At 68.3% G+C, this 56,648-nt stretch carries 49 protein-coding genes (1 of these 49 only partly in view); 24 read left to right on the top strand and 25 right to left on the bottom strand.

All coding sequences use genetic code 11. The features are described 5' to 3' along the window. The 6 genes from ASE28_RS08310 to ASE28_RS08285 all read left to right on the top strand — a co-directional run. Positions 1 to 475 carry the 3' portion of an ATP-binding cassette domain-containing protein gene (locus ASE28_RS08310; RefSeq protein WP_057266125.1) on the top strand. The gene continues 164 nt to the left of window position 1, outside the view, so 475 of the gene's 639 nt are visible here — the last part of the coding sequence; the start codon falls outside the window, past its left edge; its stop codon occupies positions 473 to 475. Between the two features lie 80 nt (positions 476 to 555). Next, positions 556 to 1,188, top strand: coding sequence for a LysE family translocator (locus ASE28_RS08305; protein ID WP_057266123.1), 633 nt, complete (start codon positions 556 to 558; stop codon positions 1,186 to 1,188). 135 nt (positions 1,189 to 1,323) lie between these two features. After that, complete coding sequence (locus tag ASE28_RS08300) at positions 1,324 to 3,102, top strand: MdtA/MuxA family multidrug efflux RND transporter periplasmic adaptor subunit (protein ID WP_057266121.1); 1,779 nt, start codon at positions 1,324 to 1,326, stop codon at positions 3,100 to 3,102. 36 nt (positions 3,103 to 3,138) lie between these two features. After that, positions 3,139 to 6,282: an MdtB/MuxB family multidrug efflux RND transporter permease subunit gene (locus ASE28_RS08295; protein ID WP_057266120.1), complete on the top strand. Its 3,144-nt coding sequence runs from the start codon at positions 3,139 to 3,141 to the stop codon at positions 6,280 to 6,282. 27 nt (positions 6,283 to 6,309) lie between these two features. Beyond that, a complete protein-coding gene (locus ASE28_RS08290) occupies positions 6,310 to 9,447 on the top strand; it encodes an efflux RND transporter permease subunit (protein WP_057266118.1) in 3,138 nt (1,045 codons plus the stop codon). Beyond that, complete coding sequence (locus tag ASE28_RS08285) at positions 9,447 to 10,901, top strand: efflux transporter outer membrane subunit (RefSeq protein ID WP_057266116.1); 1,455 nt, start codon at positions 9,447 to 9,449, stop codon at positions 10,899 to 10,901. Before ASE28_RS08290 ends, ASE28_RS08285 begins: the two co-directional genes overlap by 1 nt. Before the next feature lie 20 nt (positions 10,902 to 10,921). Here the strand turns inward: ASE28_RS08285 and ASE28_RS08280 are convergent, their stop codons facing one another. Further along, positions 10,922 to 11,320 (bottom strand): hypothetical protein, encoded by a 399-nt coding sequence (locus ASE28_RS08280; protein ID WP_057266113.1) that lies wholly within the window; start codon positions 11,318 to 11,320, stop codon positions 10,922 to 10,924. Positions 11,321 to 11,383: 63 nt separating this feature from the next. Beyond that, positions 11,384 to 12,295: a LysR substrate-binding domain-containing protein gene (locus ASE28_RS08275; protein WP_057201221.1), complete on the bottom strand. Its 912-nt coding sequence runs from the start codon at positions 12,293 to 12,295 to the stop codon at positions 11,384 to 11,386. Positions 12,296 to 12,476: 181 nt separating this feature from the next. Here ASE28_RS08275 and ASE28_RS08270 point away from each other — a divergent pair, with 181 nt between their 5' ends. From ASE28_RS08270 to ASE28_RS08250, 5 genes are read left to right on the top strand one after another with little or no spacing between them, the layout of a single operon-like run. Next, entirely contained in the window at positions 12,477 to 13,244 is a 768-nt protein-coding gene (locus ASE28_RS08270; protein ID WP_057266111.1) for an ABC transporter permease, read from the top strand. After that, positions 13,241 to 14,269, top strand: coding sequence for an ABC transporter ATP-binding protein (locus ASE28_RS08265; RefSeq protein WP_057266109.1), 1,029 nt, complete (start codon positions 13,241 to 13,243; stop codon positions 14,267 to 14,269). Before ASE28_RS08270 ends, ASE28_RS08265 begins: the two co-directional genes overlap by 4 nt. 40 nt (positions 14,270 to 14,309) lie before the next feature. Further along, a complete protein-coding gene (locus ASE28_RS08260; protein WP_057266107.1) occupies positions 14,310 to 15,401 on the top strand; it encodes an extracellular solute-binding protein in 1,092 nt (363 codons plus the stop codon). 10 nt (positions 15,402 to 15,411) lie between these two features. Further along, positions 15,412 to 16,224 (top strand): ABC transporter permease, encoded by an 813-nt coding sequence (locus tag ASE28_RS08255; protein WP_057266105.1) that lies wholly within the window; start codon positions 15,412 to 15,414, stop codon positions 16,222 to 16,224. Beyond that, positions 16,211 to 16,747, top strand: coding sequence for a TIGR00725 family protein (locus ASE28_RS08250; RefSeq protein WP_057266103.1), 537 nt, complete (start codon positions 16,211 to 16,213; stop codon positions 16,745 to 16,747). Before ASE28_RS08255 ends, ASE28_RS08250 begins: the two co-directional genes overlap by 14 nt. Positions 16,748 to 16,763: 16 nt before the next feature. Here ASE28_RS08250 and ASE28_RS08245 read toward each other — a convergent pair whose 3' ends face one another. The 3 genes from ASE28_RS08245 to ASE28_RS08235 all read right to left on the bottom strand — a co-directional run bounded on the left by ASE28_RS08245 (position 16,764) and on the right by ASE28_RS08235 (position 19,843). After that, the gene (locus ASE28_RS08245; protein ID WP_057266101.1) at positions 16,764 to 17,408 is read right to left on the bottom strand and encodes an SMI1/KNR4 family protein; all 645 of its coding nucleotides are present in this window, start codon (positions 17,406 to 17,408) and stop codon (positions 16,764 to 16,766) included. Between the two features lie 16 nt (positions 17,409 to 17,424). Then, positions 17,425 to 18,741, bottom strand: coding sequence for a hypothetical protein (locus ASE28_RS08240; RefSeq protein WP_157421914.1), 1,317 nt, complete (start codon positions 18,739 to 18,741; stop codon positions 17,425 to 17,427). A gap of 133 nt (positions 18,742 to 18,874) precedes the next feature. Continuing rightward, the gene (locus ASE28_RS08235) at positions 18,875 to 19,843 is read right to left on the bottom strand and encodes a YafY family protein (protein WP_057266100.1); all 969 of its coding nucleotides are present in this window, start codon (positions 19,841 to 19,843) and stop codon (positions 18,875 to 18,877) included. A 120-nt stretch (positions 19,844 to 19,963) separates the two neighbouring features. On the opposite strand from ASE28_RS08235, the gene ASE28_RS08230 reads away from it, so the two are divergent. Beyond that, entirely contained in the window at positions 19,964 to 20,575 is a 612-nt protein-coding gene (locus ASE28_RS08230) for a glutathione S-transferase family protein (protein WP_057266097.1), read from the top strand. 9 nt (positions 20,576 to 20,584) lie between these two features. Here ASE28_RS08230 and ASE28_RS08225 read toward each other — a convergent pair whose 3' ends face one another. From ASE28_RS08225 to ASE28_RS08190, 8 genes are all read right to left on the bottom strand, one after another. After that, positions 20,585 to 21,841, bottom strand: a complete 1,257-nt coding sequence (locus ASE28_RS08225; RefSeq protein WP_057266095.1) for a putative Na+/H+ antiporter — start codon at positions 21,839 to 21,841, stop codon at positions 20,585 to 20,587. A 125-nt stretch (positions 21,842 to 21,966) separates the two neighbouring features. After that, positions 21,967 to 22,797 carry a LytTR family DNA-binding domain-containing protein gene (locus ASE28_RS08220; protein WP_057266093.1) on the bottom strand — a complete coding sequence of 277 codons (831 nt, stop codon included), beginning with the start codon at positions 22,795 to 22,797 and terminating at the stop codon, positions 21,967 to 21,969. Continuing rightward, complete coding sequence (locus ASE28_RS08215) at positions 22,794 to 23,861, bottom strand: sensor histidine kinase (RefSeq protein WP_057266163.1); 1,068 nt, start codon at positions 23,859 to 23,861, stop codon at positions 22,794 to 22,796. Before ASE28_RS08215 ends, ASE28_RS08220 begins: the two co-directional genes overlap by 4 nt. A gap of 21 nt (positions 23,862 to 23,882) precedes the next feature. Beyond that, positions 23,883 to 24,179, bottom strand: a complete 297-nt coding sequence (locus ASE28_RS08210; protein ID WP_157421913.1) for a 2TM domain-containing protein — start codon at positions 24,177 to 24,179, stop codon at positions 23,883 to 23,885. A 33-nt stretch (positions 24,180 to 24,212) separates the two neighbouring features. After that, positions 24,213 to 25,277 (bottom strand): dienelactone hydrolase, encoded by a 1,065-nt coding sequence (locus ASE28_RS08205; RefSeq protein ID WP_057266088.1) that lies wholly within the window; start codon positions 25,275 to 25,277, stop codon positions 24,213 to 24,215. A gap of 23 nt (positions 25,278 to 25,300) precedes the next feature. Then, the gene (locus ASE28_RS08200) at positions 25,301 to 25,597 is read right to left on the bottom strand and encodes a 2TM domain-containing protein (protein ID WP_057266086.1); all 297 of its coding nucleotides are present in this window, start codon (positions 25,595 to 25,597) and stop codon (positions 25,301 to 25,303) included. Between the two features lie 34 nt (positions 25,598 to 25,631). Next, positions 25,632 to 26,207, bottom strand: coding sequence for a DUF6622 family protein (locus ASE28_RS08195; RefSeq protein ID WP_057266084.1), 576 nt, complete (start codon positions 26,205 to 26,207; stop codon positions 25,632 to 25,634). Positions 26,208 to 26,262: 55 nt separating this feature from the next. Beyond that, positions 26,263 to 26,673 carry a DUF2306 domain-containing protein gene (locus ASE28_RS08190; protein ID WP_057266082.1) on the bottom strand — a complete coding sequence of 137 codons (411 nt, stop codon included), beginning with the start codon at positions 26,671 to 26,673 and terminating at the stop codon, positions 26,263 to 26,265. A 206-nt stretch (positions 26,674 to 26,879) separates the two neighbouring features. On the opposite strand from ASE28_RS08190, the gene ASE28_RS08185 reads away from it, so the two are divergent. After that, on the top strand, positions 26,880 to 27,704 hold the full coding sequence (locus ASE28_RS08185; protein WP_057266161.1) for an undecaprenyl-diphosphate phosphatase: 825 nt from the start codon (positions 26,880 to 26,882) through the stop codon (positions 27,702 to 27,704). 136 nt (positions 27,705 to 27,840) lie between these two features. Then, positions 27,841 to 29,169 (top strand): diguanylate cyclase domain-containing protein, encoded by a 1,329-nt coding sequence (locus ASE28_RS08180; protein WP_057201203.1) that lies wholly within the window; start codon positions 27,841 to 27,843, stop codon positions 29,167 to 29,169. A 51-nt stretch (positions 29,170 to 29,220) separates the two neighbouring features. Here ASE28_RS08180 and ASE28_RS08175 read toward each other — a convergent pair whose 3' ends face one another. The 8 genes from ASE28_RS08175 to ASE28_RS08140 all read right to left on the bottom strand — a co-directional run bounded on the left by ASE28_RS08175 (position 29,221) and on the right by ASE28_RS08140 (position 40,853). Then, complete coding sequence (locus ASE28_RS08175) at positions 29,221 to 30,720, bottom strand: FAD-binding oxidoreductase (RefSeq protein WP_057266080.1); 1,500 nt, start codon at positions 30,718 to 30,720, stop codon at positions 29,221 to 29,223. A 104-nt stretch (positions 30,721 to 30,824) separates the two neighbouring features. Continuing rightward, entirely contained in the window at positions 30,825 to 32,618 is a 1,794-nt protein-coding gene (locus ASE28_RS08170) for a diguanylate cyclase (RefSeq protein ID WP_057201201.1), read from the bottom strand. A 2-nt stretch (positions 32,619 to 32,620) separates the two neighbouring features. After that, positions 32,621 to 34,402: a diguanylate cyclase gene (locus ASE28_RS08165; RefSeq protein WP_057266079.1), complete on the bottom strand. Its 1,782-nt coding sequence runs from the start codon at positions 34,400 to 34,402 to the stop codon at positions 32,621 to 32,623. 257 nt (positions 34,403 to 34,659) lie between these two features. Next, positions 34,660 to 36,393, bottom strand: coding sequence for a diguanylate cyclase (locus ASE28_RS08160; protein ID WP_057266159.1), 1,734 nt, complete (start codon positions 36,391 to 36,393; stop codon positions 34,660 to 34,662). Positions 36,394 to 36,482: 89 nt separating this feature from the next. Next, the gene (locus tag ASE28_RS08155) at positions 36,483 to 37,931 is read right to left on the bottom strand and encodes an oxygenase MpaB family protein (protein ID WP_057266077.1); all 1,449 of its coding nucleotides are present in this window, start codon (positions 37,929 to 37,931) and stop codon (positions 36,483 to 36,485) included. Beyond that, positions 37,928 to 38,752, bottom strand: a complete 825-nt coding sequence (locus ASE28_RS08150) for a carotenoid biosynthesis protein (protein WP_057266075.1) — start codon at positions 38,750 to 38,752, stop codon at positions 37,928 to 37,930. The genes ASE28_RS08155 and ASE28_RS08150 overlap by 4 nt, the downstream gene beginning before the upstream one ends. 245 nt (positions 38,753 to 38,997) lie before the next feature. After that, positions 38,998 to 39,816, bottom strand: a complete 819-nt coding sequence (locus ASE28_RS08145; RefSeq protein ID WP_057201194.1) for an alpha/beta fold hydrolase — start codon at positions 39,814 to 39,816, stop codon at positions 38,998 to 39,000. Positions 39,817 to 40,025: 209 nt separating this feature from the next. Further along, positions 40,026 to 40,853, bottom strand: a complete 828-nt coding sequence (locus ASE28_RS08140; RefSeq protein WP_057201192.1) for a proteasome-type protease — start codon at positions 40,851 to 40,853, stop codon at positions 40,026 to 40,028. A gap of 355 nt (positions 40,854 to 41,208) precedes the next feature. On the opposite strand from ASE28_RS08140, the gene ASE28_RS08135 reads away from it, so the two are divergent. Continuing rightward, positions 41,209 to 42,375: a S9 family peptidase gene (locus tag ASE28_RS08135; protein ID WP_235514351.1), complete on the top strand. Its 1,167-nt coding sequence runs from the start codon at positions 41,209 to 41,211 to the stop codon at positions 42,373 to 42,375. Between the two features lie 64 nt (positions 42,376 to 42,439). On the opposite strand, the gene hpaR is transcribed toward ASE28_RS08135, so the two are convergent. Then, positions 42,440 to 42,901: a homoprotocatechuate degradation operon regulator HpaR gene (gene hpaR / locus ASE28_RS08130; RefSeq protein WP_082604101.1), complete on the bottom strand. Its 462-nt coding sequence runs from the start codon at positions 42,899 to 42,901 to the stop codon at positions 42,440 to 42,442. Between the two features lie 143 nt (positions 42,902 to 43,044). Between hpaR and ASE28_RS08125 the strand changes: the two genes are divergently transcribed. The 8 genes from ASE28_RS08125 (at position 43,045) to ASE28_RS08090 (ending at position 50,124) form a co-directional block, all read left to right on the top strand. Continuing rightward, the gene (locus tag ASE28_RS08125; RefSeq protein WP_082607987.1) at positions 43,045 to 43,752 is read left to right on the top strand and encodes a fumarylacetoacetate hydrolase family protein; all 708 of its coding nucleotides are present in this window, start codon (positions 43,045 to 43,047) and stop codon (positions 43,750 to 43,752) included. Continuing rightward, positions 43,749 to 44,516 (top strand): fumarylacetoacetate hydrolase family protein, encoded by a 768-nt coding sequence (locus tag ASE28_RS08120; RefSeq protein WP_057266071.1) that lies wholly within the window; start codon positions 43,749 to 43,751, stop codon positions 44,514 to 44,516. The genes ASE28_RS08125 and ASE28_RS08120 overlap by 4 nt, the downstream gene beginning before the upstream one ends. Positions 44,517 to 44,548: 32 nt before the next feature. After that, positions 44,549 to 46,006, top strand: coding sequence for a 5-carboxymethyl-2-hydroxymuconate semialdehyde dehydrogenase (gene hpaE / locus ASE28_RS08115; RefSeq protein ID WP_057266068.1), 1,458 nt, complete (start codon positions 44,549 to 44,551; stop codon positions 46,004 to 46,006). 2 nt (positions 46,007 to 46,008) lie between these two features. Then, entirely contained in the window at positions 46,009 to 46,926 is a 918-nt protein-coding gene (gene hpaD, locus ASE28_RS08110; RefSeq protein WP_057266066.1) for a 3,4-dihydroxyphenylacetate 2,3-dioxygenase, read from the top strand. A gap of 10 nt (positions 46,927 to 46,936) precedes the next feature. Beyond that, on the top strand, positions 46,937 to 47,392 hold the full coding sequence (locus ASE28_RS08105) for a 5-carboxymethyl-2-hydroxymuconate Delta-isomerase (protein WP_057266064.1): 456 nt from the start codon (positions 46,937 to 46,939) through the stop codon (positions 47,390 to 47,392). 6 nt (positions 47,393 to 47,398) lie between these two features. Further along, the gene (hpaH, locus tag ASE28_RS08100; RefSeq protein ID WP_057266062.1) at positions 47,399 to 48,202 is read left to right on the top strand and encodes a 2-oxo-hept-4-ene-1,7-dioate hydratase; all 804 of its coding nucleotides are present in this window, start codon (positions 47,399 to 47,401) and stop codon (positions 48,200 to 48,202) included. A gap of 6 nt (positions 48,203 to 48,208) precedes the next feature. Then, positions 48,209 to 49,021 (top strand): 4-hydroxy-2-oxoheptanedioate aldolase, encoded by an 813-nt coding sequence (gene hpaI, locus ASE28_RS08095; RefSeq protein ID WP_057266060.1) that lies wholly within the window; start codon positions 48,209 to 48,211, stop codon positions 49,019 to 49,021. 119 nt (positions 49,022 to 49,140) lie between these two features. Beyond that, positions 49,141 to 50,124 (top strand): tripartite tricarboxylate transporter substrate binding protein, encoded by a 984-nt coding sequence (locus ASE28_RS08090; RefSeq protein WP_057266058.1) that lies wholly within the window; start codon positions 49,141 to 49,143, stop codon positions 50,122 to 50,124. 159 nt (positions 50,125 to 50,283) lie between these two features. Here the strand turns inward: ASE28_RS08090 and mutS are convergent, their stop codons facing one another. From mutS to ASE28_RS31950, 3 genes are all read right to left on the bottom strand, one after another. Next, on the bottom strand, positions 50,284 to 52,905 hold the full coding sequence (gene mutS / locus ASE28_RS08085; RefSeq protein ID WP_057266056.1) for a DNA mismatch repair protein MutS: 2,622 nt from the start codon (positions 52,903 to 52,905) through the stop codon (positions 50,284 to 50,286). Positions 52,906 to 53,003: 98 nt separating this feature from the next. Continuing rightward, positions 53,004 to 54,533 carry a carotenoid oxygenase family protein gene (locus ASE28_RS08080; RefSeq protein ID WP_057266054.1) on the bottom strand — a complete coding sequence of 510 codons (1,530 nt, stop codon included), beginning with the start codon at positions 54,531 to 54,533 and terminating at the stop codon, positions 53,004 to 53,006. Positions 54,534 to 54,556: 23 nt separating this feature from the next. Then, positions 54,557 to 55,015 (bottom strand): DUF2141 domain-containing protein, encoded by a 459-nt coding sequence (locus ASE28_RS31950; protein ID WP_235516073.1) that lies wholly within the window; start codon positions 55,013 to 55,015, stop codon positions 54,557 to 54,559. A 364-nt stretch (positions 55,016 to 55,379) separates the two neighbouring features. Between ASE28_RS31950 and ASE28_RS08070 the strand changes: the two genes are divergently transcribed. After that, on the top strand, positions 55,380 to 56,648 hold a 1,269-nt coding region (locus tag ASE28_RS08070), incomplete at its 3' end, for a PAS domain-containing protein (protein ID WP_157421916.1).

The following is a 56,648-nucleotide window of genomic DNA, read 5'->3' as shown; positions in this document are numbered from 1 at the left end:
GGGCGAGCTTGTCGCTGGCGCCGGCCAACTGGTGCTCAAGGGTGTGCCTTTGCATGCCTCACCTGCCGCCTACCGCGCCCAGGTGTTCCAGGGCGACCCACGCTCGGACGCGCTGAGCGAACAGGTGGCGCAGGACTGGCTGGCGGCGCTGCCCGCCCGCTACCCGCAGTTCGATGCGGCGGCGCTGGTCCGACACATCGAAGGCTTCGAACTCCAGGAGCATCTGCACAAGCGCTTCCTGATGCTGTCCACCGGCACGCGGCGCAAGGTGTGGACGGCCGGGGCCCTGGCCTCGGGCGCGGCGCTGACGCTGATCGACGAGCCCGTGGCGGGGCTCGACAAGCCCTCGGTGCAGTACCTGCAGCAGGCGCTGGCCGCCATGGCGACCCAGGCGGACCGTGCCGTGGTGGTGGCCCACTACGATGCCCTGGTGGGTGTGCCTTGGCAGGCCACCATCGCGCTGCCTGACCGGTAACCCTGGCCGAACAGGATCGTTTCCCAGGCCCTAAACTGGGGTCTGTGCCGCCATTGCGGCCGTTTTCACCGGAAATTCCCATGGACGCCCTTCTTTTCGCCCCCGTCGCCGTGGCCATCGCCCTGACGCCCGGCCCCAACAATTTCTGCGGCCTCAACAACGGCATTCGTGCCGGTGTGGGCGCAGCCCTGGTGGGCACCCTCGGGCGGGCGGCGGCGTTTGCGATTTTTCTCACCGTATCGGCCGTGGGCCTGGGGGCCATGCTGCTGGCGTCCGAAGCCGCCTTCACTGCCGTGAAGTGGGTGGGCGCCTGCTACCTGTTCTGGCTGGGCTGGCGCGCCTGGCGCAGCCGCGAGTTCAATGGCCTGGAGGTCGTGGACGGGGCCGAGGTGGCTGCGAGCGCGGCGCCGGTGCGCCTGTGGTCGCTGATCACGCAAGAGTTCCTGCTGGGCATCACCAACCCCAAGGCCATCATCCTGTTCGCGGCCATCTTTCCGCAGTTCATCGACCCGGCGCAGCCGGCGGCGCGCCAGTTCCTCATATTGGGCAGCGTGTACCTGGCGGCCGAGTTCGTCGCCACGGCGGTCTACGCCGCAGGTGGCCGGCAGATCCGCCGCTTCATCCGCACTTCGCGCGGCGTAGTGCGCTTGAACAAGGCCACGGGTGGCTTCTTCATGGGCGCGGGCGGCCTGCTGCTGGCCACCAACCGCTGACCCGCACCGCACCTGGGTTTCTGCTTTGAAAACGCCGTAAAGCGAGGGTAAAGGCAGGGTAAATCCCGGCCCAGGGGCTCTGGAGTGTCGCGGCGGGTGGCTACCATAGCCACGAATCCATTTGTTACGCCCACCATGCCCTCCCTCCGTTTCCCGTCTGTGCCTTCGCGGTCCCTCTTGCGCCAGCAGGGGCGTGCCCTGTGGTGGGTGTTGTTGCTGGTGCTGATTGCGGCCGCTGTGGGTGGGGGTCTGTGGTGGAAGCAGCGCCAGGCAGCCCCTGCCCAGGCCGACGCGCCTGCGGGGCGGGGCGGCCCGGGCGGCCCCGGTGGCCGGGGGCCGGCCCGTTTCAGCGTGGGCGGCCAGACGCAACCGGTGTCGGTCGGCGTGGTGCGGCGCCAGGACGTGCGCGTGCAGGTCAACGCCATCGGCACCATGAGCGCACGCGCCACGGCGGTGGTGCGGGCCAAGGTCAGCGGCGAGCTGACCAGCCTGCGCTTCAAGGAGGGCGAAGAGGTCAAGGCCGGCCAGTTGCTCGCCGAGATCGACCCCCGCAGTTACCAGGCCTCGCTGGGCCAGGTGCAGGGCAATCTCGCACGCGACCAGGCCCTGCTCAAGAACGCGCAGCTGGACCTCAAGCGTTACCAGGACCTGCTGGCCAAGGACTCCATCGCCAGCCAGCAGGTGGACACCCAGGCTGCGCAGGTGCGACAGCTCGAAGGCACCGTGGCGGCTGACCAGGCCCAGGTGGATGCCGCCAAGCTGCAGCTGAGCTACACCCGCATCACCGCGCCCATCGCCGGGCGCCTGGGCTTGCGCCAGGCCGACCGGGGCAACGTGGTCGGCCCCTCGGACGCCAACGGCATCGTCACCATCAACCTGGTGCGCCCCATCGACGCGGTGTTCTCCGTGCCCGAGGCGCACCTGGCGCAGATCAACCAGCGCCTGTCCCAAGGCGCCGAGCTGCCCGTGGAGCTGTGGGACCGCGAGCAAAAGCGCCGCCTGGCGCGTGGCCGCCTGGGCGCCCTGGACAACGCCATCGACGCCACCACCGGCACCATCAAGGTCAAGGCCAGCTTTGCCAACGACGACGGCACGCTGTTCCCCAACCAGTTCGTGAACGTGCGCCTGCAGGTCAACCTGCTGGAAAACGCGCTGACCGTGCCCGGCACGGCCATCCAGAACAACTACGTCTACCTGGTGCAGCCCGACGGCACGGTGACGCAGCGGCGCATCCGCGTGGGCGTGGCCGACGGCGACCGGGTGGCGGTCGAAGGTGAGCTCAAGGACGGCGACCAGGTGGTGGTCGACGGCATTGACCGCCTGCGCGAAGGCGCCAAGGTGGCCGTGATCGATTCGGGCGCCGCCGCCCGCGCCGACGAGGCCGCACAGGATGGCGGCGCCCGCCGCGCGGCCATGATGCGCAACCTGACCCAGGAAGAGCGCGACAAGCTCGCCAAGATGACGCAGGAGGAGCGCCGCGCCTTCTTGCGCAGCAAGCGCAACCAGCCCGGTGCCGCCGGGCCTGCAGGCGCGGCCAGCGGCACGGTGGGTAGCGAGGCCGCAGCGCCAGCTGCCGGTGCATCTGCTGCTGCCGGGCCTTCGCCTGCGGCATCGCGCCCTGCTGGTGGCCGCGGCGCCGAGGGTTCGCGCGGGGCCACCGAGGGTGCACCACGCGAAATGCCCCGGGTCGGCACTGGCGCCGGCGCCGAAGGCGGTCCGCGTGCGGAGGGCGGTGCCACCGACGGAGAGCGCCGCCCTGGCATGTCGCCCGAGGTGCGGGCTCTGCTTGAAAAGATGAGCCCCGAGGAGCGCCAGAAGCTGCAGGCCATGGCGCCCGACGAGCGGCGTGCCTTCATCCGCAGCAAGATGCAGGCGGCCGGCATTGCGGCCCCTGGCGCAGCGGCGTCGCGCTGACGCGGCCCCGATCACCCTGAAGCGGGCACCGTCCCCATGAACCTTTCGCGCATCTTCATCCTGCGCCCCATCGCCACCTCGCTGCTGATGGTGGCGCTGCTGATCGCAGGCCTGCTGGCCTACCGGCTGCTGCCCATCTCGGCCCTGCCCGAGGTGGACTACCCCACCATCCAGGTCACCACGCTGTACCCGGGTGCGAGCCCCGACGTGATGACCTCCAACGTCACCGCGCCGCTGGAGCGCCAGTTCGGCCAGATGCCGGGCCTCGCGCAGATGTCCTCCACCAGCTCGGGCGGGGCCTCGGTCATCAACCTGCGCTTTGCGCTGGATATGGCCATGGACGTGGCCGAGCAGCAGGTGCAGGCGGCCATCAACGCCGGCAGCAACCTGCTGCCGAACGACCTGCCCATGCCGCCCATCTACAGCAAGGTGAACCCGGCGGACGCCCCCATCCTCACGCTGGCCATCACCTCGCCCTCGCTGCCCGTGATCCGCGTCAACGACCTGGTGGAGAACCGCCTGGCGCCCAAGCTCTCGCAGGTCAAGGGCGTGGGCCTGGTGGCCATCGCGGGCGGGCGCCGCCCGGCCGTGCGCATCCAGGTCAATCCGGTGGCGCTGGCGGCGGTGGGCATGACGCTCGAAGACGTGCGCAGCATGATCGCCTCGTCCAACGTCAAGCAGGCCAAGGGCGGCTTCGACGGCCCGGCACGCGCTTCGACCATCGACGCCAATGACCAGTTGCAGTCCGCCCAGGAGTACCAGAACCTGGTGATCGCCTTGCGCAATGGCGTGCCCGTGCGCCTGAGCGACGTGGCCGCCACGGTGGACGACGCCGAGAACACCCGCCTGGCCGCCTGGGCCGGCACGCCCGACACGGGCGCGCGCGCAGGCGTGATCCTCAACATCCGGCGCCAGCCCGGCGCCAATGTGATCGAGACGGTGGACCGCATCAAGGCCCTGCTGCCGCAGCTGCAGAGCACACTGCCGGCCTCGCTGGACGTGCAGATCCTCACCGACCGCACGGTCACCATCCGCTCCTCGGTCAAGGACATGCAGGTCGAGCTGGCCCTGGCCATCGGCCTGGTGGTGGCGGTGATCTTCGTGTTTTTGCGCAGCGCCTCGGCCACGCTCATCCCCAGCGTGGCGGTGCCGCTGTCGCTGGTGGGCACCTTCGGCGTCATGTACATGGCGGGGTTCTCGATCAACAACCTCACGCTGATGGCGCTGACCATCTCCACCGGCTTCGTGGTGGACGACGCCATCGTGATGATCGAGAACATCGCGCGCTACGTGGAGGAGGGCGAGCCCCCGCTGCAGGCCGCGCTCAAGGGCGCCAAGCAGATCGGCTTCACCATCATCTCGCTGACCATCTCGCTGATTGCGGTGCTGATCCCGCTGCTCTTCATGGGCGACGTGGTGGGCCGGCTGTTCCACGAGTTCGCCATCACCATGGCCGTGGCCATTTTGATCTCGGCCGTGGTCTCGCTCACGCTCACGCCCATGCTGTGCGCGCGCCTGTTGCGCCACACGCCCGAGGAAAGCCATGGCCGCCTGTACCAGGCCACGGGCCGCTTCTTCGACCGCACCATCGCGCACTATGGCCGCGCGCTGAACTGGGTGCTGGGCCACCAGGGGCTCACCTGGATCGTGTTCATCGCCACGCTGGCGCTCACGGTGCTGCTGTACATGGTGGTGCCCAAGGGCTTCTTCCCGGTGCAGGACACGGGCACGCTGCAGGCCACGACCGAGGCCGACCAATCCATCTCGTTCGCCGCCATGGCCGAGCGCCAGCAGCAGCTGGCCGAGCGCATCCTGCGCGACCCGGCCGTCAAGAGCGTCTCGTCCTTCATCGGCGTGGACGGCGCCAACACCACGCTCAACACCGGCCGCCTGCTGATCGACCTGAAGCCCCATGGCGAGCGCGACAAGGCGTCCACCGTGGTGCGCCGCCTGGCCGACGACACGGCCGACCTGCCCGGCATCCGCCTGTATGCCCAGCCGGTGCAGGACCTGACCATCGAGGACCGCGTGGCGCGCACGCAGTACCAACTCCTGGTCTCCTCGCCCGATTCCACGCAGTTGCAGGCCAGCACCGCCGACCTGGTGCGCCGCATGCGCGGCCTGCCGCAGCTGGCCGACGTGGCCAGCGACCTGCAGAGCCAGGGCCTGCAGGCTTATGTGCAGATCGACCGGGCCCAGGCCAGCCGCCTGGGGGTCACGGTGTCGGGCATCGACACGGCGCTGTACAACGCCTTCGGCCAGCGCCTCATCTCCACCATCTTCACCCAGTCCAACCAGTACCGCGTGGTGCTGGAGGTGGCGCCGCAGTTCAAGGTGGGCCCCGAGGCGCTGGCCAACATCTACGTCACCTCCACGGCCGGCAAGCCGGTGGCGCTGTCCACCGTGGCGCGCATCGAGGAGCGGCCCATGGCCCTGGGCGTGAACCACGTGGGCCAGCTGCCCGCGGCCACCATTTCGTTCAACACCGCGCCCGGCGTGGCGCTGGGCGATGCGGTCAAGGCCATCCAGGCCGAGCAGGCCGCCGCCAAGGAAGCGGGGCTGCTGCCGCTTTCGGTGGAGACCAGCTTCCAGGGCGCTGCGCTGGCCTTTCAGGCTTCGCTGTCGAACACGCTGTTGCTCATCCTGGCGGCGGTGGTCACCATGTACATCGTGCTCGGCGTGCTTTACGAAAGCACCATCCACCCGATCACCATCCTCTCCACCCTGCCGTCGGCCGGCGTGGGCGCGCTGCTGGCGCTGCTGGTGACGGGGCTCGACGTGGACATCATCGCCATCATCGGCATTGTGCTGTTGATCGGCATCGTCAAGAAGAACGCGATCATGATGATCGACTTCGCGCTGGAGGCCCAGCGCGAGCAGGGCATGGGCGCGCGCGAGGCCATCTACCAGGCCTGCCTGCTGCGCTTTCGCCCGATCCTGATGACCACGCTGGCGGCCCTGCTGGGTGCCCTGCCGCTGATGCTGGGCACGGGTGTGGGCAGCGAGCTGCGGCATCCGCTGGGCGTGACCATGGTGGGCGGCCTCATCGTGAGCCAGCTGCTCACGCTGTTCACCACGCCGGTGATCTACCTGACCTTCGAGAACGCGGCCGAGCGCTGGCGCGCACGGCGCGCGGCCAAGGCGGCCGCGGCGCAGGGGGAGAGCCATGCGCAGGGCTGAAACTGCTGCGGTGGGTGGGGGCATGCCGTGAGCCTGTCCACCCCTTTCATCCACCGCCCCATCGCCACCATGCTGCTCACCATCGGCCTGGCGCTGGCGGGGGCGGTGTCGTACTTCCTGCTGCCCGTGGCACCGCTGCCGCAGGTCGATTACCCCACCATCTCGGTCTCGGCCAGCCTGCCCGGGGCCAGCCCCGACACCATTGCCGCCACGGTGGCCACGCCGCTGGAGCGGGCCCTGGGGGCCATCGCGGGCGTCAATGAAATCACCTCGCGCTCCACGCTGGGCAGCACCTCCATCACGCTGCAGTTCGACCTGAGCCGCACGGTGGACAGCGCCGCGCGCGACGTGCAGGCGGCCATCAATGCATCGCGCACGCTGCTGCCCACGGGCATGCCCAGCAACCCCACCTACCGCAAGGTGAACCCGGCCGATTCGCCCATCATGATCCTCGCGCTCACGTCCAGCTCGCTCACGCGCGGGCAGATGTACGACGCGGCCTCCACCGTCATGGCGCAAAAGCTCTCGCAGGTCGAGGGCGTGGGCCAGGCCTCCATCAGCGGCGGCGCATTGCCCGCCGTGCGCGTGCAGCTCGACCCGCTGCGCCTGGCGGCCAACGGCGTCTCGCTGGAGCAGGTGCGTGCGGCCATTACCAGCACCAATGCCAATCGCCCGCTCGGCTCGGTCGAGCGCGAGGACCATTACTGGCAGGTCACGGCCAACGACCAGGCCCGCGTGGCAGCCGACTACGCCCCCCTGGTGCTGCGCTGGAAGGACGGCAACGCCATCCGCCTGGCCGACGTGGCCCAGGTCACCGACTCGGTGCAGGACGTGCGCAACTTCGGCGTTGCCAATGGCAAGCCGGCCATCCTGCTGCAGGTGTACAAGCAGCCCGGCGCCAACATCCTCGAAGCGGTGGAGCGCGTGCGTGCGCTGCTGCCGGCGCTCAAGGCGTCCATCCCGGCGGCCATCGACATCGAGATCGTCTCCGACCGCACGCCCACGCTGCGCGCCTCGGTCAAGGAGGTGGAGCGTGCCCTGCTGATCGCCGTGGCGCTGGTGATCATGGTGGTGTTTCTGTTCCTGCGCAATGCGCGCGCCACGCTCATCCCCAGCGTGGCGGTGCCGGTGTCGCTGGCGGGCACCTTCGGCATCATGTACCTGGCGGGCTACACGCTCGACAACCTGTCGCTGATGGCGCTCACCGTGGCCACCGGCTTCGTGGTGGACGACGCCATCGTGGTGCTCGAGAACATCATGCGCCACATGGAGCGCGGCAAGACGGCGCTGCAGGCCTCGCTCGACGGCGCGCGCGAAATCGGCTTCACCGTGGTGTCCATGAGCATCTCGCTGATCGCGGTGTTCGTGCCCATTTTGTTCATGGGCGGCATCGTGGGCCGGTTCTTTCGCGAGTTCGCCATCGTCATGTCGGCGGCCATCCTGGTGTCGCTGGTGGTCTCGCTGACCACCACGCCCATGATGTGCGCGGTGCTGCTCAAGCAGCACCGCGCGCCCAGGGCGCCCAGCCAGTCCCGCTGGGCGCGCTTTTCGCGCTGGGTCGACCGGCTGCAGGAGCGCGGCCTGCGCGCCTATCGCCGCAGCCTGGCCTGGTGCCTGCGCCACCAGCCCGTGGTGCTGCTGGTGCTGCTGGGCGTGGTGGCCAGCAACGTCTACCTGTACACCGCCATCGACAAGGGCTTCATGCCCGAGCAGGACACGGGCCGCATCTCGGGCTTCATCCGGGCCGACCAGTCCACCTCGTTCCAGGCCATGGAGCAGCGGCTGCAGCGCTTTCTGGCCATCGTGCAGGCCGACCCGGCGGTGGAGCATGTCACCGGCTTCACGGGCGGCTGGCAGCGCAATGCGGCGCAGATGTTCATGTCGCTCAAGCGCGGGCCGGGGCAGGAGAGCTCGGACGCAGTGATCGCGCGGCTGCGCGAGCAGCTCAAGAACGAGCCCGGCGCGCGCCTGTTCATGACCCCCCAGCGCGACATCCGCATCGGCGGGCGGCAGAGCAGCGCCTCGTTCGACTACACGCTGCAGGCCGACGACATCGCCGAGCTGCGCACCTGGGAGCCGCGCATCCGCCAGGCCCTGTCGCAGCTGCCCGAGCTGGAGGACGTGAACAGCGACGTGCAGGACTACGGCCTGCAGACCACGCTGGTGATCGACCGCGACGCCGCCACGCGCACGGGCCTGTCGGTGGCCACCATCGACGCCACGCTCAACGACGCCTTCGGCCAGCGCCAGGTGGGCGTGATCTACAACCCGCTCAACCAGTACCGCGTGGTGATGGAGGCCGCGCCCCAGTACCTGCAGGACCCCGAGACGCTGCGCAGCTTCTTCTTCGTGAACAACCTGGGCCAGCAGATACCGCTCACGGCCTTTGCGCGCATCACGCAGACCAATACGCCGCTGTCGGTCAGCCACGACCGGGGCACGCCGGCCAGCACGGTGAGCTTCAGCCTGGCGCCGGGCATTTCGCTGTCGCAGGCCACCGACGCGGTGCACAACGCGGTGTCCGAGCTGGGCGTGCCCGTGGGCATACGCGGCATCTTCGGCGGCACGGCCGGGGCCTTCCAGGATGCGCTGGCCGGGCAGCCGCTGCTGATCCTGGCGGCCATCATCACCATCTACCTGGTACTGGGCATCCTCTACGAGAACCTGGTGCACCCGCTCACCATCCTCTCCACCCTGCCATCGGCCGGCGTGGGTGCGCTGCTGGCGCTGATGCTGTTCAAGACCGAGTTCTCGCTGATCGCGCTGATCGGGGTGATCCTGCTCATCGGCATCGTCAAGAAGAACGCGATCATGATGATCGACTTCGCGCTGGTGCGCCAGCGCGGCGGCCACGTGAGCGCCGCCCAGGCCATCTACCGCGCCTGCAACCTGCGCCTGCGCCCCATCCTCATGACCACCATGGCAGCCATTTTTGGCGCGCTACCCCTGGCCCTGGGCCGGGCCGATGGCGCCGAGCTGCGCCAGCCCCTGGGCATCGCCATCGTAGGCGGGCTGCTGTTCAGCCAGGTGCTCACGCTCTACACCACGCCCGTGGTCTACGTGGCTCTGGACCGCCTGCGCGCACGCGTGCTGCGCACGGCGCGCCGCTGGCGCAGACAGCGCCCAGCGCCGGGCCCCGCCGTGGCGCTTCAAGGAAACGATTGATGCTTTCGACCCCTTCTTCCCCGTTCCCCGCACGCCTGGCGCTGTCGCTGGCCGTGCTGGCCCTGCTGGGTGCCTGCGCCAGCCAGCAGGCCTACGAGCGCCCGGCCATGGACATCCCGCCGGCCTACAAGGAAAGCAGCGCTGCCGCCCAGGGCCTGTGGCAGCCCGCCCAGCCCGGTGGTGACCAGACCTTGCCCCCCGCATGGTGGTCGCTGTATGGCGATGCCACGCTGGATGTGCTGCAGCAGCAGGCCGCCGCTGGCAACCAGAACATCGCGCTGAGCGTGGCGCGCCTGCGTGGCGCCCAGGCGGCGGTGGCCAGCAGCAGCGCCAGCCTGCTGCCCAGCCTGGGCGCCAGCGCCAGCAGTTCGCGCTCGCGCAGCGGCAGCACGCTGCAGGCCGACGGCAGCAGCAATGCGCGCATCAGCACCAGCCATTCGCTGGGCCTGAATGCGAGCTGGGAACTCGACCTCTGGGGCCGCATCTCGGGCACGGTGGATGCCGCCCGCGCCAGCGCCCAGGCCAGCGCCGACGACCTGGCCGCCATGCGCCTGTCGGTGCAGGCCACGGTGGCGCAGACCTATTTTTCGCTGCGCGCCGCCGAGGCCCAGGCCCGGCTGCTGCGCGAAACGCTCGATGCCTATGACCGCAGCTGGGAGCTCACGCGCAACCGCCAGGCGGCCGGCGTGGCATCGCTGGCCGACGTGGCCCAGGCCGAGGCGCAGTACAAGAACACCCAGGTGCAGCTGCTCGAATCCGAGACCAACCGCACCCAGCTCGAGCATGCGCTCGCCGCCCTGGTGGGCCAGGCGCCCGCCGCCTTCAGCCTGCCGGCCACGGCCGAGCTGCCAGCCCCGCCGCCCGTGCCCGCGCAACTGCCCTCGCAACTGCTGGAGCGCCGCCCCGACATCGCCGCCGCCGAGCGCCGCGTGGCTGCTGCCAATGCCCAGATCGGCGTGGCGCGCGCGGCCTTCTTCCCGGCGCTCACGCTCTCGGGCTCGGCCGGGTACCGGGGTTTGGAGCTGTCCAACCTGCTGAGTGCGCCCAACCTGTTCTGGTCGCTGGGCCCGGCGCTGGCCGTCTCGCTGTTCGATGGCGGTGCGCGCACTGCCGCCGTGGAATCGGCCCGCGCCAGCAACGACCAGGCCGCTGCGAGTTACCGCCAGACGGTGCTGACGGCGCTGCAGGAGGTGGAGGACAACCTCACGGCTGCCACCGCCCTGGCGCAGGAGCAGCAGCTGCAGACCGAGGCCCTGGCCGCCGCCCAGCGCGCCCTCGATGTGGTGAACAACCAGTACCGCGCGGGCACCGTGGGCTTCCTCAACGTGATCACGGCCCAGGCCTCGGTGCTCTCGTCGCAGCGCAGCCTGATCGACGTGAAGAACCGCCGCCTGGCAGCTGTGAACATGCTGCTCAAGAACGTGGCGGGCAACTGGGAGCCGCTGGCGCGTTGAGGGGGCCGCCTGCGGTCAGGTCAACCCGCATGGTCCGTGGACGCGAACACCCTCCAGCCCTGGTCGCTGTGCAGCAGGTTGTAGGACTCGCGCCAGCCACTGACCACGCTGCCATCGGAGCGCAAGATCTCCCAGGAGACGGTCGCCAGCACGCTGAGTGCACCCATGGACACCACCTCCAGATCGCGGTACCGGCACGACCGGCAGCCTTCTCCATGGTACGTGGTGAGTACGGACTGGAAGTAGCCGGCAATCTCCTGCCCGCTGTGGAAGGACCGCAGCGCCCCCTGGGCATCCAGTGAGATGCAGGGCTCGGCATAGCGCTGGGCCACGAGGAAACCGTCGAACGTGGCGAAGGCCACAACGAAGTCATCGAAGAATTGCCGGATCTGGTGATGCAGGTCAGTGGTGGCGGGCATGCGACGTCTTCCTGTTGTGCGATGGGTGTCCGGCGGCAAACGGGCCGGACGGGTGGGCCGGGCTCATTCTGCAGCCCCGCCACGCGACTGCGCGCCTTCGGCCAGCAGCCATTCGCGGAACGCCGCAAACGCCGGCAGGTCCAGCCGGTCGGGCCGGTAGCACAGGTAGTGGCCCTGGTCCACGCGAATGGCGCTGCCGCAGGGGGCGAGCAGCGAGCCCTCGGCAAACTCCTTTTGCACCAGCAGGGCCGGCACCAGCCCGATGCCCAGGCCGTTGAGCGCGGCCTGGATCAGCGCCGAATACTGGGCGAAGCGCGGGCCCGCGAGGGTCTGCACCTCGGGCACGCCATGCTGCGCGGCCCATTGTCGCCAGGCCGTGGGCGCGCCCTCGTGGTGCAGCAGGGTGTGGCCCAGGATGTCCGCAGGCTGGGCGATGCGGTGGCGCCCCGCGACCAGGCTGCGCGCCACGATGAGCACGAACTCGCGCCCTGCGATGTATTCGGACACCACGCCCGGCCAGCCGTCGGGGCCGTAGCGGATGGCGGCGTCCACACCGGCCGGTATGCCGTCGCTGGGCTCCAGGTGGCGGCTGAAGCTGAGCATCACGTGGCGGCTTTTCTGGCTGAAGTCCGGCAGGCGCGGGATCAGCCACTTGGTGAGGAAGGTGGGTACGCTGGCCAGCGTGAGCAGGCCTGCACCTGCATCGCCCGAGCGGGCCTCGAAGGTGGCGGCCTCGATGGCGCGCAGGCCGCCCGAGATCTTCTGCCAGTACACCCGCCCTTGCGGTGTGAGCTCCACCCCGCGGCCGTTCTTCTGCAGCAGTTGGCGGCCCAGAAAGGCTTCCAGCCCTGCCACCTGCTTGCTCACGGCGCTGGCCGTGATGCACAGTGCGCCCGAGGCCAGGGTGATGCTCTGGTGCCGGGCCACGGCGTCGAAGGCCAGCAGTTCCTGGATGGTCGGGCAGTCGCGTTTCATATCCGGGTTTGGTGAAAGCTGTGTGAAAAACGTTTTCCAATTGCTCAGCTGTCCTCATCCAGGTTTCACCCATCATGGGGTGGTCTCTCCCTAGAATTTGGCCAGTGCTGCGGCATGCCTTGTGGCGGACAGTAGCGCATCCGGAAAGTATGCCGGTGATTCTGACATTGGAGACAACAACGTGGTCCGCGGCATTTCCCTCATCTACGGCCTGTACCTGCTGCTGCCCATCGCGCTGCTCATGCTCGGCAGCGTGGGCGGCAACTGGACCAACACGCTGCTGCCCACGGGCACCACGGGCCAGTGGTACCTCGACCTCTGGCAGGACACCTCGTTCCGCAAGGCCTTCGTGAGCAGCCTGGTGGTGGCCATGGCGGCCTGCGCCATCAACACCGTGCTGGCGCTGCCCCTGGCCTATGCCCTGTACCACGGCGCGCGCCGCAGCGGCGGCATGGCGGCGCGCATCGTGAGCGCCATGCCGGTGGCCGTGCCGGCCATCACCCTGGCTTTTGGCTACATGGTGGTGTTCAACACCGATCTTGCGCCCTGGCTAGGCTCCATGCCGCTGCTCATCGCGGCGCACGCCATTCTCACGCTGCCCTACCTCACCAACACGCTGCTGACCGATCTGCGCCACCTGGACCTTGGCCGGCTCGAACAGGCCGCAGCCACGCTGGGCGCCTCGGGCTGGCAGCAGTTCACCGGCATCGTGCTGCCCAGCCTGCGCCAGAGCCTGCTCAGCGGCCTGGTGATGGTGGCCGCCATCTCGGTCGGCGAGTTCGGCGTGTCCAACCTGCTCACCAGCTTTCAGAACCGCACCTACCCCGTCGTGCTGCTGCAGGCGTTCTATGGCGCCACGGGCTTTGCCTGTGCCGCCACGGTGATCCTGCTGGGTCTGGCGGGTGCATCGGCCCTGCTGTCCTCAACCCTCGTCAAAGCCCGCCCATGAGCCTCGTCCTCGACAACGTCAGCTACCACTATCCCGGCAGCACGCACGGCCTGCACGAGGTCTCCCTGGATGTGCGCACCGGCGAACTGGTGGCGGTGATCGGGCCCAGCGGCTCGGGCAAATCCACGCTGCTCCAGCTGGTGTCGGGGCTCACCACCGGCCACACGGGCCACATCACCTTCGATGGCAAGGACATGTCGCGCACACCGGTGCACGAGCGCCGCATGGGCATGGTGTTCCAGAGCTATGCCCTGTTCCCGCACCTGTCGGTGCTCGACAACGTGGCCTACGGCCTCAAGCTGCGCAAGGTGGGCGTGGCCGAGCGCCACCGGCGCGCGCAGGAACTGCTCGACATCGTGGGCCTGGGCAGCTACGCGCAGCGCAGCGTTGCCCAGCTCTCGGGCGGGCAGCAGCAGCGGGTGGCATTGGCGCGGGCGCTGGCCATCGACCCGCTGGCCCTGCTGCTGGACGAGCCGCTGTCGGCGCTCGACGCCAGTGTGCGTGGCCACCTGCGCGACGAGATCCGCGCCATCCAGCAGCGCTTTGGCGCCACCACGCTGCTGGTCACGCACGACCAGGAAGAGGCGCTGGTCATGGCCGACCGCGTGGCCATGCTCAAGGACGGCCGGCTGCTGCAGATCGCCACCCCGCGCCAGATCTACGAGCAGCCCGCCAGCCGCGCGGTGGCCGAGTTCGTTGGCCTATCCACCATCCTGCCTGCCAAAGTGGCATCGCCCGGGCGGCTCGATCTGGGGTTTGCCGAACTGGCGGCCGACACGGGCACCCGCGCTGCGGGCGCCGAGGTGCATGTGCTGGTGCGGCCCGAGCATATCGAGCCCGACCCGCCGCCGGGTAGCGTGAACCGCCTGGCCGGGCGCACTGGTGCACAGCGCTACCTGGGCGCGCTCACGCGCTACGACTTCGAGGTGCCCGGTGCGGCCAAGCCTTTCCTGGCCGAGTCCCCCGTGCCTGCGGTTCAAGCCATCGCCATCGCGCCCGAGCACATCCGCCTTCTTGACGACTGAGTTTCTTCCCTCACCCAACCCATCCCACCGAGGAGCCACCATGCAACGCAGACAACTGATCCAGGCCGCCGGCGCATTGCCAGTACTGTCATTCGCAACGCTTGCCGCCCGCACCGCCTTCGCCTTCGACGGCCCCGAGCTCTATGCGGGCGAGAAGGCCCTGTACGCCGAGGCGCAGAAGGAAGGGCTGTGCGTCTCGTTCGACACGGGCCCCGAGTGGGCCAACTGGAAGTCGCTGTTCCGCGACTTCAAGAAGCGCTACCCCGAGATCGAGCTGACCTACAACGACATCGGTTCCGCCGCCACCGTGGTGGCGCTGGAAAAGACCCGCCGCCGCCCGCAGGCCGACACCGCCTACTACTTCGCAGCGTCGGCCGTGGACGCGGCGAAGAAGGACGTGGTCGCCCCCTTCAAGCCCGTCAACTTCGACAAGCTGCCCCCCGTGTTCCGCGAGGCCGAGGGCCGCTGGTTCACCATCCACACGCTCAACATCGCCTTCCTGGTGAACAAGAAGCTGGTGAAGAACGTGCCCACCGGCTGGGCCGACCTGCTCAAGCCCGAGTTCAAGAACACCGTGGTCTACCTGGACCCGCGCTCCACCGGCATCGGCCAGGTGCTGACCTTTGCCGCGGCCTACGCCAACGGCGGCAGCGTGGACAACGTGCAGCCCGGCACCGACTACCTGGGCAAGCTGCATGCCGCCGGCAACGTGCTGCGCGTGGAGGGCACCACGCCCTATGCCAAGTTCCTGAAGGGCGAAATCCCCATCTGGATCAGCTACGAGAACGACGGCCTCAAGGCCAAGCATGTGGACGGCATGGGCGATGCGGTCGAGGTGGTGATCCCCAAGGAGGCCAGCGTGGCCGCGCCCTATGCCATCAGCCTGGTGAAGAACGGCCCCAACCCCAATGCCGGCAAGCTCTGGCTCAACTTCATCATGAGCGAGGCCGGGCAGACGCTGTTCGCGCAGGGCTTCGTGCGCCCTGCTGTGCCCGGCACGCCGCTGTCTGCCGACGTGGCCGCGAAGATGCCGGCCGCGCCGCAGATCCGCCCGCTCGACGTGGTCAAGGCCTCCGAGCGCAAGGCCGAGGTCGACCGCCTGTGGGCCCAGGCGGCCCTGGGCAACAAGTAGGCTTGCCAGCATGCGACGTTTCGGTGCCTGGCCCGCATGGGCCTTCATGGCGCTCTTTTTCGCGGTGCCGCTGGCGGCCCTGCTGCCCGAGGCGTTTGGCGATGGCGGCAGCGCCTTTGCGCGCCTGTTCGGCAACCCGCTGTTCCCCGGTGCGCTGCGCAGCACGCTGGCGCTGGGGCTGGCGGCGGGCGCGGTGTCGGCGCTGGTGGGCGCCTGCATCGCCATCGAGCTGGCACGCCAGAGCCCATCGCGGCGCCAGTGGATGATGACCTTGCTGGGCCTGCCGCTGGCCTTCTCGGGGCTGGTGATCGCCTACGGCTTCATCCTGGCCTTCGGGCGCGCGGGCTTCGTCACACAGTTGCTGGCGGGGCTGGGCGGCGATCCGGCCGTCATCGGCAGCTGGATCTACAGCGTCTCGGGCCTGGGCGTGGCCTATGCCTACTACCTGATCCCGCGCGTGGCGCTGTCGCTGTACCCGGTGTTCGCCAACCTCGACCTGCGCCCGGCGCAGGCCGCGCGCACGCTGGGTGCATCGCGCGCACGGGCCTTCTGGGACACGGTGGTGCCCGAGGTGCTGCCCTCGGTGCTGTCCAACGCCTGCATGGTGGCCGCAATCGCCATGGGCACCTATGGCACGGCGCTGGCGCTGGTGGGCACGCAGCTCAACATTCTGCCGCTGATGCTGCTGGCACAGGTCAGCGATGGCGGGTCGGATTTCGCGGTGGCGGCGGCCTTGTCGCTGGTGCTGATGGTCGTGTGTGTGGTGGTGATGGGAGTGGGTGATGTCTTTACGCGAAGGCGCGAACGCAATGCAGGCCATTGAAACCTGGCCGGCGCCGGTGGTGCAGGCGCTGCAGCACCTGGCCCTGAAGCAGAAGGGGCCGGGGCGCCACCGCCAGCCGGTGGCCGTGATCGGGCCCGGCGATGCCGACGAGGCCGAGTGCGCAGCCGCCTACGCCGTGGCGCATGCGCTGGCAGGCGCGGGCATGGCAGTGATCTGCGGCGGGCGCGGTGGTGTCATGGCCGCCGCATCGCGCGGGGCGACCGAGGCCGGGGGAATTGCCGTGGGCATCCTGCCCGAAGACGATGACTCCCAGGCCAACGAGTGGCTGAGCGTGGCGGTGCCCACCGGCATGGGGGAGATGCGCAATGCCATCATCGCGCGCGCCGGAGTCTGCCTGGTGGCCATCGGCAGCAACATGGGCACCCTGTCCGAGATGGCCATGGGCCTCAAGTGGGGTAAGCCGGTTTTCGTGCTGTACGGTGGCGTGGAGTTGCCCGGTGCGGTGCTGGTCAGCGACGTGAACGACATGCTGGCCAGGGTGCTGGCCTGCCTGCTTGCTTGAAGCGGGCGCGCGCGCTTCAGTCGTGGGCCTCCAGCTCCACACCGAGCAGGTCCTCCAGCGCCCAGAAGGATTCATCCGTCAGCGTGCCCACGAAAAGGCGCACACCGTCGTCCCACTCCACCTGGCACACGGCCTGGCCCGGCCGCAGGTAGGCGCTCATCCCGTTGACCGTGCCCAGGTGGTGCCAGTCGCCGCCTGCGAGCGCCGCCGCTGCGTCGGGCGTTGCCAGGCCCGAGCCCGTGAAGGGCAGGGCTTCGCCAAAGGCGGCCTGCCACGCCAGCATGGCGGCGATGAAGCCAGAGCAGGTGTCGCTGGCCGCATGCCACTCCAGCGTGGCGCCGGTGGTCGCTATCCATACGGGCGGGTCGGCCGGGGCATCGGCGCTGCAGTCCACGCCGTATCGCACCACGTCCTGGTTTTCTTCCACGAAGATCAGCCTGCCGTCCTGCACAGCCCATTCCGACGGTGCCAGGAACTGGTCGTACACGGCGGTGAAGTCGCGCGCATTGCCGGCCTGCAGGTAGAAATCGCGCAGTGCGTCCGGCACGGTGACCTGCAGGCCGGCCTCGGCCTTGTCGATGGCCTGCGGCGGCACGGCGTCCTGCGCGGCCAGGCGGCGCCCGAGCATGGCGAAGAGTTCCGGGTAGGGCAGGGTGGTCATGGTGCGTATCGTACGTTCACAGCTGTGGAAAGTTCCACGCCGCCAGGTGCCTGAGGTCCTTGGCGGAGCCCACGGGCAATCGGTCGGGCGTCGGCTGCGCATGGGGCGGCGCGGGCACCTGCGCGGCGATGCGTTTCACGCCGGTGGTCTTGTCCAGCCCGGCGCACCAGGTCTGCCAGCGGCTGCCGTCGTGCGTGCGGTCACGAAAGCCCCGGCCGGCCACGGCGTCGGCGGTGGGCGGTATGGGCGAGAGGATGTCCAGGTACTCCATGCGGCCGCGCAGGATGCCGCGCGCATCGGGCGTCACCTCGTGGCAGTAGGCGGCGCCCCAGAGGTCTTCGCGAAAGCGCACGGCATACACGTCCCCTGCGGCCAGCGGGCCCGGCAGGGCGCGGGGCGCCCTGGCCACACCGGGGGGTTGCGCCGCAGGCCTGGCACGGGGTGGTGGGGGTGGGGCAGCGGGTTCCCCTTCAGGGCGTTCCAGGTGGCCGAACAGGCGCTGCAGCAGGGCGCCGTTGGTGCCATCGCCCGCCGACCACCAGGCCAGCGGCGCGGGCACTTCCACGCGCACGCTGGGTCGCTGGTCGCGTTCGCGCGCTGTGGTGAAGCGGGTGAACAGGCCGGGGCGTTCGGGCGTCTCCAGCACCCCCATGAAAGCCAGCGCTTCGAGCAGTGATGCGTAGCGCTGGGGCTTGTGCGGCCGCAGCAGTTTCGTCTCCTGGAGGCTTTTGCGTGCCTGGCTGTAGCGGGTGGCTGGGGGCAGGGCGCGCAGCAGGTCCAGCAGGTGGTGCAGCAGCCAGACGTCGCGCGGCGTGGGGCGGGGCCAAAGCTCCTGCGGTAGCTTCACTGCGTCTTCAAGGGCCAGCACGGCACCCAGCGGGCCGTCCTCGTCGCTCCAGCCCGAGCCTTCGATGCTGCGGAAGTAGGCCAGCAGGGTGCGGTCCTTGGCCGATGTGGTGTGAAAGCAGGTGGCGCAGCGATCTCCTTGCTGGCCCATGGGCTGCATCGCATGCTCCGGCATCGCCAGGCCCAGGGCCACCGATGGCAGCACGGCCTGCCAGTGCAGCCCGCCTGATCCCAGAGAGGACACGAAGGCGTCGGCCGCGCGCCGCAGGTCCACCTGCGCGGCCAGGCTGCGCAAGCGCTGCGTGGCCGCGTCGTGCGGCAGCTGCACTTGGTCGTTGGGCTCCCAGCCAGCATCGGCCAGCTGCTGGCGCTCTTGGGCCGTCACGGTGTCGGGAATGCGGTGGAACGTCTGGCCGTTGTCGTCGATGCCCATGTTGGCCGAGGCATAGATACGCTGGAGCAGGGGCAGGACAGAATCGAAATCCATGGGTTCGTTGGCAGTTCGGTGAATGGAAAGACCATGGTGCCAGACGCACAGGGCGCGGACTGCAAACCCTGACCGGTCATCTGCAAAAGGGCGGCGTGGGCGTGAAAAATGCCCAGAAAAAACGGGCTCCTGCTCAGGTGCGCCCGCGCGCCAGGCCGCGCGCCACGCGCTCGGTGGCGGCCTGCAGCAGGTCGCGCAGGCTCTCCGGCTCCAGCACCTCGAACTCCACGTCCAGCGCCAGCAGCCAGTGCACCAGCGTGCTTTGCTGGTGGGCGCCGCAGGCCAGCACGCAGCGCTCGGCGTCCAGCACTTCGAGCACGCCGGCCGATGGTGGTATGCGCCGCGCCATGGCGGCGTGCGGCTGGTGCAGGATGATGCGCGCCTGCTGCGGGTACTGCGTCAGCGCCACCGAGCGCGACACATAGGCGCGCAGGTCGCCCCCGTCCGGGCCGGCGCGGGGGGAGAAGTGGGCCCCCGCCACCGCATCGCCGGCCATGCGGTCGATGCGGAAGGTGCGCCAGTCGCTGCGCGCCGGGTCCCAGGCCACCAGGTACCAGCGCTGGCCGCTGTGCACCAGGCCCTGCGGCTCCACGCTGCGCTGGCTGGCCTGGCCCTTGGCGTCCAGGTAGGCGAAGTCCACGCGCAGCTGGTCGCGGCAGGCCGTGGCCAGCACCGAGAGCGCAGCGGCGTGCACCGTGGGGCCCACATGCTCGGTGGGCAGGATGGCCGAGCGCAGCGCATCGATGCGCTTGCGCAGGCGCGCGGGCATGACCTGTTCGAGCTTGACCATGGCGCGCAGCGAGCTTTCCTCCACCCCGCCCACGGTGCCGGCCGTGGCCAGGCGCAGGGCAATCGCCACGGCCAGGGCCTCCTCGTCGTCGAGCAGCAGCGGCGGCAATGCCTGGCCGGCGCGAAAGGCATAGCCGCCGGCCACGCCGCTGCTGGCGTGGATGGGGTAGCCCAGCTCGCGCAGCCGGTCGATGTCGCGGCGCACGGTGCGCGGGTGGATCTCCAGGCGCTCGGCCAGTTCGGCACCGGCCCAGTGGCTGCGGGTCTGCAGCAGAGAGAGCACGCGCAGCAGGCGGGAAGACGAGGACAGCATGGAAATGAATGTACGTCGAATCGAGGGCGGAATCTGTCCTCAATGGATCCTACATTGCATCCACGTTCCCGGCGCAGTGCCGAAACGGATTGAACCCGTCAACCAACCAAGGAGTCTCCCATGTCCATCGTCCTCTACTGGCACCCCATGTCCAGCGCCACCCCCATCGCCAGCGCACTGGTCGAACTGGGCATTCCCCACGAGCGCGTCACGCTGGACCTGAAGGCCGGCGACCAGCGCCGCCCCGAGTTCCTGGCCCTCAACCCCAATGGCAAGGTGCCCACCATGGTGGTGGACGGCGATCCCATGTTCGAGACCCTGGCCATCCATTTCTGGCTGGCCGGGCAGTATGGTGTGGAGCGCGGCCTGTGGCCGAAGGAGGGCACACCCGAGCGCATGCAGGCCCTGTCCTGGGCGACCTGGGCCTATGTGACCTACGGCACCCTGCTGGTGCGCCTGCATGTGGCCACGCAGGGCGATGAGGCATTGCGCAGCGAGGTGCATGCGGCTGCAGCGCGCAGCGGTCTGGACCAGTTGCTCGCCCTGCTCGATGCCCGCCTGGCCGCACAGGCCTGGATGCTGGGCGCCGACTATTCGCTGGTGGACCTGATCGTGGGCTCCGTCCTCGGCTACAGCGTCTACGTCGGTGCGCCGGTGGCATCGCACCCGCATGTGCAGGCCTGGCTGGAACGCGTGCAGGCGCGCCCCTCCATGCAGCTCAAGGCCGATTGATCAACTGCCCTAAAGAAGCAGGAAGGCTGCCGCCGCAACGGCGGTTGGCAGCAGCGCCCCCACCAGCAGCCCGCCCGCGCCGATGCTGCCGTCCTCGAACCCGCCCTTGAGCAGGGCCACGCCGGCCGGGTTGGGGGCATTGGCAATCACGGTGAGGCCACCGCCTGCCACGGCGCCCGCCACCAGCATGTACTTGGCCGGGTCGGACATGCCTTCGATCAGCGAACCCAGGTAGGTCAGTGCCGCGTTGTCGGTGATGGCCGTGAGCCCCAGTGCGCCTGCAAACAGGGCCAGGGGCTGCAGGCCCGAGACGATGGGCTGTAGCCACCACTGCTGCATGCCGCCCAGCACCACCAGCCCGGCGAGAAAGAAGCCCACGAGCAATGCTTCCTTGATGATGAGCGGGCTCTGGTGCTTGTCGTAGGCCTGGGTGTAGCCCAGGAACATCAGGAACAGCGCCAGGAACACGACGGGGTGGTGGGCGAACAGCACCACGCCGGCCAGCAGGGCCAGGTGCACGGCCACTACGGCCATGGGGACCGATGGCACGCGGCTCGTGGTGGCGTCCGGGGCCGGCAGCAGGTGCCGGCGCAGCACGGCGGCGCAGACAGTGGCGTTGACCAGCACGGCGATGGCGGCCTTCCAGCCGAAGGTGGCCAGCATGAAGGCGCTGTCCCATTCCCAGGTGGTGGCCACCATCAGCACCGGTGGTGCGGCGTACGACGTGAGCGTGCCGCCGATGGACACGTTGACGAAGAGCACGCCCAGCGCGAAGTACTTCACGCGCTCGGGCACCGCCGGGCGAAAGATCTGCGGCGCCAGCATCAGCGCGGCAATGGTCATGGCCGCCGGCTCGGTGATCAGCGAACCCAGCAGCGGCACGGCCGCCAGCCCCAGCCAGGCGGTGGCCAGCGGCGTGGGCAGGGGCATGCGCCGTGCCATGGCGTCGATCGCTGCGATCACGGTGCGCAGCACGGGGCTCGAAGCCGCGATCACCATCACCACGAAGACGAACAGGGGCTCGGTGTAGTTGCGCGACTCGGCATAGGCGAGTGCTTCGGTACCGCCCGAGATCAGGGCCATGGCGACCACGAGCACAATGGCCCAGAAGCCGAAGACCACCTCCACCTCGCCCAGCAGGTGGAGCAGGCCGGCATGGCGGGGGTAGCGGTGGGACAGCCGCTCGAACAGGCGCGCGGCAAAGGTGTGGATCAGGGCAATGCCGAAGAGGGCCGCCGCAATCCAGTGGATGGCGTGGGGTTGCATGGGTTTCCAGTCGCAGTGAAGCCGCGTGGCGGCCCGACCGACGCATGAACCTGTCACGCCCTTGTGGCGTGTACACCCGGTCCTGATTTTACCAGACCTCGCATGAGCGCTGCCTGGTGCGGACTTTACATGGCCTTGAACAGATGCGCGTACAGCCGGCTCACGGCCAGCCTCTCGGGCCGGTCCGAGAGGGCCAGGTGCAGCTTGCCGGCCTCGTCGCGCGTCACCGTGGTGATGGCGCTGGCGCGCACCAGGGTGCTGCGGTGGATCTGCCAGAAAACGCTGGTGTCCAGTTGCTCCGTGAGCTCCTTGAGCGGCGTGCGGATCAGGAACTCGCGCTCGGCCGTGAGCACGCGCACGTACTTGTCGGCGGCCTCGAAGTACAGCACGTCGGCCACCGGCACCATGTGGATCTGGCTGCCGCTGCTGGCCTGGATCAGCGTGAGGGGTGTTGCGGGGCTGCCTGCCGCAGGGGCAGGTGCGGCGGAGGCTATCCCGGGCGCGGCCAGCAGGTGGCGCAATTGGGCCATGGTTGCTTCGAGCGCGGTGGCGGCGGGCGCCTTGGCGGCGAGGGCCTGCTGCAGCTTCTGCACCGTCTTTTGCAGGCGCGCCGCCTGCACGGGCTTGAGCAGGTAGTCCACCGCCTGGGCCTCGAAGGCCTGCACGGCGTACTGGTCGTAGGCCGTGACGAACACCAGGGCCGGAAAGGGCATGTCCGCCGGCCAGGCATCGGCCAGCTCCACGGCCGCGTCCAGCCCGCTCTGGCCCGGCATGCGGATGTCGAAGAACAGCACCTCGGGCTGCAGCACCAGCGCCTGGCGCACGGCCGAGAGGCCATCGCCCACGGTGGCGGCGATCTGCAGCGCGGGCCAGGCGCGGGCCAGCTCCTGCTGCAGGGCCATGGCCAGCAGGGGTTCGTCTTCGGCGATCAGGGCGCGCACGGGGGGGGTGTTCATGCCGGGCTCGTAGTCAAGGGAAAGGTGATGGTGGCGCTGGTACCCCGGGGCGCATGGGCGGCCAGCTCGAACTTCCCGGCCTCGCCATGCAGCGTGGCCAGGCGCTCGCGCACCTGGGTCAGTCCGAAACTGGTGCCTGGTGCCGTAGGCGCGATGGGGGGCGCAGAGTTCAGCCCGGCACCGGTATCGCTCACCTGCAGCACCAGCAGCATCCTGCCCTTGGGGCCGGCTTGTGTGCGCGCCTGCACGGTGATATGGCCGCCTTCCACCTGGGGCTCCAGCCCGTGGCGGATGGCGTTTTCCACCAGCGGCTGCAGCAGCAGCGGGGGGACGGGCACCTCGCGCAGGGCCTCGGGCAGGTCCAGCGTGTAGGCCAGGCGCGGGCCCATGCGCACGGCCATGAGCTCCAGGTAGTCGGCCAGGCGCTGGAACTCGTCGGCCAGCGGGTGCTGGGTGCTGCGCGATGCGCTCAGCGTGGCGCGCAGGTAGGCAATCATGCGGTCCAGCATGTCCTGTGCGCGCACCGGGTCGGTGCCGATCAGCATGCGCAGGTTGGCCAGGGTGTTGAACAGCATGTGGGGTTCGAGCTGTGTCTCCAGCAGCTTGAGCTGGGCCTCGGTGGCCTGGCTGTGCACCTCGGTCATGCGCGCCTGCATCCAGGCGCTCTTGCCGTTCACGTAGAAGTAGTAGCAGATGACGGTCCCCGCCACCACGGTGATGCCGATGGAGATGCGCAACTGCGCGCGCCCCGCACTGTCCCACGACGAGGTGCCGCACCACCAGTCCGCCAGCAGGGTGCCGCCCAGGTAGCCAAGCACGATGCCCACCAGGGGCAGTGCAAAACCAGCAATGCCCTTGGGCCAGCCGTACTCCTCGCTGGAGGCGAACAGGTGGCGGCCGAAGTCGACCAGCGCCCAGGTCAGCGTACCGATGGCCAGCGAGTAGGTGGCCGGTATGTAGTAGGGCTTGTCGGGCCGGAAGGCGTACTGGATACCGGAGACCGCCAGGCAGAAGGCCAGGGTCTGCAGCAGGCGCTGCAGCTTGTCGAGCCAGTCGATCTTCATGGCGGAATCGTTCACGCCATCTCAGCGGCCGTCGCGCTGGCGCAGCAGGCGCTCGCGCTCTTTCTGCACCATGCGCTCGCGCAGGCCGCTGCCGGTGCCCAGAATGAACACCGAGACACCGTGCAGCGCCAGGCCCAGCCCCCAGCCCAGCAGCGGGTACACCGACCAGGGGCGGTTGCCGAAGCCGTAGCGCGACATGGAGAACACGATCAGGTTGACCACCACGTACAGGACGGCATGCATGTACCAGCCGAGCTTGGCGCCCGCGCGTTTGCGGGCGAGTTTCTCGATGGCTTCGGGGGTCAGGGGTTCAGTCATGGATGGGGTGATTCTAGGCTGCAGCGTGGCACGCTACGGGGCCTTGGCTTGCAGGGGCGCCGGCACCTGCAGGTGCTGCTCGAAGTAGCGCACGATCTTCGTGTCCACCGTGTGCATCTGGCCACGGTCGAAGCCGGGCGGGTCGCCCAGCAGGCGCACGGCGAGGTCGGACATTTGGGCAAGCGCAGGCTGGGGCGAGAGCAGGGCGCCGTGGCCGGCGTCGGGCAGGGCGGCCAGCACGGTGCAGTGCCCGGCGCAGGCCTCGGTCACCCGGTCGCTGTGAAAGCGCGGCACCAGCCACAGGTCCTTGCCCGCAGTGATCAGCGCCAGCGGCACCCGGGGCCTGGCCAGCGATGCCATGTCGAAGTCCGCTGCGGCCGGTACGCCCGAAACGACGGCAGCGATGCGGGGCTCGTCGTGCGTGTACCAGGTGGTGTCGTCATAGCGCTGGCGGATCACGCCCAGTGCCACGGTCTTCTTCACCCCGTCGAGGAAATTGCCCTTGAGCTCGGTGAACAGGCCCACGCAGGTGGCAAAGTCGTCGGCGATGTTCGTCTCGCAGTGCTGCTTGAACAGTGCCGGGGACCAGCGCCCGCCCGCCAGGCTCAGCGCCGTATGGCCGCCTGCGGACATGCCGTACATGCCGACCCGGTCGAGCGAGAGCAGAGGCGCCAGTGCGGCATCCTTCGCGATGGCGTCGATGGCGCGCGAAACCTCGGCAGGGCGCTTCTTCCAGCTGTCGGGCCCGGGCTTGGACGGGTCCTTGGCGTTGTCACCCGCATGTTCGGGCATGGCCACCACAAAGCCTGCGGCCACCAGCGAGCGCGCGAGGTCTGAATAGACCCAGGGGTTGCCCCCCGAGCCGTGCGAGACCACGACCAGCCGGCCATTGCCTGCGACTGGCGCGCCCTGCCAGGCGAGCTGCAGGTGGAACGGGCCGCGCTGCAGGGGCTGGTCGGCGGCACTGCTGGGGTAGTACACGGTGACCGGGCCATCGCCCTGCAGTCCGGTGATCTCCTTGAGGCCGACCCCTGCCTGGGCCAGGCTGGCGGTCAGGGTGAGCAGGCCTGCCCATGCCAGGCGGGTGTATTGGTGCATGGTGTGTCTCCTGGGCCCGATTTTCAGGGACGGTTGTTGTTCTGGACGATGCGATCACGCTCGGATTGCACCATGCGTTCGTGCCAGTTCGAACCACCGGCCAGGAAGAACACAGCCATGCCGTGCACCAGCAGGCCGATGCCCCAGCCGGCGAGGGGGAACACCGCCCAGTGCCGTCCGCTGGACAGCGACAGCGATACCAGCAGCAGGTTGACCAGCACATACACGGTGGCATGGATGAACCAGCCGAACTTGGCGCCGGCGCGTCTGCGGGCCAGGTTTTCGATGGGGTCGTTGGACAAGGGGTAGCGACGGGACATGGGGGATCTCCTTGGAAGGGGGCTGAGGTGAGAATCAGGCAGCAGCGTGGTCGGATGCGGTGGTCACCGCCCGGGGCGCCCTGGCCAAGCACCACAGGCGGGCCGAACGGGCGATGAACAGGCCGTTGAACACGCCGTAGAGTGCGGCGATCTCCAGGTCGAAGGTGGCGTCGTGCGCCAGAGCGGGCTGCATGGCCATTTCGATGCCGACCAGGTACTTGGTCAAAAAGATGCCCAGGATCAGCAGCAGGGGCAGCGGGCTGCCGGGGATGTGAAAGCTGCGCGAGGCGGCCAGGTAGCGGGTGCCGGTCGGAGGGGTGGGCCACAGCGCCAGGGTGAGGGTGGCCACGACGGCGGCAGCAGCCATCCAGGCGGCCAGGGCGCCCAGCACCTGGCCGGAGCTGCCGAAGGCCGACACCAGTCCGTAGACCGAGAACAGGGTCATGGCCACGGGCATCACGGCCACGCGGGTCAGGCTGGCGGTGCGGGCCACGAGCTGGCTGCCGCCCAGGGCGAGGAGCCCGGCGAGCAGGCCCCAGACCCAGGTGGGGGTCTTCTGCAGCACGGTGCCAAGCGCTTCGGGATGGTGGATGAGAAGGTCGATGATCATGGTGAGATGCTCCTGTGATGGGTAAAAATTTCGTGTCGATGGGAGGGAGGGGCGTTCAGGCGAGGCCGATCTGGCTCCACAGCCACTGGCCGAGCAGGCGGTTGGGCAGCAAGGTGAAGGCACCGGCCACGAGGCCCGAGCCGATGTAGGTACCCTGCATGATCCGGCGGTGCGCCGCCACGTTGCCGCGCACCAGGAAGTGGAACGACAGGGCAATCAGGCCCAGGGTGATGGGGATCAGCAGGTGGATCAGGCCGAAGCCGCCCAGGCGCGGGCCCTTGTCGCCGCTGATGAACACGGCCGACAGGGCGACCGCCACCATCAGCGTTACCCAGGCATAGCCGGCTGCGCGGTGCAGGCGCGGGCGCTGGGTACGGGTGCGACGGGCCCACACGGCCAGGGGCCCGATGGCCAGGGCGGCCAGCGCGGCGGCCATGTGGATGGCGATGACGGGGGTGATCTGCATGGTGGGCTCCTGGGGTCAGGTTTGAGCGATGGGCGTACTGTGCCGATCCCCTTGCGCGGCGACCACCGGCCTGCGATGAAATGCACGGGTGAGGGAGCGAAATGCCGCGGACCGGAGCAAAGTGCAGGTGTTTTGGCGCCGGCCGGGGACGGTCGGCAGGGATAATCGGTAGCTTTGCCGGCCCTGTGGGCCAAAAGGACGCACGCGTGGACCTCGTTTTGCTGGCCAAGGCCGCCCTGATGGGCGTGGTCGAAGGCCTGACCGAATTTCTCCCCATCTCCTCCACCGGCCACCTGATCCTGGCAGGCTCCCTGCTTGGCTTCGACGATGCCAAGGCCAAGGTCTTCGACATCGCCATCCAGACCGGCGCCATCTTCGCGGTCATCCTGGTCTACTGGCAGAAGATCCGTTCCACCCTGGTGGCGCTGCCGCGCGAGCGCAGCGCGCAGCGCCTGGTGCTCAACGTGCTCATCGGCTTTTTACCGGCGGTGGTGCTGGGCCTGCTGCTGGGCAAGGCCATCAAGGCGCACCTGTTCATCCCGGTGGTGGTGGCCAGCACCTTCATCCTGGGGGGCTTCGTCATTCTCTGGGCCGAAAAGCGCCCGCCGGGGGCCACCCGCATCCACGAGGTGGACGACATGGGCCCGCTCGATGCCCTCAAGGTGGGCCTGGTGCAGTGCCTGGCCATGGTGCCGGGCACCAGCCGCAGCGGCGCCACCATCATCGGCGGCATGCTGCTCGGGCTGTCGCGCAAGGCGGCCACCGATTTCTCGTTCTTCCTGGCCATGCCCACGCTGATCGGCGCCGGTGTGTACAGCCTGTACAAGGAGCGTGCGCTGTTATCGGTGGCCGACATCCCGATGTTCGCCGTCGGGTTGGTGTTCTCGTTCTTCAGTGCCTGGCTGTGCGTGCGCTGGCTGCTGCGCTACATCAGTAGCCACAGCTTCGTGCCGTTTGCCTACTACCGCATTGTCTTCGGCATGGTGGTGTTGATCACGGCCTGGGGGGGGTGGGTGCGCTGGGCCGAGTAGCGGACTTGAGGGTATGTCGCAGCCATGGGCGGGCTGCGAAAGTGATAAGCTGTAACTTATGGTTGCGCTACCTGCCAGCGCGACCCTTGTTTTCGGCCTGCCAGTAGACGATCCTTGCCCCCGGGACTTCCTCCACATGACGCCAGACGAGCCAGAGATTCTGCCCCCACTCACCAGGCATACGGACTGGTCCCAGGAGGAGTTGCTCGATCTGATCACGCGCAGCGCGGGCGCCACCCTCGCCGCCGTGGACCGCAGCCTGCAGATGATCTATGTGAACGAGGAATATGCGCGCTGGTTCGGCAGCACGCCCGAGCGCCTCGTGGGCAAGACCCTGGTCGACCTGTATGGCGAACATGACTGCGCCCGCTTCATGCCCTTTGTAGAGCGCGTGCTCGGCGGCGAACGCGTGCAGTACCAGCGCCTGCTGCGCACCCCCTACGGGTTCGACGAATGGCGCACCATCTGCCTGACGCCCTGGCCAGCCCGCAACGGCGTCATCGATGGCTTCATCACCACGGCGCTCGACGTGCATGAACTGCAGGTCACCATGAATGCCCTGCGTGCGGCCAACCAGCGGCTGTCGTCGCACATGGAGAACAGCCCCCTGGCGGTGCTGGAGATGGACCAGGACCTGCGCCTGCTGCACTGCTCGCAGCGGGCGGTGCAGCTGATGGGCTGGCTGCCGGTCGCGCACCTGGAGGGGCAGTCGCTCACGCAACTGCTGGGCCACACGTCCGACGAAGGCCTGCACCTGGCCCTGCAGCGGCTGCAACAGGGCCAGGAGGCACAGAACCGCGCCGAAACCTCCTTCGTCCGCCACGATGGTTCCGAAGTGCACTGTGAGTGGTTCAACTCCGCGCTGACCGATGCCGAAGGCCGCGTGACCTCCATCATGGCCCTGGTACAGGATGTCTCGGCCAAGATCCAGATTGCACGCCAGCAGCACTACCAGGCCAACCACGATTCACTGACCGGGTTGTACAACCGCGCAGCGTTCCACAGCCGTCTCGAACAGTCGCTGGCCCAGGTGCGCCAGAACGCGGGTTCGGTGGCACTGCTGTTCATCGATCTCGATGGTTTCAAGCGCGTCAACGACACGGAAGGCCACCATGCAGGGGACGAGGTGTTGCGCACCGTCGCCCAGCGGCTTTCCTCCACGGTGCGGGCGGGCGACACCATCGCCCGCCTGGGGGGCGACGAGTTCCTGGTCATGCTGGACCGCGAGGTCACGCGCGACGTGACCGACGCCATCGGCCAGCGCATCATCCACGCGCTGCATGAACCCATGTGGGTAGAGGAGCGCGCGCTGTACGTCGGCGCCAGCATCGGCGTAGCGATGCATCCCCCGCTCGAAGGGGAGACCGATGCCCTCATGAACCGCGCCGACCAGGCCATGTATGCGGCCAAGCGCGCCGGCAAGGGGCGGCTGCACTACGCTGAGCGCGCATTGCAGCAAACGTGATGAGCCCGCCCTTGCAGGGGGCAGATGCCCGCTGTAAGGGCATCCCGGGCGTTATTCAGCGGGCAGGCGAATGCTCTGCTGGTATTTGAAGAAGTTGGTCGGGTCGTACTGCTTCTTGGCCTGCTGCAAGGTGGGGTAGGCCGGGCCGAAATAGGCGTCTTCGAAATCCTGCAGGCTGGCATCGGGGTAGTTCTGGTACACGTGCCCGTTCAGGAAGGGCTGCACCAGCTTCATGAAGCCGGCCAGCCAGGCCTCCGTCTGCGCACGCTCAGTTGGGTTGCGCCAGAACACGTCCACCACCAGGTCAGCATCCACGCGGCGGTGGATGAAGGCGCTGGCCTCGATGGGATAGCGGTTGATGGCGCCGCCATAGGGCTCCAGGTAGGCCAGCGACCACTGGTTGGGCGAGGTCAGGAAGTAGTCGATGATGGACTGCCAGTCCGCCGGCGTGAGCGGGCGGCTGATGTAGCCCGAAGCCTTGCTTTCGGCAATGCCATCGGGCAGGTTATCGGGCAGCGAATAGGGGTGGTCTTCGAGCCAGACGTTCATGTCCGGGTAGGTGCCGGTCTTGTCCACCAGCAGCTGCGCGCTGGGGATGGCCATGAGCGGGGCAATCGCCTGCAGACCGGCCTCGCGCGTGCCGCAGAACATGCCCTGCACCATGGCCACCGGTTTGCCGCCGTAGTAGCCCAGGTTCATCATGTAGCCGAGCGCATCGGGTGCGCCGCTTTGCATGTAGCGCTGCTGCATCATGGTCAGCACGCTGGCGGCCTGGGACATGTCCCAGCCGATGGACCAGGCCCACACCGTGTCCAGCGGAACCATGCTGTAGGTGACCTGCAGCAGCACGCCGAAGTTGCCGCCCGTGCCTCCGCGCATGGACCAGTACAGCAGCGGGTTTTCACTTTCGCTGGCCGTCACGATGCTGCCGTCGGCCAGCGCCACGCGCAGCGACTCCACCAGGTCGCTCTGGATGCCGTAGCGCCGCGAGGTGTAGCCGTAGCCCCCACCCTGCACGAAGCCGCCCACGCAGACGCTGCCGCAGGCGCCGGTGGGCACGTGCCAGCCGGTGTGGTTCATGGCCCCGTTGAAGTGGTCGAAGTCGGTGCCTGGCCGCACGTACACGCGCTGGTTCGGCGGGTCCAGCACCACGCCCTGGATATCGCTCAGGTCGATCACCATGCCATTGTTGACCGAGTAACCGGCCGTGCTGTGCCCGCCGCAGCGCACGGCCACCGGCACCTTGTACCTGCGCGCCACGGCCAGGCATTCGAGCACGTCGTTCTCGACCGCGCAGTAGACGATGATCTGGGGAAACGACTGGAAGGCGGGGTTGGACTCCTGGCGGTCCTTGTCGTAGCTAGGGCTCGATGGCAGCACCACCCGGCCCACGAGCATGTGCTCCAGATGGGCCAGCGATTCCAGTGCGATCGCGGTTTCGGAGGTCTCGCCGGTGACCCCCGCCGCATCGGCTGCCGAGGCGGCAAGGGCATGGAATTGCGCTACACGCGCAGCTTTGGCAATGCGGGCGGGACTTTTGCGATGGGCCATGGCACAGGATCCGTTGGGAAGTTGCGAGGACTCCTGTGTAACGGAACCCACACCGTTTGACCAGCAATGGATTCCCCAGGTAGCACCTGTCCCCGTGCGGCCGCCTATGCGGATGAAAGGGCCAGGTCGCCGGTGTTGCGCCGCAGGCAGAACTTGCCGCTCTGCTTGCCGCTGTACATGGCCGCGTCCGCGAGCTTGAGCAGGCCTGCGGCGTCGCTGCTGTCGTCGGGGGCGATGGCATAGCCGACGGTCAGGCCCACGTGGACCTGGATGCTCCCGAGCGAGAAGGGCAGGCGAAAGGCGTCGAGCAGCTTGAGCCCCAGTTCGTGTGCCTGCTGGGTGCTGGACATGTGGCCGGCCATCACCACGAATTCGTCGCCGCCCAGGCGCGCCACCACGTCGCTTTGCCGCACATGGCCCTGCAGTCGGCGGGTGACGGCCACCAGCAGTTCGTCGCCGATATCGTGGCCATGCTGGTCGTTCACGGGCTTGAAGCCATCGAGGTCCATCATGTAGACGGCCAGCAAGTCGCTCTTGCTGCAGCGGGGGAGGGCGGCGGCCAGGGCCATGTTCAGCCCCCGGCGGTTGGGCAGGCCGGTGAGCGGGTCGGTGTGGGCCAGCGAGTGCATGGCATCGCGCTCGCGGTTGGCGTGCAGGGCCTCCAACTGCAGGGCGTGCGTGCGCAGGCCCAACACGCGCATGAACAGCAGCATGTCGATGGTGGCGCCGAACTGGAAGGAGTGCAGTGTCCAGAAATTGACCGGTACCCAGCCGTTGATGACGCCGATCATGACGGCCGTGGTCACGAAATAGATCAGCCAGGCCGCCAGCAGGCTGGTGCCCACCCCGTCGCCTGCGATGGCCTTGCGCACCGCGCCCGGGATGCCCATGAGCGCGGGCACCAGGCCCAGGATGCTCACGATGGCTGCGATGGCGCGCGTGCTCAGCACGTCCAGGCTGTAGGCCAGGCCCAGCAGCACGCACAGCGCGGCGCCGCAGCGCATGGCGCGCAGGAAGCGGCTATTGGGCCGGTCCCCGGCCAGTGCCTGGCTGATGAACAGGAAGGAGCCACAGGTCGCCAGCAGGGCCGACAGCCCCGCCGCATGCTCGGTAAACCACAGGCTGTTGCTCCACAGGTACTGCCGGCCGATGCCGAACAGGTGCAGCGAGAACATCAGGCTGCCGGTGATCAGCAGCGCGTAGAAGATGAACAGCGGCTCGCGCAGGCTGGTCCATTGGGCCAGGCTGTAGATCAGCAGGCACAGCGCCAGGCCCGTGAGCACGCCCTGCAGCATCTGCTCGTCCACCGCCGTGGCGAGCATGGCCGACGATTTGTTGAGCGTGATCGGCAGGATCATGGCCGCCCGTGTTTCCACGCGCATCAGCAGTTCGTACTGCTGGCCGGGCAGAAATTCGAGCGCCACCGCATGCGAGCGGCTTTGCAGGGGGCGCTCCGAATACGGCTGCAGGCTGCCCAGAACGACATGCTTGGTCACATGGCCGGCACTGAGCACGTAGACGTCGATGCGGTTGAGGTCCGGGTGGTTGACGTCCAGTGTCCAGCGCCCGTCGGAAGTGAGGTGCACCAGCAGCGGGGCGCGCAGCCAGATGGCGTCCGAGCGCACGCCCAGCGTGGCGCCCTTGGATGGGGGCACCACGAAATCACCCGCACGCGCCAGCACTTCTTCGAGTCCCAGCCTGAGCGTGGGGTCGGAGAGCATGGTGACTGCGGACCACAGTTCCACGGATGCCTTGCTGTCGTGCAGCACCAGGGGCTCTGCCGAATGGGCCTTGCCGGCGCCCGCCAGCAGGCCCAGCAGCAAGCATGCCGCGACCAGCCAGAACCTGCGCAATGCAGGCAGCGGGTGGGTGGTGCGGTGGCGTAAGACGGCTTGCATGGTCAGGATGCGAGTGCCATGGGCCCGTCACCGCGCAGCAGGCAGTGTTTGCCGGTCTGCTTGCCCTTGTACATGGCGGCGTCGGCCTTGTTGATGAGCTCGCGCACGTCCTTGCCGTCGAAGGGGGCCAGCACGTAGCCGATGGTCAGGCCCACGCCCACGCGCAGGTTGCGCAGCGTGAACGGCTCCCTGAAGGCCTGCAGCAGGCCCTCGCCGATCTCCCGCGCCTGCTCGGGCCGGGTGAGCTCGGTGGCCAGGATGATGAATTCATCGCCACCGGGGCGCGCCACCATGTCAGTCTGGCGCCGCATGTTGTTCTGCAGCCGCTGGCCTACCGCCACCAGCAGGTCGTCGCCCACATCATGGCCATGCGTGTCGTTGACGGGCTTGAAGCCGTCCAGGTCCAGCAGGAACACCGCCACCATGCGCTGGGGTGTGCACTGCTCCAGCGCCGATTTCAGCGCGATCTGCATGCCACGGCGGTTGGGCAGGCCCGTGAGCGGATCGGTGTGGGCCAGCGAGCGCATGGCATCGCGCTCGCGCAGCGCCTCGAGCGTGGCCTTGCGCAATGCCTCCGAGCGCAGCCCCAGCACGCGCAGGAAGAGCAGCATGTCCACCGTGGCACCGAACTGGAAGGCATGCAGGGTCCAGAAGTTTGCGGGCACCAGGCCTTGGCTCAGCGCACCGATAGTGCCGGCACCGACGGCATACACGGTCCAGGCCACTAGCAGCGTACCGCCCACAGGGTCGCCGCGGCGCGTCTGGCGCAGTGCAGCAGGAATGCTCAGCACCGTGGGCAGCAGGCCGAACAGGGTCATATAGACGTTCGCCGCCCGCACACTCAGCAGGTCGAGGAGGAAGGCCAGGCACACAAGGGTTGTGATCACGGCGCAGCCCTGCATGGTGCGCGCATACCGGCCTTGCGGTGCGTCGCTCGCCAGCGCATGGCCCAGGAAGAGGAAAGAGCCCGCCAGCGCCAGCAACCCCGCGATGATGGCCGAGTGCCCCTCCATCCAGGCATTGCCAGGCCACAGGAACTGCACGCCGATGCCGAAGAACTGCAGGGAGAACGTCGCGCTGCCGAAAACCACCAGCGCGTAGTAGGCGAACAGGCGGTCACGCTGCCCTACCCACTGCAGCAGGCTGTACAGCAGCAGCCAGAAGGCGAGTCCGTTGAGCAGGCCTTGCAGCATCTGCTCGCGCAGCGCCAATTTCAGCCGGTGGGGCATTTCGCTGACCGTGATGGGAAGAGTCATGGGCCCCAGGGTGCGCACGCGGATCAGGACGTCGTAGCGCTGCCCCGGCTGCAAGTCGAGTGCCATGGCCGGAGTCCGGCTGGCGCCGGCTTCCTTGCCAGGCGCGCGTTGGTAGCCCTGCAAGGAGTGCTGTAGCACTTCGCCGTCCCGGGCCAGGTAAAAGTCCACCTCCAGCAGGGAGCTGTAATCGATGTTGACGATCCACTGGTTAGAGAAGGTGGCGGGCGTGACCAGGGGGAAATGCAGCCACATGGCCTCCTGTCGCAGGCCCAGCGCGCCGCCGCGGCGGGCCGGCTCATCGAACCGGTCGATCCTCCCCAGCATGTCGTGGACCGTGAGCTCACGCGAGGCATCGGCTTGCACTGTGATCACCTTCCAGGCGTCCAGGCTCTGGGTGTCGGGGCCGAGTACGAGCGGGGTGGCCGCGTGCACGGGCAGTGTCGGGAGCATGAGCAGACACAGCGCGGCCACGCAGGCCATCGCAGCGCGGCGGGCCATCGAACGCATGAACCAGTGCAGCACACTCATTGATGGTTCGCAGTGGTGGTCAGATGCCCAGGGTCTGCCTTCCACCATTGGGGTGGCGCTGGCAGCCGGTGCCAGGCATCGGCAATGCAAAGGGACGAGGCGCTGGACATGGTGGTCAGGGGGCAGGGCGCAAGCTCGGTGGCGGCAGGCCTGTAGGGCCGTTTGGTAGGCGGTGGTTGCCCAGTATGCCTTCGGAAGGCGGGATGCGTGCACAACGCGTGCCGAGCAGGGGGGCGGGGCTTGGCTGGCGCATGGGGTCAGGCCGGCAGCGCTACGCTGGCTTCGTTGCGGACGAGGCAGTGCTTGCCGCTTTGCTTGCCCTTGTACATGGCGGCGTCGGCCAGGCGGATCAGCTCCCGGGGCTCGGCGGCGTCGATGGGGGCCAGGGCATAGCCGATGGTCAGGCCCACGTGCATCTGCAGGTGGCTCATCACGAAAGGTTCCCGGAAGGAGTGCAGCAGTGCGTTGCCCAGGTCCTCGGCCTGCTCGGGGCGGACCAAGTCAGCCGCCATGATGATGAATTCGTCGCCGCCCAGGCGCGCGACAACGTCCGTCTTGCGCCGCACATGGTCCTGCAGCCGGTGGCCCACGGCCACCAGCAGATCGTCGCCGACATCATGGCCGTGCATGTCGTTGATGGGCTTGAAGCCATCGAGGTCCAGCAGATACACCGCCACCAGCCGGTTGGGGGCGCACAGGGAGATGGCCGAGTTCAAGGCCAGTTGCAGGCCGCGCCGATTGGGCAGGCCGGTGAGCGCGTCGGTGTAAGCCAGGGCGCGCATGGCATCGCGCTCGCGCAACGCATCGTCGGTGGCTTGGCGCAGGGCCTCCGAGCGCAGTGCCAGCACACGCAGAAAGAGCAGCATGTCCACTGTGGCGCCGATCTGGAAGGAGTGCAGGGTCCAGAACGACAGTCGGGCCCAGCCTTGAACTAGGCCCACCATCACAGCCGCCGCAACGAAGTAGGCGATCCAGGCGGCCAGCAGCGTGGCGCTCACGGTGTCTCCCTGGCGCACCCTCTTCAGGGCCAGCGGCAGGCTGATGAGCGAGGGTAGCGGGCCGAAGATGCTCAGGAAGGCCGTGGCCTGCCGGGTGTCGATCAGGTCGGCGAGGAAAGCGATGCCCACCAGGCCGCACAGTGCGCCGCCCCCCTGCATGATCCGCAGGAAACGGCTTTGCGGATTGTCCCCCGCCAGGGCGTAGCCCATGAACAGGAAAGAGGCCCCCAGGGCTAAAAGCCCCGCAGCGCTGGCGGCGTGGACCTCCATCCATTGGTTGTCGCTCCACAGGAACTGGCTGCCGATGCCGAAGAACTGGAGCGAAAAGCCTGCGCTGCCGATGACCAGCAGGGCGTAGAAAAGGAACAGCTTCTCGCGCTGGCTGGCCCACTGGGTCAGGCTGTAGACCATCAGGCACAGGGCCAGGCCGGCCAGCAGGCCCTGCAACATCTGCTCGCGCAGGGCCAGCGGCAGCAGCACCGGCGCCTTGCTGATGGACATGGGCAGGATCATGGCGCCACCGGTGCGCACCCGCACCAGCAGCCCATACGGCTGGCCCGGCTGCAGGTCCAGCATCATCGAGTGCGTGCGCCCGCGCAGCGGCCGTTCGGAGAAGGGGCGCAGGTTGCCCAGCAAGGCCTTCTGCACCACGGCACCGCCCTGCGTCAGGTAGAAGTCCACCTCGTTCAGCACGGGGTAGTCGATGTTCACGATCCAGGGGTGGCCCGGTGCCTGCGCCACCGCCAGGGGAACATGCAGCCACACCGCATCCTGGCGCACGCCCAGCGTGCCGGCGGCCCCCCGGGGCGCTTCGAACTCCGGCAGGCGCGCCAGCACCTCCTGCGCCGTGAGCTGCCGGGTGGGGTCTGAGAGCAGGGCCATGTGCGGCCACAGGTCGCTGCTGGGGATGCCCTCCTGCAACACCAGTGCAGGGGCCGCAGCCTGGGCGCTCAACGCAAGCGGGGCCAGCAGCAGCAAGGCCAGCCATGCCAGCACCAGGCGGCACCACCGCGCGCCAGCGGCCCGCCACCCGTGTGGACGCGGTTGCCGGGGGGCGGGCATGGTGGGGCCGCAGCGGTTCACTATGCCGCGTCCTCGGCGGTGTTGGAGAGGTTCACGCTCCAGCTGCCGCGCTTGGTGAAACGGTCCTCGATGCGGTTGATCCACTTGGGCGCATTGGGGTCGTCGCTCCAGTTGTGCACCACACCGTCCACCTGGTTGAGCAGCTCGCTGGGCAATTGCAACGGCCGGGTCTGGCTCATCAGCACGCGGCTCATGAAGTGGTAGCCCAGGATGCGCGTGAGCGTGCGCACGATGGAAAAGCGCGGCAACACCAGGCGCAGCACCCAGTCGATGACCCGGGCCACCAGCAGCACGCCCCAGAACAGCAATGCCGACGACCAGGGAACGCTCTGCGTGAGCCCCAGGTCGCCCGCCGTGGCGCGCCCGCACAGAAAGCGGGTCATCAGCTGCGGAAAGGGCTTGGCGATGTCCCAGGGGATGGAGTTGGCCATTGTGGCCATGAGCGCCTGGCCCAGGCCCGGGCGCGGGTCGGGCGTCACCGGCTCGGCGCGGCCGCGGGCCTGCATGCGGGCCATCAGCTCCTTGCCCTGGTCCATGGTCTCGACCATCAACTCGCGCTCGATGCCCAGGATGTGGCCGACCACGTTCCAGGCGTGCAGGTAAGCCTCCTCGTCGCGGGGCGGCAGGCCGATGCCCAGTCGGCGCATGCTGCGCAGGAACACATAGCCGAAGGTGAGCAGCGTGTAGGCCAGCTCTTCCTGGTTGCAGGGCAGGCCGTCGTGGGCCAGGTCCCAGCCGCGCGCGAACAGCGCCTGGTACATCGTGGGCTTGGCCGGCAGGCCCGGCAGTTGGCCGAGCGTGCCTGCGCCGACGATGTTCACCTGCGCCAGCAGGTCCTTCACGGCCGTCTGTGGTGCGCCGCGCATGATCAGGTTGCGGATGGTGGCGTGGATCAGCCGCACCTTGAGGATCTGCGCCACGCCTGCGCCGTCGTCGCTGGTCAGGCCGCCATGCATCATCACCGGGAAGATCATGGCAGCGGTGGAGCGGATGCGGTACTCGGTGTGCTGCTCCAGCTGGCCGGCGGTGTGCAGCACGCTGGAGAGATCGGGAATCACATAGCACTCGGGCAAGCTGGCGCAGAACAGCAGGATGCACGACAGCGCGCCGTGGTCGAAGAACAGCTTCTCTGCGCGCTTGATCTTCTCCTTGTCCGCCCAGTCGGGCAGCGCCTGGCCGGCGGCGAGGTAACCCTGCAGGGCGGCGGCTATCGCCTCGTTCGTCCCTGCGGGGGCCTGCCAGTCGTCAATGCTGGCGTTGGTGGTCCAGGTGACAAACAATTCGTTGACGGCGCTGATACGTATCCACTGGGTTGCATTTTTGTCGGGGATGCCCGGTGGCCAGGGGCCCAGGATGTCGTCGATGGTGCCATCGGCCAGCGGGTCCGCATGCCGCTGCATGGAGGCCAGGGCCGCATCCGAGATGGCGGGCGTGCTGTGGTCGTTCATCGTGCGGCTTTCAACTGGTTGCGCCAGCGCTGCAGGCCACCCAGGGCGCACAGCAGCGGTATGCCCATGGCAAACGGAGCGATGGATTTGATCTCTACCGGGTGGCCCAGGAAGACCTGGAACACGATGCCGGCGCTGTAGATGCCCAGCGGCACGGTGGCGTGGCGCGGCAGGAAGTTGACCGAGCCCGCCTTGAGCGGCATCTTGCGCGTGGAAAAGCGGAAGGCGCACAGAATGCAGAAGCTCACGAAGACCCAGCCGAAGAAGCCCTGCACGGTCTCGCCGAACCAGGCGCCGTCGGTCTTGGTCATGATCCAGGCCTTGAGCACGTACACCAGGTAGGGGTCGGCACCCAGATCGAAGGCCGTGACGATCATGGCCGCCAGGAATGACAGGAACACCGCATTGCCCACCCCGGGCGCGCCGTCCACCGGTGCCTGCCAGACGATGAGGTTGCTGATCACATAGCCCGCATAGGTCAGCGCGAACCACATCATCGGGATGACCACAGGCACGCCTACGAAGCGCAGGCCCAGCACGTCGGTATAGGTGTAGCTGCCGAAGAACCAGCCATGGGTGCTGCCCATCTGCTCGGCAAACCAGCCCAGGGAGACGGAAATCACCAGAAAGTGCAGCGCAGCCGCAGCGCCCAACAAACGGGCGGCACTGGCCCAGGTGGCGGCGAACATCAGCACCGAGGCGATGGCGATGGCCAGGGTGACGCCTTTACCGGGCCCTATCGAGGTGTAGATCAGGTAGGCGGATACCAGCGCGAAGATCAGCACCGGCAAACGGACGGTCAGTGAATTGGAAGCAGGCATGAAACGTGTACACGCTGTTACAAAACCCCAGTGTAGGGGATTGTTGCGACAGATCCCCCGCTTTTTTGTCCTGAGAATCCGCCAACAGCGCGCTTTTCCCCCTCTATTTTTCGGTTCACCATTGTGGCGTCAATTGCGCGCACCCGTGAATAGACAGGAAGGATTAGGAACGCACCCCATTCAGGGGACGCTCCATGTGCAAAAAGGTCCCGGCTCCCGGCTGTGCAGGAGGCCGGTACAGCGGCTTAGCCGTGTGCGACCACGGCGGCCAGATTCAGCAGCGAGGCCTCGATGGCGGCGGCTGTGGCCAGGGGTTGTTCCATGGGAAAGAGGTGGCTGCCGTCGAGCATCATGGTGCGGCCTTCGGTCACGCGCAGCGTCATGGCCATGCCCACCTGCTTCATTTCTTCGGAATCGCGCCCGCCGATGAAGGCGGCGGGGCACTGCAGAGGGTGCCTGCTGAGCAAGCGGCCCAGGTTGTGGGGCAGGGTGTTGTAGATGGCGGTCTCCACCGCGCGGTCGAAACCCAGCACGCGCTTGCCGTCCTGGTCGGCCAGGCCGTGGGTGATGTAGTCCTGCAGCACCTCGGGGTGCCAGCGCGCAAAGGCCTTCTTGCGGCGAAAGTGCTCCAGCGCTTCGTCGCTGCTGGCCCAGGAAAAGCGCCGCTGGCGGCTGACCTTGCCGGGCGAGATGGAGCCCACCACCTGGGTGCGCTTGGCCACGTCCAGCGCATTGGCGCGCCAGCCGCCGATCAGCGGCGAGTCGATCAGCAGCACGCCGCGCACCAGGTGCGGGTGGCGCGCCGCCGCCATCACGCTCAGGAATCCGCCCAGCGAATGCCCCACCAAAAAGACCGGCTCCCCCAGGCGCTCCACCTGCTGGCCCGCAAAATCCGCCAGGTGCTGCACCAGGTGCGGCCAGTTGTTGGAGACCGGGTACTCGGGCTCATGTCCGTACCGCTCCACCGCGCTGATGTCGAAGCCGCGCTGGCGCAGGAGCTTGAAAAGAAGCCGGTACGTGCCGGCAGGAAAGCTGTTGGCGTGCGAGAAGACGATAGGGAGCATAGAGGGGGAAACGGGAGGGGGGGCACGGCGGCAGGCGCGCCCGGCACGCAGAAGGTGGGAATGGATCCGACGTGCCCGAGCAGGTTGCGAAAACGCGTTCGATCTAGGCGCAAAGCACAGCCATAGCTCGGGCTATGGCGCGCATTTGCAACGACGAGCGGGCGTGTTTTCGCAGCATGAGCGGGTATGGCGGATTCGTTCTCACCTTCTCAGATGAGCTTGTCCAAGTGGTTGGTGATCTTCTTGAGCGCCTTGCTGCGCGACGGGTTCACCATGATGGGCACGGTCGTGTCGCCACCGCCCCAGGCCGGGTCCTCGATGCTGTCGAACACCTCACGCAGCTTCTGCCCCCAGTTGTCGTGCAGCATGCGGAAATAGGGGTTGTGCTCGTCGATGCAGATGATCTTGTCGGTGGCGAAGCGGTCCACCTCGTACACCACCAGATCGAGCGGCAGGCCCACCGAGAGGTTGGACTTGAGCGTGCTGTCCATGGACACCAGGGCGCATTTGGCGGCCTCGTCCAGCGGGGTTTCGGGTGTGAGCACGCGGTCCAGCACGGGCTTGCCGTATTTGGACTCGCCGACCTGGAAGTAGGGCGTCTCGGACGTGGCCTCGATGAAGTTGCCGGCCGAATACACCTGGAACAGGCGCATGCCCTCGCCCTTGATCTGGCCGCCGAAGACCATGGACACGTTGAAGTCCACACCCGAGCGCTTGAGCGCTGCGCCATCGCGCTCGTGCACATGGCGCACGGCGGCACCCAGCACGCGCGCGGCGTCGAACATGCTCTTGGCATTCCAGATGGTGATGGGCTCTTCCTCGTCGCGGTCGATGATCTGCTCGGTCTGCAGGATTTCACGCACCGATTGCGAGATGGACAGGTTGCCCGCGGACAGCAGCACCATGAAGCGGTCGCCCGCCTTCTCGTACAGCATCATCTTGCGAAACGAGCTGATCTGGTCCAGGCCCGCATTGGTGCGGGAATCGGACAGGAAAACCAGCCCGGCATTGAGTTTGATGGCGACGCAATACGTCATGGAGGCTTAGGTCGGCAAAAAGGAAGGCATTGTGGGGCGCCAATCGACGGAGCGAGGGGCTTGGCTAGGCTCTTAGGCCCTGCAGTGTGCACCAGCCTGGGCATCGGCGCTGCCGGGGCGTTTCAAAAACAATAGCTAAAGTGCCAGGCGGCGCAGTGGCAACCCCCGATTTTATGGCCAATCCGCCGCGAAGCACTTTCCCCAGGCGACGCCATTGCCCACAGGACACAAAATCTGACATCCCCACGGCGTGTTGGCTGACGTGAATTCGCGCCGCCATGCTTACCATCGTTCACAACTCATACCTGAAGGCGGTACCTTGTTCCAATTTCCTACCCTTGCAAGGCCTGCGCTCGTGCCGCGCAGCATTCTGGTGGCTGCGGCCATTGCGCTGACCGCCTGCGGTGGCGGTGACAACAAAAGCGATGGTGACGCCACGGTGCCGCCGCCGATCGCTGCGGCAGGCGACCTCAAATCGGCTGCGCTGCTGAACACCATCACCCCGGCCCAGATCACCGAGGCGCTCGCCAAGGACGCCTCCAAGGTGCAGGGCATCGTGCCGCGCTACTCCGTCACCTCCTACCGGCTGGAGTACCTGACCTCCGACGCCCAGGGGCGGGAGGTGCGCGCATCGGGCCTGGTCAGTGTGCCCGTCAAGGCGCTGGGCGCCAAAAGCCCGGTGCTGGGCTACCAGCACGGCACCATCTTCACGAGCGCCGAAGCCCCCAGCAACAACGCGGTGGGTTCCGAGGTCGCGGTGGTGATGGCTTCCCTGGGCTACATCGTCGTGGCGCCGGACTATGTGGGCTACGGCGTTTCCAAGGGCGTGGCGCATCCTTACCTGCTCTCGGGCCCCACGGCGGCGGCCACGCTGGACATGCTGACGGCAGCGCGCACCTGGCGCAGCCAGGGCAATGCGGCCGACAACGGCCAGCTCTTCCTCACCGGCTACTCCGAAGGCGGCTACGCCACCATGGCGGCCCACCGCACCTTGCAGGCCGGCACGGCGCCCGAGCGCCAGGCCCTGCGCATGGTGGTGGTGGGGGCTGGGCCCTACAACGTGCAGGCCACGCTCGATGGCTTGGTGAACGTGGTGCGCGATCGCGAGCCTGTGCTCGGCGCGCTGATCAACCCCGGCTTCCTGCGCTACCTGGGCGGCAGCGTGCAGCGCGAGGTGCGCCGCGCCCTGCTGAAAGCCCTGCTGCCCGATGAGGCCGACGTGACCTTCGACAACCAGTTCATCGACAACTTCCTGGCCGACGACGTGCAGGCCGTGGCGCGCGTGAGCAGCGTGCACGACTGGAAGCCGCAGGTGCCCGTGCGCCTGTACCACGGCCGGGACGACATCACTGTGCCCTATGGCAGCTCGGTCACCACGCTGCAGGCCATGCGCGCCCAGGGCGCCGGCGATCTCGTGACCCTGACTGACTGCACCGCCGTGCCCTCCAGCCACATCGGCTGCGTGCCGCCGTTCATCAACTTCATGCTGGGCCAGCTGGCGCCTCTGGCACAGGATCTTTGATCCCCCCACGGATGCCGCCTCGGGGCGGGGCGGCATCCGTACTGCATGCAGTCGCGCGCGGTCTTCAGCCCTCGTCGCCCGCAGGCGCTTCGCCGAGCCGCGCGATCACCGCATCGAGCGTGGCGTACAGCTGCGCGATGAATTCCACGCCCATCTCTTCCTCCAGCGCGCGGTAGGTCGCCTCGATGGTGGGCGCGAGCTGCGCCGCCAATGCCTTGCCCTGCGGGGTGACCGACACCATCACCCGGCGCTGGTCATGCTCCAGCCGCTCGCGCAGCACCAGGCCCAGGTCCGCCATGCGTGCCAGGATGCCGGCCAGGCTCGGGCTGGACAGGCGGCAGATGTCGCCGATCTGGCGCGGCTCCAGCGGCCCGTGGTCGAGCAGGGCGCGCACCACGCGCCACTGCTGCTCGGTCAGTCCGACCGTGTGAAGAATGGGCCGAAAGCGCGCAAAGACGCTCTCGCGCGCCTGCAGGAACAAGAGCGGCAGGTTGCGATGGACCAGTTGCGCAGATGGGGAATCCATGGACATTGGGCGGAATCATCCTTGAAAGCGGTGGGGCGGGCCACCGCAGTTGCAGCAACCCTCAGTACAAACCCGGAGAAAAAGGAACAGGTGGGCGATTGACTTACTAGCATGTTAGTAAATAAACTACTCACATGTTAGCAATGTACCAGACCCCTTACGCCGCTCCGTGCCGGATGGAGTTCGACGTCGCGCCCTTTCGCCTGTCCGGCGCGGTCTATGGCGTGCTGCTCAACCACGCACCCGCCCTGGCTGCAATGGAGGCAGCCGCCAGCAAGCCGCCCTACAACGCAGCACCGCTCGCACCGGTCCTGTACATCAAGCCGCGCAACACGCTGGCCGGGCATGGCAATGCCATCGAGGTCCCGGCGGATGCGCCGGAGCTGGAGGTCGGTGCCTGCCTGGGCATCGTGATCGGCCGCACCGCCTGCGGCGTGCCCGAGGGGCAGGCGATGCAGCATGTGGCTGGCTACACCATCGTGGGCGACATCAGTGTGCCGCACGATTCGTTCTACCGCCCCTCGGTCCGCTTCAAGGCGCGTGACGGCTTTTGCCCCATCGGCCCCCGCGTGGTGCCGCGCAGCGAGATCGACGATCCCGATGCGCTCGCGGTGCGGGTCCACGTCGACGGTGCACTGGTGCACCAGGCCACCACGGGCGAGCGCATTCGCCCTGTGGCGCGGCTGCTGGCCGAGGTCAGCGCCTTCATGACCCTCTCGCCCGGCGACGTGCTGCTGCTGGGCGCCTCGGCCGGGGCGCCGCGTGTGCGTGCCGGGCAGCGAACCCGTATCCAGATCGACGGCCTGGGCCAGCTCGACAACCATTTCGTTGCCGAAGGAGCTCTTCCATGAAGGAGGCCAGGGTTGCCTACGCAGGCGCCATCCATGAGGCCATGCCCCACGGAGAAAAGATCCGCCTGGCCGATGGCCGGGTGGTGGCAGAAGACGCCGTGGTCTGGCTGCCACCCTTCGAGGTGGGCACCATCATCGCGCTGGGCCTGAACTATGCCGACCACCTCAAGGAGCTGTCGGGCGAGCTGACCGTCACCGCCAAGGACGAGCCCCTGGTCTTCCTCAAGAGCGCGGGCACGCTGATCGGCCACCGCGGCCAGACGCGCCGCCCGGCAGGCGTGGCCTTCATGCACTACGAGTGCGAGCTGGCCGTGGTGATCGGCAAGACCGCGCGCAACGTGAGCAAGGCCGATGCCCTGCAGCACGTGGCCGGCTACACCGTGTGCAACGACTACGCCATCCGCGACTACCTGGAGAACTGGTACCGCCCCAACCTGCGCGTGAAGAACCGCGACACCTGCACGGTGCTCGGCCCCTGGTTCGTGGACGCGGCGGACGTGCCCGATCCGCATGCCCTGACTCTGCGCACCCTGGTCAACGGCAAAGTGACCCAGCAGGGGCACACCGGCAATATGGTCAACGACATCCCCGAACTGATCGCTTACCTCAGCAGCTTCATGACCCTGCGCGCGGGCGACGTGATCCTCACCGGCACGCCCGAGGGCGTGGTCAACGTCAACGTGGGCGACGAGGTGGTGACCGAGATCGACGGCATCGGTCGTTTGGTGAACACCATCGTGGGCGATGAGGCTTTCGGGCTCTGAGCCCTGCAACTGACATTCTGGAGACTGATCCCATGCGCATAGAACACCTGATCGCCGGCAAGGCCGTGCCGGGACGCGATTACTTCGAGACCGTGAACCCCGCCACCCAGGAGGTGCTGGCGGAGGTGGCCAGCGGCGGCGCGGCCGAGGTGAACGCCGCCGTGGCCGCCGCCAAAGACGCCTTCCCCGCCTGGGCCGGCCTGCCCGCGCCCGAGCGCGCCAAGCTGGTCCGCAAGCTCGGCGACCTGATCGCTGCCGAGGTACCGCAGATCGCGAACACCGAGACCCGCGACACCGGCCAGGTCATCGCCCAAACCGGCAAGGCGCTGATCCCGCGCGCCGCCGACAACTTCTACTACTTCGCCGAGATGTGCACCCGCGTGGACGGCCACACCTACCCCACGCCCACACACCTGAACTACACGCTGTTCCACCCCGTGGGCGTGTGCGCGCTGATCTCGCCGTGGAACGTGCCCTTCATGACCTCGACCTGGAAGGTGGCGCCAGCGCTGGCCTTCGGCAACACGGCGGTGCTCAAGATGAGCGAGCTGTCGCCGCTCACCGCTGCGCGCCTGGGCCAACTGGCGCTCGAAGCCGGCATCCCGGCCGGCGTGCTCAACGTGGTGCATGGCTTTGGCAAGGAGGCCGGCGAGCCGCTGTGCGCCCACCCCGACGTGCGCGCCATCTCGTTCACCGGCTCCACCGCCACGGGCAACCGCATCGTGCAGGCGGCCGGCCTCAAGAAGTTCAGCATGGAGCTGGGTGGCAAGAGCCCCTTCGTCATCTTCGATGATGCGGACCTGGACCGCGCGCTCGATGCCGCAATCTTCATGATCTTCTCCAACAACGGCGAGCGCTGCACCGCGGGCTCGCGCATCCTGGTGCAGAAGTCGATCTACGCCGACTTCGCCGAGAAGTTCGCGGCGCGTGCCCGCCGCATCGTGGTGGGCGATCCGCTCGACGAGAAGACCACCATCGGCCCCATGATCAGCCCGGCCCACCTGGCCAAGGTGCGCAGCTACATCGAGCTGGGCCCCAAGGAAGGCGCCACCCTGCTGTGCGGCGGGCTGGAGGCGCCGGACCTGCCGGCCCATTTGAAGAAGGGCAACTTCGTGCAGCCCACCGTGTTCGCCGACGTGGACAACCGCATGAAGATCGCGCAGGAGGAGATCTTCGGCCCCGTGGCCTGCCTGATCCCGTTTGCGGACGAGGCCGAGGCCATCCGCCTGGCCAACGACACAGAATACGGCCTGTCGAGCTACGTGTGGACCGAGAACATCGGCCGCGCCCACCGCGTGGCCGCAGGCATCGAGGCCGGCATGTGCTTCGTCAACAGCCAGAACGTGCGTGACCTGCGCCAGCCCTTTGGTGGCACCAAGGGCAGCGGCACGGGGCGCGAGGGCGGCACCTGGAGCTACGAGGTGTTCCTGGAGCCCAAGAACGTCGCTGTCTCGCTGGGCAACCACCACATTCCACACTGGGGAGTCTGAGCATGGGCAAACTCGCACTGGCGGCCAAGATCACACACGTGCCGTCCATGTACCTGAGCGAGCTCGATGGCCCGCGCAAGGGTTTTCGCCAAGCGGCCATCGACGGCCATGTGGAGATCGGCCGGCGCTGCCGCGAGCTGGGAGTGGACACCATCGTCGTGTTCGACACGCACTGGCTGGTGAACGCCAATTACCACATCAACTGCGCACCGCGCTTCGAGGGCGTGTACACCAGCAACGAGCTGCCGCACTTCATCAGCAACCTCCCGTACGCCTTCCCGGGCAACCCCGAGCTGGGCCACCTGCTGGCCCAGGCCTGCTGCGCGCAGGGCGTGGAGACGCTGGCCCACCCCGCGACCACGCTGGCGCCCGAGTACGGCACCCTGGTGCCCATGCGCTACATGAATGCGGACCAGCACTTCAAGGTGGTCTCGGTCTCGGCCCTGTGCCAGGTGCATTACCTCAACGACAGCGCGCGCCTGGGCTGGGCCATGCGCCAGGCCATCGAGGAGCAGTACGAGGGCACCGTGGCCATCCTGGCCAGCGGCAGCCTGAGCCACCGCTTCGCGCAGAACGGCACGGCGCCCGAGTTCGCCACGAAGATCTGGAGCCCGTTTCTGGAGACGCTGGACCACCGCGTGGTCCAGATGTGGGAGGCGGGCGACTGGGTCACCTTCTGCGCCATGCTGCCCGAATACGCGGCCAAGGGCCATGGCGAGGGCTTCATGCACGACACGGCCATGCTGATCGGTGCCCTCGGCTGGTCGGACTACGCGGGCCGCGCCGAGGTGCTCACGCCGTACTTCGGCGCTTCGGGCACGGGGCAGATCAATGCCGTGCTCCCGGTCACGCCGCAGACGGGTGCGGCGGTGCCAGGGCCCCAGGCATCGGGCCAGCAGCCATCGGCCAGCCGGCTGTGAGGAGCGCGCCATGCCCCACCTGGTGATTCTCTACACCCCGGACCTGGACCGGCCCGTGTCACAGGGCGGCAGCGACATGACCGCGCTGTGCCGCGCCCTGGCAAGCGCCATGCGCCAGCAGGTGGACGAAGTGGGCAGGCCGGTATTCCCCACGGGCGGCATCCGCGTGCTGGCCTACCCGGCCGCGCACCATGCCGTGGCCGATGACGGCGAGGCGCAGCCCGCGGGCGGCGTGGCACCGGACTACGGCTTCGCCTACCTCAACCTGCGCATGGGCCGGGGCCGCAGCGCGGCCGCGCACCAGGCCGTGGGCCAGGCCCTGTCGGCCGTGGCCCAGGCGCACTTCGCGCCGCTGCTGCCCTTGCGCCCCATCGGTGTCACCCTGCAAATCGACGAGGGCCCCGAAGTCTTCGACGCCAAGCACAGCTCCCTGCATCCCCTGTTCAACAAGCCTGCACAGGGCTGACCCTCCATGCTCTCCAACGACATCATCACCTCCCTGGCGCAGCAGCTCTACCAGGCGCGCAAGCAGCGCACGCAGCTGCGCCACTTTTCCACCCAGCATCCCGGCATGACCGTCGAGGACGGCTATGCCATTCAGCGCGAGTGGGTGAAGCTGGAGCAGGCCGACGGTCGCACCATCAAGGGCCGCAAGATCGGCCTGACCTCGCGCGCCATGCAGCAGGCCAGCCAGATCACCGAGCCCGACTACGCGCCGCTGATGGACGACATGTTCTTCGACGCGGGCGGCGACATCCCGTTCGAGCGTTTCATCGCCCCGCGCGTGGAGGTGGAGCTGGCCTTCATCCTGGGCAGGCCCCTGAAGGGGCCGGGCGTCACGCTGTTCGACGTGCTCTCGGCCACCGACTACGTGGTGCCGGCCATCGAGATCATCGACGCGCGCATCGAGCAGTTCGACCGCGACACCCGGGCCATGCGCAAGGTGTTTGACACCATCTCCGACTTTGCGGCCAACGCCGGCATCGTGCTCGGCGGCCGGCCCGTGAAACCCCTGGACGTGGACCTGCGCTGGGTCGGCGCCCTGCTGCACAAGAACGGTGTGATCGAAGAGACGGGCCTGGCAGCCGCCGTGCTCAACCACCCGGCCACCGGCGTGGCCTGGCTGGCCAACAAGATCGCGCCCCATGGCGAGCAGCTCAACGCGGGCGACGTGGTGCTGGCCGGCTCCTTCACGCGGCCCGTGGCCGTGGTGCAGGGCGACAACTTTCACGTGGACTACGGGCCGCTGGGCTCGGTGTCCTTCCGCTTCGCGTAGGCCGCCATGCAGCAGATCCCCGAGAACCATTTCCGCAACGCACTGCGCGCGGGCCGGCCGCAGATCGGCCTGTGGGTCGGCCTGGCCGACGCCAATGCCGCCGAGGCCCTGGCCGGCTGCGGCTTCGACTGGCTGCTGCTTGACGGCGAGCACGCACCCAACGACGTGCGCAGCGTGCTCGACCAACTGCGCGCCGTGGCCCCGTACCCCGTGCAGCCCGTGGTGCGCCCGGTGCAGGGCGAGGTGGCCCTGGTCAAGCAGTACCTGGACGTGGGCGCGCAGACCCTGCTCATCCCCATGGTCGATACGCCCGAGCAGGCCGCGCTGATGGTGCGCGCCATGCGCTATGCGCCCGAGGGCATCCGCGGCATGGGCGCGGCCCTGGCCCGCGCCTCGCGCTGGAACCAGGTGGAGGACTACCTGAACCGCGCCAACGACCAGATGTGTCTGCTGGTGCAGGCCGAGACACCGCTGGCCTTGCAGAACCTGCAGGCCATCGCCGCAACCGATGGGGTGGACGGCGTGTTCTTCGGACCGGCCGACCTGTCCGCATCCATGGGCTACCGGGGCCAACCCGGTCACCCCGCGGTGCATCGCGCCATCCTGGACGGCATCGCCACCGTGCGCCGCGCTGGCAAGGCCGCAGGCATCCTCATGGCGGACCGGGCGCTGGCGCAGACCTACCTCGATGCCGGGGCGCTGTTTGTCGCCGTGGGGGTGGACGCCACGCTGCTGGTGCGCGCCGCCACCGAGCTGGCCGGCCATTTCGGCAACCGCCTGGTGCCGCAGGCACAGCCGGCCGCGGCCAGCCCGTACTGAGCGCGGCACGCCTTGCGCCCGTGCTGCGGTCTTCAGTTAGTGATTTAGCTAGTTAATTAAAAAATGAATTTCACGGTCCCTGCGCTTTTTCAAACCATCACCTTGTGAGGAGACAATCCATGCCAAGCACCCACCCGACCCGTCGCACCGCACTGTGCACCGCTGCCGCCCTGGCCATGTCCAGCATGTCCCCGGGCGCCGGCGCCCAGGAGCGCCGCCCTCTCGAATGGGTGGTGGGCATGTCCCCCGGGGGCGGCACCGATATCGTCGCCCGCACCGTGGCCGACCAGATGGGCAAGACGCTCGGCCAGACCATCGTGGTGGTCAACAAGCCCGGCGCCGCGCACAACATCGCGGCAGACTACGTGGCGCGCTCGTCCACCCCCGGCAACCTGTTGCTCACGGGCGATTACGCGGTACTGGCCACCAACCCCTGGCTGTACAGCAAGCTCTCGTACAACGTGGACAAGGACCTGGCCTCGGTGGGCATGCTGGTGCGTTTTCCGCTGATCCTGGTGGTCTCGCCCAAGCTGCCGGTGCGCAACTTCCAGGAGTTCGTCGCCTGGGCCAAGGCGCAGCCCGAAGGCGTCAACTTCGCATCGCCGGGCGCCGGCACGCCGCACCACCTGGCCATGGAGCTGCTGCGCCAGCGTACGGACCTCAAGATGACGCATGTGCCCTACCGGGGCGTCACGCCCGCCATCCAGGACATCATGGGCGGCCAGGTGCCCTGCATGTTCGTTGAGTCTGCGGGCGGCATGCCCAACATCACGGGCGGCAACCTGCGCGCCATCGCGGTGGCCAGCGCCAAACGCATGGCCACCCTGCCGGAGGTGCCCACGCTGATGGAGCAGGGCCTCCAGGACTTCGAGGCGTTTGCCTGGCAGGGCCTGTCGGTCAACGCCTCCATGCCCGCAGCCGAGGTGCAGCGCCTGAACGCCGCCCTGCAGCAGGCCCTGAACTCCACCCCGGTGAAGGCCCGCTTCCAGACCCTGGGCGTGGAGGCCGTGCCCGGCACCCCCGAGCAGATGAACGCCTACGCCAAGGTGGAGCGTGCGCGCTGGGGCCAACTGATCAAGGACATCGGCCTGAAACTGGAATGACCCCCTGAGCCGCTTCGCGTCTTCCCCTACAGGGGGACGCCCCCAGCGCGGCGGGGCGGCCCTTGCGCGGCGGCCCTGGCCACCGCAGCGCCAGTTTGTTGAGCGGTCGGCGGCGTCAAGCGCTCTGAAAGCCCGGTCCTCTTGTGGGAATCATGTCGGCTATCCCACCAGCTTCTTGAGCTGGTAGAGTGCGTCGAGCGCCTCGCGCGGGCTCAGCGCGTCGGGGTGGATGCTGGCCAGCAGCGCCTCCACGGGGCTCGCGCCCGCGCTCTCGGGCATGGCCGGCACGGCGAACAGGTCCACCTGCAGTTCATCCTCGCCCGCGCGTTCTTCCAGTGCGGCCAGCGCATGGCGCGCGTGGTTCAGCACCGCACCGGGCACGCCCGCGAGCTTGGCCACCTGGATGCCGTAGCTGCGGCTCGCCGGGCCGGGCTGGATCTCGTGCAAAAAGACGATGTCAGCCCCCGCCTCTGCCGCGCTCACGTGCATGTTCACCGCATGCCGCGCCTTGGCGGGCAGCTCGGTCAGCTCGAAATAGTGCGTGGCGAACAGCGTGAAGGCGCGCGTCTTGTCATGCAGGTGTGTGGCGATGCCGCTGGCCAGGGCCAGGCCGTCGAAGGTGCTGGTGCCGCGGCCGATCTCGTCCATCAGCACCAGGCTGTGCGGCGTGGCGGCATGCAGGATCTGCGCGGCCTCGGTCATCTCCAGCATGAAGGTCGACTGCGCGTTGGCCAGGTCGTCCGCCGCGCCGATGCGCGTGTGGATGGCGTCGATGGGCCCCAGGCGGCAGGCGCTGGCCGGCACATGGCTGCCCATGCTGGCCAGCAGCACGATGAGCGCCACCTGGCGCATGTAGGTCGACTTGCCGCCCATGTTGGGGCCGGTGATGACCTGCATGCGCGTGTTGGCGTTCAGCCGCGTGTGGTTGGCGATGAAGCTGCCGGCCGAGACCTCGGCCAGCCGCGCCTCCACCACCGGGTGGCGGCCGTCCTCGATCTCGATGCAGGGCTCGGCCACAAACTGCGGGGCGCACCAGTTCAAGGTGAGCGAGCGCTCGGCCAGCGCGCACAGCACGTCGAGCGCGGCCAGCGCCTGGGCCAGGCGGGTGAGGGCGGGCACGTGGGGCTGCAGCTGGTCCAGCACCTGCTCGTAGAGCCATTTCTCGCGCGCCAGCGCACGCTCGTTGGCCGACAGTGCCTTGTCCTCGAAGGTCTTGAGCTCGGGCGTGATGAAGCGCTCGGCGTTCTTCAGCGTCTGGCGGCGGCGGTAGTCATCGGGCACCTTGTCCAGGTTGCTGCTGGTCACCTCGATGTAGAAGCCGTGCACCTTGTTGAACTGCACGCGCAGGTTGGCGATGCCGGTGCGGGCCTTCTCGCGCGTCTCCAGGTCGAGCAAAAAGTCGTCGCAGTTGGTCTGGATGGCGCGCAGCTCGTCGAGCTCGCTGTCGAAGCCCGTGGCCATCACGCCGCCGTCGCGCACCAGGGCTGCGGGCTCTTCGGTGATGGCGCGCTGCAGCAGCTCGGGGCAGTCCAGCGGCGGGTGCAACTGCTCGAAGATCTCCGCCAGGTAGGGCTCGGCCGCCTGGCCGGCACGCGCCAGCAGGGCCGCCTTGTGCAGGGTCTTGCACAGCCCCACCAGCTCGCGCGGGCGCACCTGGCGCAGGGCGATGCGCGCGGTGATGCGCTCCACGTCGCTCACGCCCTTGAGTTCGCCGCGCAGCGTGGCCCAGGGGCCGGCGCCGCCACCGGCCCCACCCGCGCCACGAAGCGCGGTGGTGGCGGCCAGGCGCTGGCGCGCGGCCGTGCGGTCGCGTGGCGGCTCCAGCAGCCAGGTCTTGAGCAGGCGGCTGCCCATGCCGGTCATGCAGGTGTCGAGCAGAGAGAACAGGGTGGGCGCATCCTCACCGCGCAGCGTGCGCGTGATCTCCAGGTTGCGCCGCGTGCTGGCCGGCAGGTCGATCAGGTCGTCGCCGCGCTGCACCTGCACGCTGTGCACGTGGGTCAGGGTGCGGCCCTGGGTGTGCTCGGCATAGGCCAGCAGGCCGGCGGCGGCCGCATGTGCCTGGGTCAGTTCCTGCGCGCCCCAGGCCTGCAGGCTAGCCGCGCCCAGGTGCTCGAGCAGCTTGCGCTCGCCCAGTGTGGCGTCGAACTGCCAGTCGGGCCGGGGGCCCATGGGGCAGGTGAAGGCGCCGCCCTGGCGCAGCACCTGCAGCTGCTGCTCGAAGCGCTCGGTCACGCCGGCGCTGTAGATCACCTCGCTGGGCGCCACGCGCGCCAGCCAGGCGCCCACCTCGTCCTGCGCGCATTCGGCCAGGTACACCCGGCCCTGGGTCACGCTCAGCCAGGCCAGGCCGGCGCGCCCGCGCGGGCCCTGGTGCAGTGCCAGCAGCATGGACTCGGCCTTGTCCGAGAGCAGCTCGGTATCGGTCAGCGTGCCGGGGGTGACCACGCGCACCACCTTGCGCTCCACCGGTCCCTTGGACGTGGCCACGTCGCCCACCTGCTCGCAGATAGCGACCGACTCGCCCATCTTGATCAGCCGGCCCAGGTAGTTCTCCAGCGCATGGAAGGGCACGCCGGCCATGATGACGGGCTGGCCCCCGGACTGGCCGCGCTGGGTCAGCGTGATGTCCAGCAGGCGGGCGGCCTTTTCCGCGTCGGCATAGAACAGCTCGTAGAAGTCGCCCATGCGGTAGAAGACGAGCGTGTCCGGGTGCGCAGCCTTCAACGAGAAGTACTGCTGCATCATCGGGGTGTGCGCGGAGAGATCGGTGTTTGTCATCTGAATCCAAGACGGGGTGCGCCCCGGGTTCTCCGGGGGGCTCCGAGTCTATCGCGCAGACCGGCCCGCCAAGATGGCGGTGCCGGGCAGGCCCTCCATCAGGCCGGGATGAAGGTGCCGTGAAACCCCAGGGGCACCGCCCGGTCCATGCTGCCCTGGGCCAGCGGGCCCTGCGCCAGCCGGCGGGCGTCGAACACCGATAGCAGCGTGCGACGGCGGAGCAGGTCCAGCGCCGTGCCCACCAGCCAGCCATCGCCCTCCCTGGCGCCGGCCGTGCTCGCGGGGATGAACACATGCTCCTCGACCATCACGTCGGTGCCGTAGCGGTAGCGGTCCACCTTGCCGGTGTCTACATTCAGCCGCGCGACGCAGTCGAAGCCTGGGCGATTCGACACGGCGACCCGCTCGGCCATGAAAAGCTCTCTGTGCCGGCGGCCGACGAAGCGCGGGTCGATGCGCGGGAATTCGGCGTGGTGCGCCTGCAGCGTCTGGCGCGCGCGGTCGGTGCGCGTGTCGAGTTCGACCAGGGCCACGGCAAGCGATGGTTCGCCCTGGAAGTCGCCGCGCATCAGCCCACGAAACCCCCGGTTGATGGCCGAGTCGTCGTCCGAACGGATGTAGTCCAGGTGGATGACTCCCTTGCCGTCCTCCCAGGCGTTGCCGGTGTGGAACAGGAAGCCGGTGGGCAACTCCATCCATTGCGGCTGGTCGAGCCGGTCCTTGTGCAGCACCAGCGCCCGCATGCCCAGCTGTGGCTTCCAGACATGGCTGTCCAGGAAGGTGCTGCCGGCGTGGGCCCTGTCCAGGTCGAAGACGAGCGGGGGCAGCAGGAACACCAGGTGCTGCTCGGTCACCGCGAAGTCGTGCACCATGGCCATGTCCGGCACCTGGAGCGTGGCGGTGCGCACCTGCCCCTGGGCCGATACCTGGTAGATCGAGAGCAGGCCATGGGCACTGCTCACGCCAAAATTCCACAGCGTGCCGTCGGAACCGATCTTGGGGTGCGCCGAGAAGGGCATGCCCGCGTGTTCCGGCGTCCAGGTCTTGAGGGCCCCGGTTTCCAGGGTGTCGGCATCGAACCGCGTGGCCGAGCCGCCCTCCCACAGGGCGAGGGTTTCGCCCGCGTGGTGCACCACGCTGGTGTTGGCCACGTTGCCCGCATCGGCCGACACCATGGGGCTGCCCCCGGCCACCTGGGTGCCGAAGCTGTGGTACAGGCGCCGGCCGGCCGCATTCTCCGCCAGAAACTTCTGCGTGCGCAAAAAGCGCGCCTGGTGCCGCACGCCCTGGTCGCTGAAGCGGTATTGCTGGATCATCCCGTCGCCGTCGAACCAGTGCTGGTAGCGCACATCGCCCAGGCTGTGTTGCGCAGGGCCGTTGCGCAGCAGGGTGCCGCGCAGGTCCTTGGGCAGCTTGCCGCGCAGCTGCATGGGCTGGGGCGCGAGGTCGGCCTGCAGGCCCTCGAAGCCCAGGGTCCAGGGCGCGCCGCTGCGCCGCTCGTTGAAGGCGCTCAGCGTGGCGCCGGACTCGGGCCCGCCAGCAGCGTGTGCGGCAGAAAAGGGCAGGGCGCCCAGCGCGCTGCCAGCGGTTCCCAGGGCCAGTGACTGGCAAAAGAGGCGTCGGTCCATGGTGCGTGCTCCTGGTGTGCCGTTCACCGCAGCTGGATGGTGATGGTGGTGTCCTGCTGCAGCTCGATGGCTGCGTCCTGGAAGCGAGGCGGGCCCATGTTGCCCTGGGCGTCTCGGCTGAAGCCGGTGCGCTCCTCGGGCATGCCGACCAGGTTGGTATCGAGCTTGCCGTTGCCGTTCTCGTCCTGGTACAGCGACAGCGCATAGCTGCCGGCGGGCAGGTCGCGCAGCACCAGCACGGTCTTGGCGCCCGACGCCGGGGCCATGCCGCTCTGCACCGCCTTGCTGAACTTCAGCCAGCCGTCGGCGGAGCCGTAGACCGCAGCCAGCACCGGCCCCTTGTCCGCCTTGGTGTTGTTCACCTCCACGGTCAGGTCCAGCGCGTATGCGTTGCCCAGCGCCAGGCATGCGCCGGCCAGTGCCAGGGCGCGCGCAGCGGGTAGAAGGTTGAGGGCGGTCAAAGGGGGTGAAGCCATCGTCATGTGCAGTTCTCCAGGGTGGATGGAGACACCGTGCCTCCACTGCCCGCACTGTAGGAATGGCCTAGCCCTACTGCCACTGGCGTGCGACGAAGTGGCGCAGGCACGGCGCGAAAGGGGGTGGCAGAGCGCCGGTGGCGGTGCCGCCGCTGCCCGGTGCCGGTGATTGCGCGCGCGACCTGCACAGAAATAAGCGTGCCCCGGCGACAGAACGTGGGAACATGTGTCCGGGCGCCACCGGGTATTACCCTGGCAAAATATGCGACCTGTGGTTGTTACGTTTTGACATACTTTGCGGTGTACATTGGTGGCTGCCGCCGCCATGACCATGTGCGGCCCACCGTTTGTGAGAGGTTTCAGAGCGACTGTGATTTCTGCCGAACTCCTGACCGATCTGTTTGCGGGTGCCAGTGAAGACTTCGTGGAGTCTTCGGCGCAGGCGCGCCTGCAAGCCCTGCTCGATGCCGTGCCCGTGGCGCTGATGGAATTCCGTCCGCAGGATGGAAGGCTGCTGCTGCGCGCGGCCAATGCCGCCGCACGGCGCATGCCGGGCATGGGGGGCGTGCGCGCCAGCGGCGCCGATGCGGTCGATGTCTTCGACCTGCTGGCCAGCACCAACCTGGTGGACCAACTGCAGACCGTGGCGCGCACCGGCATGCTGCTGGAATGCCGCCAGGTGGCGCGCGAGCCGGGGCGGCTGCTGGTGGCCTGGGACGTGTCGGCGCGCCGGCTCGACAACGGCTCCATCGTCGTCACGGTGCGCGATGCGAGCGAGGCCGAGAGCCTGCGCGCTGCGTTGGCCGCGTCCGAGCACGCGCTGCAGGATGTGCGGCGTGAGCTGCGCGAGCAGACCGACGTCTTCAACACCATGGAAAGCCTGGCCCAGACCGGGCACTGGCGGCGCATCGAAGACCCGGGCGAGACGGTGCTGCTGTGGTCCCCCGGCCTGTGCGACATTGCGGGCGTGGAGCGGCAGGAATGGGTGAGCCCCGAGCGTGCCGTCAGCGGCATCCTGGCCGAAGACCGCCATGTGTTCGAGACCGCGCGCGAGCGCGGCACCGGTGCCGATGTCGAGTACCGCTGGAAGCGCCCCGATGGCGAGGTCCGCTGGATGCGCTCGCGCGTGCGCCGGCTCATTGCCAAGGACGGCATGCGGGTGGACATGGGCGTGGTGCAGGACGTGACCGACGAGCGCCGTGCCGCCGAGCAACTGCGCGAGCAACTGCTGTTCATCCAGCGCATTGCCAGCCGCATCCCGGGCTTCATCTACCAGTACCGCCTGCACCTGGATGGCGTCACCAGCGTGCAGTACATCAGCGATGCGGTGCGCGACTTCATGGGGGTGGAGCCACACGAGGTGACAGCCGACCATGGCGTGCTCTCCAACTGGGTGCTGGCCGAGGACCTGCAGGCCCTGCAGCGCTCGGCCCTGCAGTCGGTGCGCAAGCTCGTGCCCTGGCAGTGCGAGTACCGGGTCCGCATGCCCGACGGCAGCATCCGCTGGCACATGACGAACGCCATCCCGCACCGCGAGGCCGATGGCTCGGTGATCTCCCATGGCTTCACCATGGACATCACCGACCGCAAGCGCGCAGAGCAGGAGATCGAGCGCCTGGCGTTCTACGACGCCCTCACG

Origin of the sequence: Acidovorax sp. Root219 (assembly GCF_001428665.1) — a bacterium.
Lineage (GTDB): Bacteria > Pseudomonadota > Gammaproteobacteria > Burkholderiales > Burkholderiaceae_C > Acidovorax.
Note: the sequence above shows the minus strand (reverse complement) of the source record. Positions and strands in the feature narration are given on the sequence as shown.

Coding starts and splice junctions, on each gene's coding strand:
- ASE28_RS08305 (WP_057266123.1), top strand. CDS start 556: ATGGACGCCCTTCTTTTCGCCCCCGTCGCCGTGGCCATCGCCCTGACG.
- ASE28_RS08300 (WP_057266121.1), top strand. CDS start 1,324: ATGCCCTCCCTCCGTTTCCCGTCTGTGCCTTCGCGGTCCCTCTTGCGC.
- ASE28_RS08295 (WP_057266120.1), top strand. CDS start 3,139: ATGAACCTTTCGCGCATCTTCATCCTGCGCCCCATCGCCACCTCGCTG.
- ASE28_RS08285 (WP_057266116.1), top strand. CDS start 9,447: ATGCTTTCGACCCCTTCTTCCCCGTTCCCCGCACGCCTGGCGCTGTCG.
- ASE28_RS08280 (WP_057266113.1), bottom strand. CDS start 11,320: ATGCCCGCCACCACTGACCTGCATCACCAGATCCGGCAATTCTTCGAT.
- ASE28_RS08275 (WP_057201221.1), bottom strand. CDS start 12,295: ATGAAACGCGACTGCCCGACCATCCAGGAACTGCTGGCCTTCGACGCC.
- ASE28_RS08265 (WP_057266109.1), top strand. CDS start 13,241: ATGAGCCTCGTCCTCGACAACGTCAGCTACCACTATCCCGGCAGCACG.
- ASE28_RS08260 (WP_057266107.1), top strand. CDS start 14,310: ATGCAACGCAGACAACTGATCCAGGCCGCCGGCGCATTGCCAGTACTG.
- ASE28_RS08255 (WP_057266105.1), top strand. CDS start 15,412: ATGCGACGTTTCGGTGCCTGGCCCGCATGGGCCTTCATGGCGCTCTTT.
- ASE28_RS08250 (WP_057266103.1), top strand. CDS start 16,211: ATGCAGGCCATTGAAACCTGGCCGGCGCCGGTGGTGCAGGCGCTGCAG.
- ASE28_RS08245 (WP_057266101.1), bottom strand. CDS start 17,408: ATGACCACCCTGCCCTACCCGGAACTCTTCGCCATGCTCGGGCGCCGC.
- ASE28_RS08240 (WP_157421914.1), bottom strand. CDS start 18,741: ATGGATTTCGATTCTGTCCTGCCCCTGCTCCAGCGTATCTATGCCTCG.
- ASE28_RS08235 (WP_057266100.1), bottom strand. CDS start 19,843: ATGCTGTCCTCGTCTTCCCGCCTGCTGCGCGTGCTCTCTCTGCTGCAG.
- ASE28_RS08230 (WP_057266097.1), top strand. CDS start 19,964: ATGTCCATCGTCCTCTACTGGCACCCCATGTCCAGCGCCACCCCCATC.
- ASE28_RS08225 (WP_057266095.1), bottom strand. CDS start 21,841: ATGCAACCCCACGCCATCCACTGGATTGCGGCGGCCCTCTTCGGCATT.
- ASE28_RS08220 (WP_057266093.1), bottom strand. CDS start 22,797: ATGAACACCCCCCCCGTGCGCGCCCTGATCGCCGAAGACGAACCCCTG.
- ASE28_RS08215 (WP_057266163.1), bottom strand. CDS start 23,861: ATGAAGATCGACTGGCTCGACAAGCTGCAGCGCCTGCTGCAGACCCTG.
- ASE28_RS08210 (WP_157421913.1), bottom strand. CDS start 24,179: ATGACTGAACCCCTGACCCCCGAAGCCATCGAGAAACTCGCCCGCAAA.
- ASE28_RS08205 (WP_057266088.1), bottom strand. CDS start 25,277: ATGCACCAATACACCCGCCTGGCATGGGCAGGCCTGCTCACCCTGACC.
- ASE28_RS08200 (WP_057266086.1), bottom strand. CDS start 25,597: ATGTCCCGTCGCTACCCCTTGTCCAACGACCCCATCGAAAACCTGGCC.
- ASE28_RS08195 (WP_057266084.1), bottom strand. CDS start 26,207: ATGATCATCGACCTTCTCATCCACCATCCCGAAGCGCTTGGCACCGTG.
- ASE28_RS08190 (WP_057266082.1), bottom strand. CDS start 26,673: ATGCAGATCACCCCCGTCATCGCCATCCACATGGCCGCCGCGCTGGCC.
- ASE28_RS08180 (WP_057201203.1), top strand. CDS start 27,841: ATGACGCCAGACGAGCCAGAGATTCTGCCCCCACTCACCAGGCATACG.
- ASE28_RS08175 (WP_057266080.1), bottom strand. CDS start 30,720: ATGGCCCATCGCAAAAGTCCCGCCCGCATTGCCAAAGCTGCGCGTGTA.
- ASE28_RS08170 (WP_057201201.1), bottom strand. CDS start 32,618: ATGCAAGCCGTCTTACGCCACCGCACCACCCACCCGCTGCCTGCATTG.
- ASE28_RS08165 (WP_057266079.1), bottom strand. CDS start 34,402: ATGAGTGTGCTGCACTGGTTCATGCGTTCGATGGCCCGCCGCGCTGCG.
- ASE28_RS08155 (WP_057266077.1), bottom strand. CDS start 37,931: ATGAACGACCACAGCACGCCCGCCATCTCGGATGCGGCCCTGGCCTCC.
- ASE28_RS08150 (WP_057266075.1), bottom strand. CDS start 38,752: ATGCCTGCTTCCAATTCACTGACCGTCCGTTTGCCGGTGCTGATCTTC.
- ASE28_RS08145 (WP_057201194.1), bottom strand. CDS start 39,816: ATGCTCCCTATCGTCTTCTCGCACGCCAACAGCTTTCCTGCCGGCACG.
- ASE28_RS08140 (WP_057201192.1), bottom strand. CDS start 40,853: ATGACGTATTGCGTCGCCATCAAACTCAATGCCGGGCTGGTTTTCCTG.
- hpaR (WP_082604101.1), bottom strand. CDS start 42,901: ATGGATTCCCCATCTGCGCAACTGGTCCATCGCAACCTGCCGCTCTTG.
- ASE28_RS08125 (WP_082607987.1), top strand. CDS start 43,045: ATGTACCAGACCCCTTACGCCGCTCCGTGCCGGATGGAGTTCGACGTC.
- ASE28_RS08120 (WP_057266071.1), top strand. CDS start 43,749: ATGAAGGAGGCCAGGGTTGCCTACGCAGGCGCCATCCATGAGGCCATG.
- hpaE (WP_057266068.1), top strand. CDS start 44,549: ATGCGCATAGAACACCTGATCGCCGGCAAGGCCGTGCCGGGACGCGAT.
- hpaD (WP_057266066.1), top strand. CDS start 46,009: ATGGGCAAACTCGCACTGGCGGCCAAGATCACACACGTGCCGTCCATG.
- ASE28_RS08105 (WP_057266064.1), top strand. CDS start 46,937: ATGCCCCACCTGGTGATTCTCTACACCCCGGACCTGGACCGGCCCGTG.
- hpaH (WP_057266062.1), top strand. CDS start 47,399: ATGCTCTCCAACGACATCATCACCTCCCTGGCGCAGCAGCTCTACCAG.
- hpaI (WP_057266060.1), top strand. CDS start 48,209: ATGCAGCAGATCCCCGAGAACCATTTCCGCAACGCACTGCGCGCGGGC.
- ASE28_RS08090 (WP_057266058.1), top strand. CDS start 49,141: ATGCCAAGCACCCACCCGACCCGTCGCACCGCACTGTGCACCGCTGCC.
- mutS (WP_057266056.1), bottom strand. CDS start 52,905: ATGACAAACACCGATCTCTCCGCGCACACCCCGATGATGCAGCAGTAC.
- ASE28_RS08080 (WP_057266054.1), bottom strand. CDS start 54,533: ATGGACCGACGCCTCTTTTGCCAGTCACTGGCCCTGGGAACCGCTGGC.
- ASE28_RS31950 (WP_235516073.1), bottom strand. CDS start 55,015: ATGACGATGGCTTCACCCCCTTTGACCGCCCTCAACCTTCTACCCGCT.